General features: G+C 48.3%; 46 protein-coding genes (1 of these 46 running past the window's edge). 25 read left to right on the top strand and 21 right to left on the bottom strand.

Annotated features, from left to right (window positions below):
- Both NC994_RS11145 and NC994_RS11150 read left to right on the top strand, forming a co-directional pair.
- The coding region (locus NC994_RS11145; protein WP_190437864.1) for a DUF4157 domain-containing protein at positions 1 to 948 on the top strand (948 nt) is incomplete at its 5' end.
- A gap of 94 nt (positions 949 to 1,042) precedes the next feature.
- The gene (locus tag NC994_RS11150; protein WP_190414726.1) at positions 1,043 to 1,264 is read left to right on the top strand and encodes a hypothetical protein; all 222 of its coding nucleotides are present in this window, start codon (positions 1,043 to 1,045) and stop codon (positions 1,262 to 1,264) included.
- Between the two features lie 98 nt (positions 1,265 to 1,362).
- Here the strand turns inward: NC994_RS11150 and NC994_RS11155 are convergent, their stop codons facing one another.
- Both NC994_RS11155 and NC994_RS11160 read right to left on the bottom strand, forming a co-directional pair.
- Entirely contained in the window at positions 1,363 to 2,577 is a 1,215-nt protein-coding gene (locus NC994_RS11155; protein ID WP_190437867.1) for a pentapeptide repeat-containing protein, read from the bottom strand.
- A gap of 820 nt (positions 2,578 to 3,397) precedes the next feature.
- Positions 3,398 to 4,612 carry a pentapeptide repeat-containing protein gene (locus tag NC994_RS11160; protein ID WP_190437870.1) on the bottom strand — a complete coding sequence of 405 codons (1,215 nt, stop codon included), beginning with the start codon at positions 4,610 to 4,612 and terminating at the stop codon, positions 3,398 to 3,400.
- Positions 4,613 to 5,368: 756 nt separating this feature from the next.
- On the opposite strand from NC994_RS11160, the gene NC994_RS11165 reads away from it, so the two are divergent.
- Positions 5,369 to 6,832: an MFS transporter gene (locus NC994_RS11165; RefSeq protein WP_190425720.1), complete on the top strand. Its 1,464-nt coding sequence runs from the start codon at positions 5,369 to 5,371 to the stop codon at positions 6,830 to 6,832.
- A 44-nt stretch (positions 6,833 to 6,876) separates the two neighbouring features.
- The gene (gene moaA, locus NC994_RS11170) at positions 6,877 to 7,863 is read left to right on the top strand and encodes a GTP 3',8-cyclase MoaA (protein WP_190437875.1); all 987 of its coding nucleotides are present in this window, start codon (positions 6,877 to 6,879) and stop codon (positions 7,861 to 7,863) included.
- A 61-nt stretch (positions 7,864 to 7,924) separates the two neighbouring features.
- Here the strand turns inward: moaA and rpsD are convergent, their stop codons facing one another.
- The 3 genes from rpsD to NC994_RS11185 all read right to left on the bottom strand — a co-directional run bounded on the left by rpsD (position 7,925) and on the right by NC994_RS11185 (position 12,620).
- A complete protein-coding gene (gene rpsD, locus NC994_RS11175) occupies positions 7,925 to 8,533 on the bottom strand; it encodes a 30S ribosomal protein S4 (RefSeq protein WP_190414721.1) in 609 nt (202 codons plus the stop codon).
- A gap of 107 nt (positions 8,534 to 8,640) precedes the next feature.
- Positions 8,641 to 9,081, bottom strand: coding sequence for a response regulator (locus NC994_RS11180; protein WP_339380773.1), 441 nt, complete (start codon positions 9,079 to 9,081; stop codon positions 8,641 to 8,643).
- Entirely contained in the window at positions 9,078 to 12,620 is a 3,543-nt protein-coding gene (locus tag NC994_RS11185) for a PAS domain S-box protein (RefSeq protein ID WP_190437878.1), read from the bottom strand. The genes NC994_RS11180 and NC994_RS11185 overlap by 4 nt, the downstream gene beginning before the upstream one ends.
- Positions 12,621 to 12,744: 124 nt before the next feature.
- Between NC994_RS11185 and NC994_RS11190 the strand changes: the two genes are divergently transcribed.
- Together NC994_RS11190 and NC994_RS11195 are read left to right on the top strand one after the other, a co-directional pair.
- Complete coding sequence (locus NC994_RS11190; RefSeq protein WP_190437880.1) at positions 12,745 to 13,689, top strand: ABC transporter substrate-binding protein; 945 nt, start codon at positions 12,745 to 12,747, stop codon at positions 13,687 to 13,689.
- Positions 13,690 to 13,943: 254 nt separating this feature from the next.
- The gene (locus tag NC994_RS11195) at positions 13,944 to 15,098 is read left to right on the top strand and encodes an acyltransferase (protein ID WP_190437883.1); all 1,155 of its coding nucleotides are present in this window, start codon (positions 13,944 to 13,946) and stop codon (positions 15,096 to 15,098) included.
- Positions 15,099 to 15,304: 206 nt separating this feature from the next.
- On the opposite strand, the gene NC994_RS11200 is transcribed toward NC994_RS11195, so the two are convergent.
- A complete protein-coding gene (locus NC994_RS11200; RefSeq protein WP_190437887.1) occupies positions 15,305 to 16,033 on the bottom strand; it encodes a class I SAM-dependent methyltransferase in 729 nt (242 codons plus the stop codon).
- A 78-nt stretch (positions 16,034 to 16,111) separates the two neighbouring features.
- Here NC994_RS11200 and NC994_RS11205 point away from each other — a divergent pair, with 78 nt between their 5' ends.
- A complete protein-coding gene (locus NC994_RS11205; protein WP_190438132.1) occupies positions 16,112 to 16,729 on the top strand; it encodes a class I SAM-dependent methyltransferase in 618 nt (205 codons plus the stop codon).
- A gap of 103 nt (positions 16,730 to 16,832) precedes the next feature.
- Entirely contained in the window at positions 16,833 to 17,510 is a 678-nt protein-coding gene (locus tag NC994_RS11210; protein WP_190437891.1) for an SDR family oxidoreductase, read from the top strand.
- On the opposite strand, the gene NC994_RS11215 is transcribed toward NC994_RS11210, so the two are convergent.
- Positions 17,497 to 17,940, bottom strand: a complete 444-nt coding sequence (locus NC994_RS11215) for a hypothetical protein (protein WP_190414713.1) — start codon at positions 17,938 to 17,940, stop codon at positions 17,497 to 17,499. The two genes, NC994_RS11210 and NC994_RS11215, sit on opposite strands and share 14 nt — an antisense overlap.
- 149 nt (positions 17,941 to 18,089) lie before the next feature.
- Here NC994_RS11215 and petN point away from each other — a divergent pair, with 149 nt between their 5' ends.
- Positions 18,090 to 18,179, top strand: coding sequence for a cytochrome b6-f complex subunit PetN (gene petN / locus NC994_RS11220; RefSeq protein ID WP_190430645.1), 90 nt, complete (start codon positions 18,090 to 18,092; stop codon positions 18,177 to 18,179).
- A gap of 7 nt (positions 18,180 to 18,186) precedes the next feature.
- Positions 18,187 to 18,354, top strand: a complete 168-nt coding sequence (locus NC994_RS11225; protein ID WP_190430644.1) for a hypothetical protein — start codon at positions 18,187 to 18,189, stop codon at positions 18,352 to 18,354.
- A 193-nt stretch (positions 18,355 to 18,547) separates the two neighbouring features.
- On the opposite strand, the gene NC994_RS11230 is transcribed toward NC994_RS11225, so the two are convergent.
- The gene (locus NC994_RS11230; RefSeq protein ID WP_190437893.1) at positions 18,548 to 19,090 is read right to left on the bottom strand and encodes a GNAT family N-acetyltransferase; all 543 of its coding nucleotides are present in this window, start codon (positions 19,088 to 19,090) and stop codon (positions 18,548 to 18,550) included.
- A 79-nt stretch (positions 19,091 to 19,169) separates the two neighbouring features.
- The gene (locus tag NC994_RS11235) at positions 19,170 to 20,627 is read right to left on the bottom strand and encodes an ATP-dependent DNA helicase RecQ (protein WP_190438135.1); all 1,458 of its coding nucleotides are present in this window, start codon (positions 20,625 to 20,627) and stop codon (positions 19,170 to 19,172) included.
- Between the two features lie 217 nt (positions 20,628 to 20,844).
- On the opposite strand from NC994_RS11235, the gene NC994_RS11240 reads away from it, so the two are divergent.
- Both NC994_RS11240 and NC994_RS11245 read left to right on the top strand, forming a co-directional pair.
- Positions 20,845 to 21,135 carry a Ycf66 family protein gene (locus NC994_RS11240; protein ID WP_190414708.1) on the top strand — a complete coding sequence of 97 codons (291 nt, stop codon included), beginning with the start codon at positions 20,845 to 20,847 and terminating at the stop codon, positions 21,133 to 21,135.
- A 31-nt stretch (positions 21,136 to 21,166) separates the two neighbouring features.
- Positions 21,167 to 21,478, top strand: coding sequence for a Ycf66 family protein (locus NC994_RS11245; RefSeq protein ID WP_190414707.1), 312 nt, complete (start codon positions 21,167 to 21,169; stop codon positions 21,476 to 21,478).
- Between the two features lie 266 nt (positions 21,479 to 21,744).
- Here the strand turns inward: NC994_RS11245 and NC994_RS11250 are convergent, their stop codons facing one another.
- The gene (locus NC994_RS11250; protein ID WP_347276562.1) at positions 21,745 to 23,556 is read right to left on the bottom strand and encodes a serine hydrolase; all 1,812 of its coding nucleotides are present in this window, start codon (positions 23,554 to 23,556) and stop codon (positions 21,745 to 21,747) included.
- A gap of 199 nt (positions 23,557 to 23,755) precedes the next feature.
- Entirely contained in the window at positions 23,756 to 24,589 is an 834-nt protein-coding gene (locus NC994_RS11255; protein WP_190414706.1) for an RNA methyltransferase, read from the bottom strand.
- Between the two features lie 113 nt (positions 24,590 to 24,702).
- Between NC994_RS11255 and NC994_RS11260 the strand changes: the two genes are divergently transcribed.
- Entirely contained in the window at positions 24,703 to 24,864 is a 162-nt protein-coding gene (locus NC994_RS11260) for a DUF2256 domain-containing protein (protein WP_190414705.1), read from the top strand.
- Positions 24,865 to 24,971: 107 nt separating this feature from the next.
- On the top strand, positions 24,972 to 25,931 hold the full coding sequence (locus NC994_RS11265) for an isoaspartyl peptidase/L-asparaginase (protein ID WP_190414704.1): 960 nt from the start codon (positions 24,972 to 24,974) through the stop codon (positions 25,929 to 25,931).
- Positions 25,932 to 25,983: 52 nt separating this feature from the next.
- Here the strand turns inward: NC994_RS11265 and NC994_RS11270 are convergent, their stop codons facing one another.
- The 4 genes from NC994_RS11270 to NC994_RS11285 form a co-directional block, all read right to left on the bottom strand.
- Positions 25,984 to 26,313: a YnfA family protein gene (locus tag NC994_RS11270; RefSeq protein ID WP_190414703.1), complete on the bottom strand. Its 330-nt coding sequence runs from the start codon at positions 26,311 to 26,313 to the stop codon at positions 25,984 to 25,986.
- A 6-nt stretch (positions 26,314 to 26,319) separates the two neighbouring features.
- Positions 26,320 to 27,699, bottom strand: coding sequence for a bifunctional UDP-N-acetylglucosamine diphosphorylase/glucosamine-1-phosphate N-acetyltransferase GlmU (gene glmU / locus NC994_RS11275; protein ID WP_190426984.1), 1,380 nt, complete (start codon positions 27,697 to 27,699; stop codon positions 26,320 to 26,322).
- 151 nt (positions 27,700 to 27,850) lie between these two features.
- A complete protein-coding gene (locus tag NC994_RS11280; protein ID WP_190437896.1) occupies positions 27,851 to 28,894 on the bottom strand; it encodes a two-component system response regulator in 1,044 nt (347 codons plus the stop codon).
- Positions 28,895 to 29,257: 363 nt separating this feature from the next.
- Positions 29,258 to 30,145, bottom strand: coding sequence for an MnmC family methyltransferase (locus NC994_RS11285; RefSeq protein WP_190437898.1), 888 nt, complete (start codon positions 30,143 to 30,145; stop codon positions 29,258 to 29,260).
- A gap of 596 nt (positions 30,146 to 30,741) precedes the next feature.
- Between NC994_RS11285 and NC994_RS11290 the strand changes: the two genes are divergently transcribed.
- The 4 genes from NC994_RS11290 to NC994_RS11305 all read left to right on the top strand — a co-directional run bounded on the left by NC994_RS11290 (position 30,742) and on the right by NC994_RS11305 (position 35,006).
- On the top strand, positions 30,742 to 31,584 hold the full coding sequence (locus NC994_RS11290) for a sulfurtransferase (protein ID WP_190437901.1): 843 nt from the start codon (positions 30,742 to 30,744) through the stop codon (positions 31,582 to 31,584).
- Between the two features lie 318 nt (positions 31,585 to 31,902).
- A complete protein-coding gene (locus NC994_RS11295; protein ID WP_190414139.1) occupies positions 31,903 to 32,424 on the top strand; it encodes an NYN domain-containing protein in 522 nt (173 codons plus the stop codon).
- A 94-nt stretch (positions 32,425 to 32,518) separates the two neighbouring features.
- Positions 32,519 to 34,129 (top strand): 2-isopropylmalate synthase, encoded by a 1,611-nt coding sequence (locus NC994_RS11300; RefSeq protein ID WP_190437904.1) that lies wholly within the window; start codon positions 32,519 to 32,521, stop codon positions 34,127 to 34,129.
- A gap of 76 nt (positions 34,130 to 34,205) precedes the next feature.
- A complete protein-coding gene (locus tag NC994_RS11305) occupies positions 34,206 to 35,006 on the top strand; it encodes a class I SAM-dependent methyltransferase (protein WP_190437909.1) in 801 nt (266 codons plus the stop codon).
- Between the two features lie 210 nt (positions 35,007 to 35,216).
- Here NC994_RS11305 and obgE read toward each other — a convergent pair whose 3' ends face one another.
- Complete coding sequence (gene obgE / locus NC994_RS11310; RefSeq protein ID WP_190437912.1) at positions 35,217 to 36,236, bottom strand: GTPase ObgE; 1,020 nt, start codon at positions 36,234 to 36,236, stop codon at positions 35,217 to 35,219.
- Between the two features lie 107 nt (positions 36,237 to 36,343).
- On the bottom strand, positions 36,344 to 37,030 hold the full coding sequence (locus NC994_RS11315; protein WP_190426999.1) for a Mo-dependent nitrogenase C-terminal domain-containing protein: 687 nt from the start codon (positions 37,028 to 37,030) through the stop codon (positions 36,344 to 36,346).
- A 116-nt stretch (positions 37,031 to 37,146) separates the two neighbouring features.
- On the opposite strand from NC994_RS11315, the gene NC994_RS11320 reads away from it, so the two are divergent.
- Positions 37,147 to 37,515: an EamA family transporter gene (locus tag NC994_RS11320; RefSeq protein WP_190414128.1), complete on the top strand. Its 369-nt coding sequence runs from the start codon at positions 37,147 to 37,149 to the stop codon at positions 37,513 to 37,515.
- A gap of 107 nt (positions 37,516 to 37,622) precedes the next feature.
- Here the strand turns inward: NC994_RS11320 and NC994_RS11325 are convergent, their stop codons facing one another.
- The gene (locus tag NC994_RS11325; protein ID WP_190414126.1) at positions 37,623 to 38,309 is read right to left on the bottom strand and encodes a ComF family protein; all 687 of its coding nucleotides are present in this window, start codon (positions 38,307 to 38,309) and stop codon (positions 37,623 to 37,625) included.
- Between the two features lie 177 nt (positions 38,310 to 38,486).
- Between NC994_RS11325 and NC994_RS11330 the strand changes: the two genes are divergently transcribed.
- From NC994_RS11330 to NC994_RS11345, 4 genes are all read left to right on the top strand, one after another.
- The gene (locus NC994_RS11330) at positions 38,487 to 42,356 is read left to right on the top strand and encodes a PAS domain-containing protein (protein WP_190437925.1); all 3,870 of its coding nucleotides are present in this window, start codon (positions 38,487 to 38,489) and stop codon (positions 42,354 to 42,356) included.
- 99 nt (positions 42,357 to 42,455) lie between these two features.
- Positions 42,456 to 47,762: a PAS domain S-box protein gene (locus tag NC994_RS11335; RefSeq protein ID WP_242032561.1), complete on the top strand. Its 5,307-nt coding sequence runs from the start codon at positions 42,456 to 42,458 to the stop codon at positions 47,760 to 47,762.
- Positions 47,763 to 47,808: 46 nt separating this feature from the next.
- Positions 47,809 to 50,601: a putative PEP-binding protein gene (locus tag NC994_RS11340; RefSeq protein ID WP_190437928.1), complete on the top strand. Its 2,793-nt coding sequence runs from the start codon at positions 47,809 to 47,811 to the stop codon at positions 50,599 to 50,601.
- Positions 50,602 to 50,871: 270 nt separating this feature from the next.
- Positions 50,872 to 51,129, top strand: a complete 258-nt coding sequence (locus NC994_RS11345; protein WP_190414119.1) for a hypothetical protein — start codon at positions 50,872 to 50,874, stop codon at positions 51,127 to 51,129.
- On the opposite strand, the gene NC994_RS11350 is transcribed toward NC994_RS11345, so the two are convergent.
- Positions 51,126 to 52,298 carry a hypothetical protein gene (locus NC994_RS11350; RefSeq protein WP_190437930.1) on the bottom strand — a complete coding sequence of 391 codons (1,173 nt, stop codon included), beginning with the start codon at positions 52,296 to 52,298 and terminating at the stop codon, positions 51,126 to 51,128. The genes NC994_RS11345 and NC994_RS11350 overlap by 4 nt on opposite strands.
- A gap of 352 nt (positions 52,299 to 52,650) precedes the next feature.
- Here NC994_RS11350 and NC994_RS11355 point away from each other — a divergent pair, with 352 nt between their 5' ends.
- The gene (locus NC994_RS11355) at positions 52,651 to 53,448 is read left to right on the top strand and encodes a sugar phosphate nucleotidyltransferase (protein ID WP_190438139.1); all 798 of its coding nucleotides are present in this window, start codon (positions 52,651 to 52,653) and stop codon (positions 53,446 to 53,448) included.
- Positions 53,449 to 53,487: 39 nt separating this feature from the next.
- On the opposite strand, the gene NC994_RS11360 is transcribed toward NC994_RS11355, so the two are convergent.
- Positions 53,488 to 54,159 (bottom strand): DUF1361 domain-containing protein, encoded by a 672-nt coding sequence (locus tag NC994_RS11360; RefSeq protein WP_190437933.1) that lies wholly within the window; start codon positions 54,157 to 54,159, stop codon positions 53,488 to 53,490.
- Between the two features lie 21 nt (positions 54,160 to 54,180).
- The gene (locus NC994_RS11365; RefSeq protein WP_190437936.1) at positions 54,181 to 56,505 is read right to left on the bottom strand and encodes an MASE1 domain-containing protein; all 2,325 of its coding nucleotides are present in this window, start codon (positions 56,503 to 56,505) and stop codon (positions 54,181 to 54,183) included.
- 256 nt (positions 56,506 to 56,761) lie between these two features.
- Here NC994_RS11365 and NC994_RS11370 point away from each other — a divergent pair, with 256 nt between their 5' ends.
- Positions 56,762 to 57,671: the 5' portion of a TldD/PmbA family protein gene (locus NC994_RS11370; RefSeq protein WP_190438142.1), read on the top strand. 458 nt of this gene lie beyond the right edge of the window; 910 of the gene's 1,368 nt are visible here — the first part of the coding sequence; the start codon lies at positions 56,762 to 56,764; its stop codon lies beyond the right edge, outside the window.

Raw genomic sequence — 57,671 nt, forward strand, 5'->3', positions numbered from 1 at the left:
ATGTCCGCCTCACCGGATCTTGAAGCAAGCATCCAACAGGCACGAGGAAGCGGACAGCCACTGGCGCAGAGTATTCGCGAACCGATGGAGCAGGCGTTTGGGGCTGACTTCAGCGGGGTGAAGATTCATACGGATGCTCAATCTAACCAGTTGAATCGCTCAATCCAGGCGAAGGCATTTACGACAGGGCAGGATATTTTCTTCCGGGAGGGAGCGTATGAGCCGGGAAGCCGGGGTGGGCAGGAGTTGATTGCCCATGAACTGACTCATGTTGTTCAGCAGAATGGCAGTGCAGTGCAGCGATCGCTGCAACCGCAGCAAAAGTCCGTTATTCAGCGCCAAGGCGATCAAAGTCCTGCACAGTCAACAGCAGGATTTAGTGGAGATGTGGCAGGAGATTTAGACAAACTCTACAAACAAGCAGAAGAAGCTCAACCGGAACTGTACGAAAAAGTCACTCAAATTGCCAGTGAGACCTCTGGGGTGGCAAAGCTACCTCAAGCCTTAAAAGGGCGAGAACGAGCAATGGAGAAAACAATGGCTGATTACAAGGGGGATGTTTCTAAATTAGTAGATATTGCACGCGGTTCTATAGTTTACAAGTCATTTCCTGACTTAATGGGTGGGCTAGATGTCTGCAATAGAAATTTAACGCTGGTGCGAGAAAAGAATCGCTTTGCACAACCTACCCCAGCTGGCTATCGCGATATTCTTCTAAACGTTCAGCTATCAAATGGTCATATTGCGGAATTGCAACTCCATCTAACCCAAATTCTAGAGGTTAAGTCAGGTGCAGGGCATAAAATATATGAAGAGGTTCGGAAAATAGAGGCAGCAGCTCAAACAGCCGATCGGGCTTTAAGCTCAGAAGAAAAAGCAAAAATTGATCAGCTTAATGCAGAAGCAAAAGCACTTTACGATCAGGCTTTAGCGAACGCGGGTGGATGATTGACATTGACTGAATAACTCAAAGTAATGTCGCTATGCACTCAATAGAATCGGTACAAGCAGCGAATCAAGTTAACTAGCGGATCATCATATTATGGACTTACCACTCTACTGCATTGTAGGAGATCGACCCGTTAAAGCAATCGAGACGGAAGACGGGGGCATGGATGTTCTTGCCTATGAGTGGGATACTGGCGAGTTTAAGCGTGCAATGCAGTATCTTTCAAAGATTACTTTGGGAGACGGGGAAATAGATTATGTTTCTGAGCAAGAGTTTGAGCAGTATGTCGAAAAACTGCGTCAACAAGCATCATAGGCAGTAAAACCCCTGCAATCATCGTGCAGGGGTAAGGTATCAGGTAGAAGATGACGATCGATCAAATGATTGTTATCGCAAGTTGCCACCGATCTGAATCAACCGCCTAATAAAGCCCTTGCCTTCGCTTCAGCAGGGACAATGACTTTGTTCTTGAAAGAGGCGATCGCTTCCTCAAAAGCGTTATACCAATATGTTTCCAACACCCAAGGATAGCGTTGGAAATCTTCAAACATCGCGTATTCTTTCTGGGCTGAAGTATGTAGCAATGGCTGCACCGGCACCGATTGCAGATTTGGAATAATGGCGTGCAATTCTTGAGGAATACTTCTAGGATCGGTGAGATCGGCAATGATGAACCGCGAAATTTGAGCCAGCGTCGAGATGGTTTCCGTCAGGTCTTTACTTGTCGATGTCTCGCAGTCTATAACCACCGGCAAATAGTTATATTTGCGAAGTGCATCCAAGATTGGCTTGCGCTCCTGCGTGCAGCGACCCAGAACCAGTATGACTTTAGAAGAGATAGTGTTATTGAAATCGGGGATTTTTTGAGTGTTGAGCAGCCGACTGATAAACTCGGCAACTTCCAGATTGTCCACTGCGATCGCGGGTTCGCCAAAAGTAGTGATGACTAGGCTCAACTGCTTGGCTCCCTTCAGTTTTAATCCCAAAGTGGAAATCCCATAAATTGAACACTCTTCAAGGTTGGCTCCCTCTAGATTTGTCCGCACCACCTGAGCCTCACTCAAGTTTGCCCATCTCAGGTCTGTCTTGCGGAAGTCTGCCACGCTGACAACTGCTCGTCTCAGGTTTGCCCATCTCAGGTCTGCCCCACTGAAGTTGGCTTCACTGATTTCTGAATTGCTCAAGTTGCTTCCGCTGAGGACTGCCCCTTTTAAGTTGGTTTTGTTGAATTTTGCCTTGCTGAGATTGGCAGCACTTAAGAGTGCGCCATTGAGGTCTGTCCCATCTAGGAGTGCGCCGCTGAGGTCTGCCCATCTCAAGTCTGCCCCGCTGAGGTTGGCTCTGCTAAGGTTGGCTCCGCTCAGGTTAGCCGAGGTCAGATTAGCCCCGCTGAAGTTGACTAAGGAGAGGTCTGCCCCGCTGAGATTGGCTGTGCTGAGGTTGACTCGTTTAAGGTTAGCCATCTTTAGGTCTGGTCGGATTTGAGGATTCTGTTGTCTTTCCTCATTCCAGGCTTTCACTCCTTGTCTGAGCAGATCCAATTGTTGCTTATTTGTCCGATTTTTCAACCGGGTTTCAATTTCAATTCCTGTCGGGTTTGTTTTAAAATCTATGTTGTTTTTTACCATATAGCTTTCCATAAATCCTCTCTAAATTCAGAAACATTCAGGACTTGAACTCAGATATCCAAACATACTTCAAGTGATTGCGACCAGCGACTTTACGCTTTTGCAGGCAGCTAATTTTGTAATTTTGGATTTAACAAATTAAGTAACTACGTAATTACACGTAAATGGTTTAATTTGATGATCTATATCTTAAGGAATACGCCTTGAGTCTGACTACCATTAAGAGTACATATTTACACAATCTTTAAACAAGTAGTATATTTACTGAGTTTAAAGATAAAACTTGCCATAAATGTTACTAAGAATACAGACAGAAATAACATAATATGCATAACAACAAAAAAGGCTTTTGTTTTGAACTACGTGAGATTACGGGGGCACAGCAGAAGAAGAGGGGAAAAGCGATCGCATTTAGCGATACTGCCAAGGGTTTTATTTAGACTAAAAAGCATACTGTGATTGCTTTATAGCCGTTCTTGGATAAGGTGAAAAACATTTGTCAGTTTAATCGCTTTGTTATCGGCTTCGCGATCGCTCATCCGCTCGGTACGCAATTCTAGAAAAACTACTCGGTAAAATTAAAACTCAGTTTCCACCGAAGTAAGCAGAGCTTTGTCAAGAGCCTTGCCAGTTTTTTTCGACACGCGCCCGCAAATTCCGGAAAAACTTACCAGGTGTGCCATGCCAATAGAGACGGTAGTTTGTAGTTTTAGCTACGAACCCCGTTTCCGTAGTTACGGAAGACATTCTAAGCAAGATGGCGATTTCAGCAAACAATCAAATCAGCGTCAGCCATCGTAGAGGTAAGGGATTGGCATCCCTAACGTCCGCTCAGTAAATCATTCGCCTTTGCCTCAGCAGGGGCAATAATTTTTTCTTCTACAGAAGCGATCGCATCTTCAAGATTCTGATACTGGTAAATGGGTTGAGCGTAAGGATATTCCTGAAACTCCTTCAACACAGCTACCTCTTTGCTATCCACGCTATCCACTTGCACTAACGGTTGCACCGGCACCAAAGGGATACCCTGGAGAATTTTCAGTAATTCTGGGGGGATGCTGCTAGCGTCCGTGAAATCCACAATCATAAACTTCGCCATCCCAACTACGGTGGAGATTGCTTCTGCAAGTTCCGGCGTCGCTGCTTTTTCCAACTCCACCGACAAAGGCAAATAGTCATGTTGGCGAAGGGCATTGCGAAGCCCCTCCAGAAAATCTTTCCGCCCATCTGCTTTGAAACTGCCCAAGATCGGCACGATATTGGAGGCTATTGAGGGAAAAACCTCGCGGATTTTCTGGTGATTCAGCAACAAGTACATAAATGTCGCCACTTCCAGATTATCCAGTGCGATCGCTGGATAACCTGGCGGAGTAATCACCAAATTTGACTGGTTGGCTCCTTCCAACTTTAACCCCCAGGACGAAATCCCATAAACTAAACAACCCTCTAGGTTTGCATTCTCAAAGTTAGTCTTGAGCAACCTTGCCCCCATTAAGTTAGCCTCACCCAAATTCGTCCCGCGCAGATCGGCTCCTTGTAAATCCGCTCCAATTAGATTCGCTTTAAACAAATCCGCCTCGCGAAGGTTCGCCCCGATTAGATTGGCTCCCCGCATATCTACCTCTCTAAGGTTCGCCCCAACCAAATTCGCCCCAGACAAATCAGCTTTACCCAGGTAGACCCAGTGCATATCTGCACCTTCAAGGTTTACTCGGCTCAGGTTCGCCTCAAAGAGGTAGGCTTCGCTGAGATTAGCTTCAGTGATATCTGCCTCTGACAAGTCCGCTTTACTCAGGGATGCTCCCCTCAAATCCGCACCCCGAAGGTCTGTTCGATGCAGAGATGCCTGCATCAGATTGGCTCCACTCAGGTCAGCACTGCACAGAGACGCCCCCGCCAGGTTAACTCCACCCAAATCTTCCTGGCGTAAATCGGCTCCAATTAAATTTGGCGGGATTCCCGGACTCAATTTACGCCACTTATTCCAAGCTTCTACTCCTTGCTTGAGTAAAGCTCGCTGTTGCTTGTTTGCCATGCACTTCAGCTCCCCTCTCTTTTGGCAGATGCGATGATTTTTGGTTAGGCACCCCTAAAGGGTACCAACGATGTCTTGGCGGTTTAAATCGGTTCTCCTGCGCCCTGATATAGAGATGATACTGGTTACAAATTCTCAAAAGACTACTGAAATCGCCGTTTTCTGAAAGAAACGGCTTTGAACAATGGCAGTTCGAGCAATTCATTAGCCGGCTTGTAGATATTCACTGAGGTTTCTTGGGAACCCTAGAAGAGACAGCGACTCTACTCTGACGAAGAGAACCGAGATTTCAAGTGCTGTTACTCGCCAGTCCGTCTTTGGGTAGAAAAAGTGGGAAAGGGATGTTTAAGGGAGAAAAGTTTGGCGCTCAATTTTCCTCCACTCAGACAAATCTAACCCCTGAATCCTTCCTTACAAGGCCAGGGGAAACCACGAAATCAGCCTTTTCTAGGGGAAAGGTTAAGTGAAGATGTATTGGTTTTACGTCCACTGGTCTGATACACAATTGCTAACATTTATTAACTAGCGGCAGAGAGATTTAATTATTTTGAATGTTTGTTTCAAAGGATTGAGAAAGTTATCTGACTGCGGGAAGCTGCCCAACCTAGAATTCTCAGTCTATCCTTCTAAAACGTCCATCTTCGAGCCAAGACAGACAAGGCTGTCGTCCGTGCTGTCGGCAAGAGGGTTCTTTAATAGAGACAAAGTCAGTGGTTCCCTATTCCAGCCTATCTAAACCAGTCGAGGAGTTTACCGTTGCAAGTCCCAGCTGAAACCGTATCTCTTCCAGCTTTGGAGGTTTTAGAAACTCCCGCCGCTTCCCCGCTGGTAGTTTCTTCCAATTCACCTTCCAAACTTTCCAAACAGGTAATTCGGTCTAGCCTAAAAGCGTCTACTTGGGATGCTGTCTTTGCTGTCGTGTTTGGCGGCATTACCGGCGGCGTCCTGCTCAGTAATTTCTTACTCCAATTAGGTGCAAGCCCAATGGAGATTGGGATGTTGTCGTCCGTCCCCATGCTGGTGAATTTGCTGCAACCACTAGGAGCGTATCTGTCAGAACGAACCATCAGTCGCCACTGGTTTAATGTCTGGATCTACGGCCCGTCGCGGCTGCTGTGGCTAATTTTAGTGGCAGGAATTGGTTGGAGTTGCTGGCACCCAACGGATTCGCCCAACCTGGTCAGCTGGACATTAGCAATCGTCTTGGCAACCAATATCATTGGCAGCTTGGGCAGTGCTAACTGGCTCAGCTGGATGGCGGCGTTGGTTCCGGAACAGTTGCGGGGGCGATATTTTGGCTTTCGCAACAGTGCTATCAGCTTGACCACTCTGCTCTCCGTACCGCTGCTCGGTCTAGCCGTGTCGGTTTGGCCTGGCGGGCCGCTTCAGGGATACGGTGTGGTCTTGTTCTTGGGAGTCATCATTGGGTTAATTAGTTTGGGCTGTCAGTTTTTCATGGTGGATGTGAATCCCCAGACGCAGCACGGCACTGCTGATGAGGCAGGGGAAACTGAGCGTTGGGGAACTGCGATCGCTCTGCTCAAAAATGGCAATTTTGTCAGGTTTCTGCTTTACTTTAGCTTTTGGGCATTTGCGGTTAATATCTGCACTCCTTTCTTCGGTCTCTATCTGCTGGACAACCTGAATATCGATGTCAGCTGGGTAACGCTCTATAGCAGCTTAACGGCGGCGGCTACCTTGGTAATGATGGTGGTATGGGGGAAGCTGGCAGACCGAATTGGGAATCGTCCGCTTCTGGTATTTGTGGGGGTGTTGGCAGCACTGACACCTTTACTCTGGCTGGGGCTGGGGGCTGACCCAGTTTCGGTTTGGGTTTGGTTCCCGCTTTTACACCTATTCATGGGTGGCACCTGGGCAGCGATTGACTTGTGTACGAACAATTTGCAAATGGCTGTGGCAGCAGGACGCCATCAATCTGCTTACTTTGCGATCGCTGCGGCGGTTGCGGGTGTCAGTGGCGCACTGGGAACGACTGTCGGGGGATTTCTGGCTGAGTTGGACAATTTCGGTGGCTTGCCAACCGTGTTTGCTCTGTCTGCTGTTTTACGACTTGTGGCTATCCTGCCTTTAGTCTTTGTCAAGGAGCATCGCAGTCATCCGATTCGGAAGGTTTGGCGATCGCTCATTTCGCCGAAACTGCAACTTGTGCCGCTTCGGGCCCCAATTACTGTAGATCCACTGACAAATGGATCAGAATAAAGGTAGGGGTTAGGGGTTGGTGTTCTCATCAACCCCAAAAAAACATGAATCAGGTAGACTACCTTCGGATTAGCTTAATTGACCGCTGCAATTTCCGGTGTCAGTACTGTATGCCGGAGGGTGCTGAGCTTGACTACATTTTGCAGCAACAGCTGTTAACTGATGAAGAATTGCTCACCCTGATCGAAGAGGTATTTATCCCGGTAGGATTTACTCGATTTCGTCTAACTGGGGGCGAACCGCTACTGCGTCCGCGGGTGGTGGAGTTGGTGGAGGCGATCGCGTCCCTGCCGGACACGCAAGACCTCTCAATGACCACCAACGGGTTTTTACTCGCCCCAATCGCCCAACAACTCTACGACGCCGGGTTGCGACGCCTGAATATCAGTCTGGATTCGCTCAATCCCGAAACCTTTGACAAAATTATCGGCAATCGCGGTCGTTCTCAGTGGCAGAAAGTTTGGGACGGAATTCAAGCCGCCCATCGCGTCGGGTTCGATCCTCTGAAGCTGAATGTGGTGGTCATTCCCGGTGTGAACGACCAAGAAGTGCTGGATCTCGCTGCGTTAACAATTGACCGGCATTGGCACGTCCGGTTTATTGAGTTTATGCCAATTGGCAACGATCGGTTATTTGTCGGAAATGGTTGGGTGGCATCCGCCGATTTGCGCCAACGCATCCGCGACATCTTTGGATTGACAGAATCTTTTGTTCGGGGTAACGGTCCCGCCGATGTCTTCCAGATTCCCGGAGCTAAAGGGACGCTAGGATTTATTAGTCAGATGTCCGAGTGTTTTTGCGATCGCTGTAACCGGATGCGTCTATCTGCGGATGGCTGGTTGCGTCCCTGTCTGCTGAATGAGACGGGTCAAATTGACCTAAAAACCGCCCTCCGCGCCGGTGTTAATACAGCCGAACTCCGCAATCAAGTGCAGCAATTGCTGTTAATGAAACCAGAGATTAACTATAAGCAGAGAGATGCTGGCACGACTGGTGCGTATAGCCGCACCATGTCGCAAATTGGGGGCTAAAAAATAATTTTGAGTTTTGAATGAGTCCTGAATTATTCAAAACTCAAAACTCAAAACTATCTTAAGCTTGGCGTGAGTAGTACTCAACCACCAGCAGTTCGTTGATTTGCAGCGCGATCCATTCGCGCTCAATCACGCCGTTGACTCTGCCAGTCATCTTGGTTTTGTCAAACTCTAGATGGCTGGGCATATTTGCCAAACCTGGATATTCCAGGTTCTGTTGCACTAACCGGCGAGATCCTTCCTTATCTCGGACACTGATGACCTCTCCCGGACGGCACTGATAGCTGGGAATATTCACCGCACGACCATTCACCAACACATGACCGTGATTGACTAGCTGACGCGCCCCAGGAATCGTGGGAGCCATCCCCATCCGGAAAACGGTGTTATCCAGACGCATTTCTAACAGTTGCAGCAATGCTTGACCCGTGGAACCCGTGGCGCGACGTGCTTTCCGCACGTAACGCAGCAGCTGCTTTTCACTTAAGCCATAATTGAAGCGGAGTTTCTGCTTTTCCTCTAGTCGGACAGCATACTCTGAGCGCTTCTTCCGGGCTTGACCATGCTGTCCTGGTGGATATGCACGGCGGGCTGATTTGCGAGTTAAACCGGGCAGATCGCCCAGACGACGCACAATTCTGAGGCGTGGGCCTCGATATCGGGACATATAGCTTCCTCTTGTGTACCCTTCAGACTTTAACCAAAACTATCATTGTAAGCCCAATTTAGGAGAAATTTAAAGTGATCCGAAAAATATTTTTTGGTTCGCTTTTTCTATTCTGGGGGGAGTTTGACGATAGTGAGCCAGAAGTCCTCGATTGACTGCACCACCCGCAGGAACCGATCTAGGTCAATCGGCTTACTGATGAAACAGTTGGCATGTAAATCGTAGCTGCTGAGAATATCTGGTTCGGCTTGGGAGGAGGTCAGAACGATGACGGGAATCCTTTTAAGCTGGTCATCCTGCTTAATTTCTGCCAACACTTCAATACCGTTGCGCTTCGGTAAATTGAGGTCAAGGAGGATAATGTCAGGACGAACGGCATTGGCATACTTTTCTTCTCTTTTGAGGAAGGCGATCGCTTCAACACCATCCCGGACAACATTCAGGTGATTCCCAACCTGACTGTCTCTAAATGCTTCTTGGGTGAGCCGAATATCACCCTCATTGTCTTCAACTAGCAGGATTTCTACGGGTCTATTACCCAGATTCACTTTGGGTTCTCTCCTGTTCTGGGAATTGTAAAGTAGAATACACTTCCCTGTCCCCATTCAGAATCCACCCAGATCCGCCCACCGTGTCGATCGACGATTTTTTTGCAGATAGCTAAACCAATTCCGTTACCAGGATAGGTTTCGCGTGCGTGCAAACGTTGAAAAATGACAAAAATTCGTGCTTGATGAGCTGGGGCAATCCCAATACCGTTATCGCGGACTGAGAAGACCCATTCATTTTCGCTTGTTTGAGCGGAAACGTGAACCTGGGGGGGGGCATCTTTACGAAACTTGATTCCATTCCCAATTAAGTTCTGTAACAGCTGCCCGATTTGAGTCGCATCCCCCCTCACCGAGGGTAGGGGATCGCGGGTAATGGTGGCATTATTTTCGGCGATCGAAATTTGCAGATTCGCGATCGCTTCCTCAAAAGAGCGATCGCAATCCACCATCTCAAATTCCCGACTTCGCGTTCCCAGGCGCGAATACTCCAACAAATCTTGAATCAGCCGTTGCATCCGGTTCGCACCATCGACGGCAAAATCAATAAAATCGTCGGCGTCCTCATCCAGTCTCCCTTTGTAGCGCCGAGACAGAAGCTGGGTGTAGCTGGCAACCATTCGCAGCGGTTCCTGCAAGTCATGGGAAGCTACATAAGCGAATTGTTCCAGTTCCGCATTAGAACGAGCGAGTTCCTGTGCTTGTTTGAAGAGAGCCTCCTCCATCCGCTTACGCTCAGTGATGTCAATGACAAAGCACACACCTTTATCTTGATGTCCTTCCAGGGTCGCACCGCCGATCAAAATAGGGATACGGCTGCCATCTTTACGAATATATTCCTTCTCAAAGGGGCTACAAATCCCAGTCACGGCTAGCTCCTGGATGCCCTTTTCATCGAGATAGTTATATTCCACAGGAGTCATCTTTTTCCAATCCACTTTCCCTAAAAGCAGATCCTCCCGCGTGTACCCGACCATCTCTAAGAAGGCGTTGTTGGCTTCTGTAACGTTACCTGACACATCCCAGAAGAGAATCCCAATCATGTTGGATTCAACGACGCGCCTAAACCGAGCTTCGCTTTCTTGTAATGCCTCCTCGGCTCGTTTGCGTTTGGTGATGTCGGTGGAGATGCCGCAAACTCCATAAGGAACTCCAGCCGCGTCGCACAGGGGAAACTTAGTCGAAATGTACGTGTGTAGTCCGTCATCTTGAGGCACAACTTCTTCCCACTCCACAGCAGTTCTGGCTTCGAGTACCTTTCGATCGTTCGCCCGAAATACATCCGCCATTTCTTTGGGGAAGAGATCGTAATCAGTCTTGCTTTTAACCTTTTCTCCATCAATATGAAAAAGAATTTCAAACTGGTGATTAATAAAAATAAACTTGCCCTCAGTGTCCTTGAGATAGATAACTGCCGGAATGTTATCTAGAATCGCCTGCAACCGCGCCTCGCTTTCTCGCAGCGCCTCCGCCGTATGTTTCTGGTCGTCGATGTCTGTGCAGGTGCCGAACCACTTAACGATTCGTCCGGTAGGATCTTTCATCGGCACTGCGCGAGTTAGGTGCCAGCGATATTGTCCGTCCGCAGCCCGTTTGAAGCGATTTTCGATTTCGTAACTCTCGCCCGCCTCCGCAGATTGATGGCACCGCTGTATCGACACCAGCCGATCGTCCGGATGTAGGACAGAGAACCATCCGTCACCCTGGCTTTGTGAGAGGGTTAATCCGCTGTAATCAACCCAGCGCTGATTGACGTAATCGAAATCACTATCTGAGTCTACAGTCCAGACTATCTGCGGGATGGATTCAGCGAGAAAGCGATAGCGCTGTTCGCTTGCTTCGGCTAATTCACGAGCTTCCTGTTCGCGGAGCAAGAGTTGGGCGCGTTCTTCTTCTGCCCGCTGACGCTCGCTGATTTCACTTTGCAATGCTTGGTTGATCAGCCTTAGCTCTGCTGTCCGCTCGTTCACTCGCTCCTCAAGATCGGCGTTCAGGGTGCGAATGTGTTCCTCTATCTGCTTGCGTTCGGTGATGTCGGTGGAAATTCCACAAACGGCATAAACAACGCCACTAGCGTCATAAAGGGGAAACTTAATCGAAATGTAGGTGTGTAACCCGTCGTCGTGAGGGGCAACTTCTTCAATTTCTATCGGAATTTTGGCAGTGAGTACCTTTTGGTTATTCTTGACAAAGGCATCAGCGATCGCAAACGGCCAGATATCGTACAGGCTTTTACCGAGGAGCTGCTCTCTATTGATGTGAAACAAATCTTCAAACCTGTTGTTGATCAGCAGGATTCTGTGCTGAATATCCGTTAGATAAATCAGCGCTGTGGAATTATCCACGATTGCCTGTAGCCGTTCCTCGCTTTCTCGCAGTGCCTCCTCGGCTCGTTTGCGCTCGGTGATATCGTGCATGGCAACAACAGCACCCAGCTTGGTTCCCTGCAAATCAAAAAATGCCTGCCCGCTAGCTAATAAGGTGCGAACTTTGCCTGAATTTGGGGCGATGACCATTTCTACATCGCGGATATGCTCCTCTTGTAACGCTCGAAACAGCGGGATATCTTCCCGCTTCATAGGCGTTTTGCCGTCGGACATATATAAATCGTAGTATTCTGCCCACTGCTCAGCCGGAAGCGGTTGTTCTGGCAAGCCATGAAAGGCTCGTGAAGCCTGATTAAACAGAGTCAGGACACCGTTGGCATCACAAGCAACGATTCCGGCTTCTACGTTATCTAGCAATACTTTTAAGAATTCTCGTTCTTTTTGGAGAGCTGCCTCGGCGCGTTTGAGATCGCTGATGTCGCGGCTCACAACCAAGGCAGTTTCGATTTCACCTTGCTGGTTAAACTCCGGAACCACACGCGATTGAAAGTTGCGGAATCCGTTTACCGTGACAGTCTGGAATTCAATCGCTTGTTCTTGACCTGTTTCAAAAACCATCCGCAGGGTATCTTCCCAAAGCTGGCACAACTCTTTGGGTGAGCCAGCTTCTTCAGGAGTCTTGCCGATGAATGCCTGCGCGGGCATTGCCGTGCTCCGCTCGACAAATGAATTGACATATACATAACGCATTTGTCTGTCAAGACGCATCATCGCATCGGGCGCATTTTCAAGCACGGCTTTGAATTCCTGCTGGCGGTGAGAGAGTGTCACCTCTGCTTGCTTGCGTTCGGCGATTTCGCTTGCCAATTGTTCGTTGGCTTGCCTCAATTGTGCCGTACTCTGCTCGACTCGCTCCTCTAGTTCTGCATTGAGTTGGCGCAGTTCTTCTTCTGCTTGTTGCCGTTGGGAGTCTATGGTTTTTAATGCTTTATCATTCCACCAAACCAGGATGCCAAAAACCACCGCGTTCATCACTCCAAGAATTGCCAGTCCGATGTCGCTGTGGCAGTGCTGTGGAAATACATTCTTGAGGAAAGGAAGCTCGAACAGCCAATCGAGCATCACCAAACAGCCAAGTGGAAACGCGATCGCGATCGCAGCTGGAGACGCGATTTGCAGGAAAGAAAGTAGACGAGAATGAGATTGAGGCATATTCGTGGTTTAGCCCTAACCAAAGGAGCTGTTTTCTTTAACGGCGTCAGCGCCATCCTGGAACTGTTTGATAGCAAGAATTGATGATGAGTTCTCGATCGAGGCTGCTAAAGGAGTTGGAAAAGTGACTCATTCAAACCTAAAAATTGTCTCTCTGATTCCCAGCGCTACGGAAATTTTAGCGATCTTGGGGCTAACTCAGGCGATTGTCGGGCGATCGCATGAATGCGACTATCCGCCAGAAATCCAAAATTTGCCCGTCTGCACCCAGCCCAAATTTAACCCCGAAGGCACCAGTCCGGAAATTCACGATCGCGTTACAGATTTGTTGCAATCTGCTCTGAGTGTTTACCAAGTCAAAACCGACGTTCTGGAACAGTTGCAACCCACCCACATTTTGACTCAAGCTCAGTGTGAAGTCTGTGCTGTCAGCCTCTCAGAAGTCGAGCAAGCGGTTGCTACGCTCACGCACTCTCAGCCGCAGATTATTTCCTTACAGCCTAATTTTTTAAGCGATGTCTGGGCAGATATTCAACGAGTCGCTGATGCCTTGGGTATCGCTGCGCCACCCGTGCTAGCTGGGTTACAGTCTCGCATCGACGCTTGCGTGCAAAAGACGCAAGCACTTCCTGACAGCGCCCGTCCTACAGTTGCCTGTATCGAGTGGATCGATCCCCTGATGGCAGCGGGAAATTGGATTCCTGAATTAGTCAAAATGGCTGGAGGTCAATCTCTGTTCGGTGTTGAGGGTGAACATTCGCCGTGGTTGAAGTGGGAAGCGATCGCAACCTCTAACCCGGCTGCCATTATCTTCATGCCCTGTGGCTTCGATTTAAACCGCACTCGTGCTGAGGCAATGCCGCTACTCCAACATCCCGAATGGCAAAGCTTACAAGCGGTACAAACCGGCAGGGTTTACATCACCGATGGTAACGCCTACTTCAACCGTCCCGGTCCCCGTTTGGTAGATTCTCTGGAAATCTTAGCCGAAATTCTGCATCCCGAAAGCTTCCATTTTGGATACGAGGGTACTGGCTGGGAGTGCTTATTAAATCATTCTCCGGTATAGACTCCATACTTTCTTCACAAAAAAATCTATCTTAGGGCTGACCTCTCTCTACTATCCTGATGAAGATAGTAGTTTAGAAGTGCTGTTACCTGAAGGTGTGTCTGCCCGAATCTAGCTGAGGGTTGATTTTTTCGTCTGACTCGCTGCGGAACTTGCAAAGAAGTTGCACGTAGCATGACAACGGAAATATCGGATTTCTGTAGTCTTTACGGAAGCTATATCCTTGACTTTATAAAACAGGCATTGCTGGTTCCATGAATTATGCAGCACTGCAATTAAGGGGAACTACCAAGATTATGAAGCCTGTCGAAGAATTACAAATTTTACCAAGCAAGCCGGAACCGTTATCATGCACTAGACTTGACTGGATTGATTATGCCAAAGGCATCGGCATCATTTTAGTTGTCTATGTCCATGTTTTGACCAATTTAAAAAATGCTGGAATGGGAATGCATGATTTATTTCATGATTACTCTTTTAATTTTATTTCTAGCTTTCATATGCCACTTTTCTTTTTTCTCTCCGGTTTATTTGTAGAAAAAAGCTTATTGAAGGGTAAGAAGAAATTCTGGGGGGATAAATTCAATACAATTGTGTATCCCTACTTACTTTGGTCTGTTATCCAAGGTAGTATTTTGGTTTTGATGTCAACCCATACGAATAATCCCATTAAATTGCAGTTTAAAGATTTACCATTTTACATGGCTTTTAACCCCATTCCTTTAATTACTCTTTGGTTCTTATATGTTTTATTTGCGTCTTATTTAGTCTTTGCGATCGCTCGAAAATTTATCAATCTATATATATTGTTTTCTTTCTCTATTTTAATTTACTTGCTGAATCCCTATGCGCCTAGCGAAATTCTGACTAAATTCATGAGTATGTTTGTGTTTTTCGTCGTTGGGGTAATTGTGGCACGCTGGTTGCACAACGACTTGAGAAATATTCCGAGTACCTTGTATAAATTGAACAAGCAGCAAATTGGCGCGATCGCGCTGATATTTGTCATTTTTCAAATGACCCTTTTACAATTTGGTTTAAGCGAACAACCAGGAACTAGATTTTTTATGGCATCTGGAGGAATCATATTTACTCTAGCCATATCTTTCTACTTGGCAGAAACAAAAAAATTAGATGTTATTCGCTACCTAGGTTTTTTATCGATGCCCATTTATTTAGCTCATATGTTAGCAATGGGAGCGACTCGAATATTCCTCCAAAAAGGTCTTCACATCAATCATGTGGTTTTACATATCATTCTGGTAACTATTTTTAGTCTGATATTACCAATCCTGTTATATGAGCTAACAAAAAAGATAAGATTTCCTTACCTATTTTCCTTAAGTAAGCGTTCAGCCCTATCCTCAGCAATTTTGGCAGAGAAAGGCACTCAAGCATTACAGCAGTAGGATTGGGATTGTTACCGCACTCAATGTGCCAGTTGACAGACGAGGGGTTTCTTCGCGTGCTTTGTGTCTTCGTAGTTCTAAAATTGTTTTTTAAACCACGAAGACGCGAAGGTAAAATACTGCCAAATTGGCATGATTTACCAGATTTTTCTCTCACCTCGACAGGGTTAGATAAGGATTCCTAACCATACATTGGGGTTAAAATTTTATCTTACAAAGCCGCCAAATACGGCTAAACCGTAATATTTCCAAGGAATAGCCACTGTAGTAAACCCAGAATTTGTCAGCATTTCTAAGTGGGAGGTTAGAGTCGCTAATTGATCTTGACTAGAGTAACCTTGAGGATTGCTCTTACCAATTTTGTTGCGAATTTCCGCCAGCGTTGTTCCTTGCTGCAATGTCCATTCTTCCCGCGCCGTTTGGTAAATTTCCTGCATCACTGGTGATTCCGGCAGGATGGGATCTGCGTTCCAAAAGACGCCGCCTGGGTTGAGGCTTTCACGAGTCCGCTGAAATAATTTCAACTTCATTTCGTCGGTGAGATGGTGAATTGCCAAGGATGAGACACAGGCATCAAAGCTTTCTCCCACCTCCAGCGCATGATTCGCCCAATCTCCGAAGTCGGCTTCAATTCCCGTCCACCTGTCTGCATAGCCTGCTGCGTGGATTTTCTTTTGTGCAAACTGAATCATCCGAGGAGAGTAATCTACAGCAACCAGGTGGGCATCAGGACAGCGGTTGAGGATTTTTAAACTGAGTTCGCCGGTGCCGCAGCCGAGTTCCAGAATGGTTTTGGTTGTAGGAGATAGACAGAGAGCGAACTGACGAGTCAGCGCTATCGCTATCGCATCCAGCATATCGTCATAGCGTGGCAACAGATGGCGAATCCCAGTGTCAAAATCGGCGGTGTTAGCGAATACTTCTCCAGGAAACATAATTTAAACCACAGAGGTACAGAGAATACGAGGAAATAGAGAATAGTAAGATTCTAGTAGGTTTGAGAAAGGCGAATGATGCAGGAACACGAGCAACTGACAATTGCGGAGTACCAAGCGACGGCGGAATCTTTTCGGGAAGGTACTTGGGATCACGATGTTTCCCAAAATCGTGATGCCTTAGTAGCAGCGATGCCTAAAAATCCGGGTAAAATCCTCGATATAGGCTGTGGTCCCGGACGAGATTTGCTGGCATTCAAACGCCAAGGGCATACTGTGATTGGCTTGGATGCAACGCCTGCGTTTGTGGAAATGGCACGACAGGCTGCGGATTGTGAGGTTTGGCAGCAGTCGTTTTTCAATCTCGATCTGCCGCCAGAAACCTTTGATGGGATTTTTGCGAATGCATCGCTACTTCACGTTCCTCATTCCCAAATGGTGAAAGTGCTGAAGGATTTGCATCAAGCGCTGGTTCCTGGCGGTGCAATTATTATTTCTATTTGTCGTGGAGATAGCGAAGGCTATAGCGTTCGTCCAACCGGCTATCGCTTTGTTTCTGGGTGGGAATATGAAACTTTGGCACCCTGTCTAGAACAAGCTGATTTTGAGATTCTCCACCACTACTATCGTCCCCCAGGATTGCCCTGTGAGGCTCAATCTTGGCTGGTGATAGTGGCGATAAGAAGATTAAATTAAAAATTAAAAATGCCAAATTGAAGAAGATGTGGAATTTACATTTTTATTTGCCACAATAACGGCAAAATATGAAATATCAAGTTAGGACAGTAAGAAATTTAAGATGACAAGTGAATCCTATATTTTTCTAGCGGGTGCCAGTCGGGGCGTTGGTCGAGAAATTGCTAACTATTTAACCAAGCAAAATCAGAAGATAAAGGCACTACTGCGATCGCCAGCATCTGCTGCCGAATTGGAAGCGATGGGAATTAAAGGGGTGATGGGAGATGCTTTAAACGTTGCCGAAGTTGAGCAGGCAATCTTAGGAGATGAACCGATTCATGCTGCGATTAGCACCATCGGCGGTTTACCCAAAGACGGCGAAAGAGCTGATTTTTTGGGGAACAAAAATCTCATTGACGCCGCTGTGAAAGCAGGGGTAAAAAAGTTTATCCTCATTTCTTCGATTGGAAGTGGAGATAGTGTCGGGGCTATCCCTCCACAAGCTTTAGAAACGCTGAAGCCAGTGTTAATTGAAAAGGAGAAAGCCGAGAAGTATCTGATTGACAGCGGACTTACTTACACCATTATCCGCCCCGGCGGATTGAAGTCTGAACCAGCAACTGGCAATGGCGTTTTGACGGAAGATCCGCGAGTTGCGGGGACGATTCATCGCGCGGATGTCGCGCAGTTGACTTGCCAGTGTCTTAATTCTGATGCTGCGAACCAGAAAATCCTCTCAGCGGTTGACCGAAATATGATGTATGGGCAACCAGAGTTTGCGGAATTTAGCTTGACTTAAACGGTTTTACCCAGCCTAGCTGAATTGTCCAGTCGAGGAGGAGACGAGCGATCGCAAATAGCAAAATACTCTCTCCTCCTAGAATCCCAAACGACCAGAAGGCATCGGGGAAATTTAACCCAGCCTCCACTTGCCCTAATCCCCGCACCAACCCAAAGGCAAACACTGCGCCAGTCCTGAGGTGTGGATTGGGGTCTTCTCGAATAATATAGCGGTAGGTGACGCCAAACAGAAAACCGCTCAAAAGAGCGATCGCCATACTCACTAGAAAGTGAACGCCATTCGTGACTTTCAGATTGGCGAGTGTCTCAAACTGCTCCGACAGCACGAGAATATTGCTCAGGGTAGCAATGCCATAACCCAGGAAAAAAGACAAAGCAGCAACAGTTCCTGCCTTGATAGATTCTATTCGCTCAAGCCGATCAACCATCTCGTGCAATATCCTGTGAAAATCGCTCCTAGTTCAGTTAAAGGTTTTTTTGGCGACCTCGTCATTCGCCGAGGTCTGCCATAGATGCCTCAAATTGAATTATGATAGGCGCTGGAGTGATTATTGGGCACTTATCTTTACATACAACTATGGATATTTTGAGTCTCGGTTGGGTTTCAGTTTTGGTTTTGTTTACTTGGTCGATTTCAATGGTCATTTGGGGTCGTAACGGCTTCTAAAAGCATTGTGGAAACTTCTGTTCTGACTGTTCTGGCTTTTTCTACCTTCGCCCTGTTAACGGTGGTTTCTGGGGGCATTATCTATCTGACGCTGATAGAATGGCGCGATCGCCGTCGCCAAGATCGGGAGAGGCGAGAGAATAAGCCCTCTCGTCGTCGCTCAACTAAAGTCTAGGGTCTATAAAAGGCAAAAGTAAATTTTTACTTTTGCCTTTTGAGCAAAAAGTCTTTAGGACTGAGGACTGAGGACTCAGTAAAAAAGAAGTTGGCATCCTCAGCAGACAGGGTTTCAAGCCCTTGGCTCTAGCCATGAAGAAGAAAGAAAAGACTTTTGCCTCAAGAAGTTTAACTTAGTCCGTGTTCCGGTGTTATTCAACCATCGCCTCCCATTCCTGCTTTAAGATCCCGTATACGAGCGTGTCATGCCACCGTCCCCGGATGCTGACATTCTCTCGCAACCGACCTTCTTGGGTCATCCCAAGCTTCTGCACCAATGACACCGCCCCTCTATTTTCAGCAATACAGTGTGCATAAATGCGATGCAGTCCAAGCTCTGTAAAGCCAAATTGCAGTAGCGGACGACTCATTTCAACAGGATAATTTCGCCCCCAGTGTTCGGGAGCCAATTCACACCCAATTTCTGCTTCTGAGGCATCGCGATCGCTTTTGCGAATACCGCAATTACCAATCAGTCCGTCCTGTCTCCGGACGACTGCCCATTGATACCTCCATCGGGGCGTTTCCTGCTGCCACAGGAGGAAGCGATTAACGAAGGCGCGAGCGTCTGCCTCAGTGCGCCCGACCTCTGGATAAAAGCGTTGATATGCTGGCGTGGATTGATAAGCTAAAACGGCAGACCAGTCGGCTTCCGTAAATTCCCGCAGCAGCAGACGATGAGTTTGAATAAACATGACTCAATTCCGAAGTGAAAACCTACTTCATCTTCAACGTTGCTCGCAGCGGGTTAACAACTGATACAGACTCCGAAGATTAGCTTCGAGCGCAATTATCGCAGTGTCCGCATCGCCAGCCAGATGCCTCTTGGGTAAAGCCAAAAGCCTGTAACAAAAACTGCCAACGGCACTGTCGTGTGTTCAGGTATTGAGCCATCTGGGACTGAACTTGCTGCTGCTGGCTACTGAGTTCCCCAAACGAGCGAGATTTTCCAACCGAACCCCGAACATAATTGAAGGGATCTTGCCACTCCAATTGTCCAGCACTGTGGAGGAGAGCAAGCGCTATAGCACCGTCTCGAAACTGTTTAGTTACGGCGGTTACTTCCCCTTTTGGTGGGAGTTTGGATGCGAGTTGCTGAGCTTCTTGATATTGCGATCGCATCTTTCCCGCAAAAAATTCCCGTCTTTGCTTATCCTCCGGGTTCAGCCACCCCGTCCGTTCGCTCACCAAGGTTAAAGCTTCAGATAATTTACCATCTCGTCCAGCTCTCCCTACTTCCTGCACGTACTCGGAAAGTAGTAAAGGCGAGTGAAAATGAACAACCCACCTAACATTGCTTTTGTTAATCCCCATCCCGAAGGCGCAGGTACACACCACAAAAGGCATTTCATCACTCAGCCAGCTTGCTTCAATTGAGCGGCGTTCCTCTGGACTCAGCCCCGCGTGATAAGCTGCTGTTGCATAACCGCGATCGCTAAGTAACTGAGTTAATTCTTCGCTATCTCGCCTGGTGCGGACGTAGACTAACCCTGCCTGTTTGGGTCTTTCCTGAATAAACTTGAATAACCCTTGGCGGCGTCCTCTGGGTGTCCAAATGGTTTGCACTTTCAGGTGTAGATTTTGCCGATACGGGCTATTTTTGAAAACCGCTGGCTGTTGGAGTTGTAAGACTTGTTGGATGGTTTGCTGCGCTGCGGGATCGGCAGTGGCGGTGAAAGCAGCGATCGCGATTTTTGTCCCAGATGGCTTTAATTTTAGCAGCGCCGGTCGCACCGCTCCCAGTCGTCGATAAGTTGGTCGAAATGTCTCGCCCCACTGCACTAAGCAATGCGCTTCATCAAGAATTAAGCCGTTAATTTTTAGTTTTGGTTGACACAACTTTTCCCAAACTTGGGCACTCAGCAGCGTTTCTGGGGATAAGTACAATAATCTCAGATGTTCGAGAGTTTGCAGCGTTTGCCGTCGCTGGGGAGTTGGCACTTCGCTATGCAACAAGGCAGCGGGTAAATTGCGATCGCGCAATTCCTGCACTTGATTTTCCATTAGCGCCACCAAGGGCGAAATCACTAACGTTAGTCCCGTTTGCAGTAGCGCCGGGAGTTGAAAACAAATCGACTTTCCCCCGCCCGTTGGCATCACAATTAGAGCATCTTGCTTTTGCAACAAGCTGCGAATAATTTCTCCTTGCGGAGGTCGAAAATCATCATATCCCCAGATTTTTTTGAAGGCGACGCGGACTTCTTCCCAGGATTTTGTTTCGGAATTATTCATCATTCGTATGTAGATGCGATCGCTTCTATAGCAATCCTAAATGATTCGTGAATAAGAAATCCCCGACTTCTTTCTCGAAATTGGGAATCTGAAAGGCTAGCATCTACAGCTCAAATAGGATTGATTCTAGTGGCTGATCTTAGCAATAAGATATATTAAGCTTTAGCGCAATATAACGTAGTTTGTTTTAGTTTTTTCTTAAAAAGGAGTGCCCTCAATGGTTAACTACGGTTTAAATTTAGCCTCGATACTCGGTTTAGTGTATTGGGTTATTGCTTTTATTTATCCAATAATGACTATAATTTTAATAATTGAACGTTCAAGACAGATGAGGCCTTTATCGGTAATTTTTTATGGTATTCAAGTTTTACTTTTACCAATAATAATGTTCTGGTGTGGCTTAATGTTATTGTCTCAAGGTTGGCGTATAGATCCAATCCTTCAATTTGAACAATTTCTTTTAACAGGGGTCATTATTTGCATAATTATTAAAGATAATTTATATTGATTTTATTTAAAATAATAAAGGAGTTAATGAAATGATAAATTTTGGTTTAAATTCAGCATCGATTTTAGGACTACTATATATTATTCTGGCTATCACCTACCTAAGTTTAATTAGAAGTGCAGCATCGAGACGAACAAATAACTTGAGTGACTCAGTTTTAAAATTAGATAAATTTGTATCTGTAATTATAAGAAGTTTGCTGCTAATTTCTGGGATAATTTTATTTTTGCAAGGTTGGCGTTTAGATCCAGTTTTACAATTTGGGCAATTTCTTTTATTTTCATTAATCCTTTATATGATAGGGAAAGATATTGTGATTGAGCGGTTAGAGCGACACAGATAAATTAAGAAGAGTGTCCAGTGAAAAAGCGGTAATTCTTCAGAGCGATCGCTCTTTTATCTCTCCCTACGAAACCTAGTTAAACATGACTACATTTTTCATGTAAAAAAGGCAATTAAGACTTTGAGAGAAGCACAGTTTGTTGTGCTTCCCTCAAAGTCGGTGGTCAGTTGCAATTAATCGCTAACTATTGACAATTTCTGATTATCAATTACCCATTACCAGCCCCAACAAATTCAGTTTATTTTCACCACTCTGCTTAACTTCAGCTAATTAATAAAACTGGTAGGATTTCCCGCCGTAATCGGCTTGGGAATTGGGCTAGAGATGCCTGAAGGCGCTTCCGTCGAACTGGGTGGTGTCGCCGGTTGGTTGAAGTGTTGATAAGCGGTACGAGATATCTGGCGAATCAACTCTGAGGCCTTAGCGTCATTGTGGGGGCGTTGCACCATCACAGCGGCAATGTAGCGCTTGCCAGTGGGCATATCAATCAAGCCAACGTCCGCGATCAAGGAGCCGATATCGCCGGTTTTGTGGGCGATGTTAGCGCCTTTCCCCAGTCCCCGTGGCAGCAACGAATCTGTCACCGTTTGTTGCATGATATGCAAGATGCGATCGCGCGATGGCACCGAGACCACATTGCCTTGATTGACCATTGCCATCACTGTCGCCAACTCCTTAGGACTCGTAGTGTTCGTTCCTTCCAAGTCCGGTAGGGCGTTGTGGATAACAGTTGACGTCAATCCCCAAGATTGGAACCGCTGATTCAGCGCCTCAGCACCGCCCAAACGCTGAATCAGCATATTGGTAGCGGTGTTGTCACTAATCGCAATCATCTTAGTTGCCACCTCTAGGGCGGTGTACTTTGTCCCTGGCTTTTTGTACTGCAAATCGCCGGAACCAGAACCCATCAGATTTTTCTCTAACGTTAACGGTTCATCCAGACGAATTTTTCCAGCATCCACATCTTGGAAAAAGGCGACGAGAATTGGCACTTTAATGGTGCTAGCAGCTGGGAAGATTTCGCTACCCGAAAAGTCGAGATAGGCACCCGTCTCCAACTCTACTAAAAAGACGCCTGGATTTAATTTGGAATTTTGTGTCACCAGCGCCTGTACGTGTGCTTTCAGCGCTGGGATTTCTTGATTCAGCGTCAGAACAGAAGTACCCGCCGCCGTACCCATCGCCGCGTCAGCTTGAGCTGGTGATTTTTGTCCCGGCGCTTGACCAATCGCCCCGACTGCTGACTGCTGATGGAGGGCGGAATCCTTGTTAGCAGCGCCTGCTAGCTGGCGGGTTGCCGGGTCCCAAGCAGATAAAACAGTTCCCGCGATCGCACCAATTCCCACTCCCAAGATGAGCAGACGGGCACCGTACAGCCAGGGAGAAACCGGGCGTCCGGGCGATCGCGTCCGGCGCTGAGGTAAAGTTCCCCCGCTCTTATGCGTGCCTGTGGGCTGAGCTGGCTGGGCAGGAGGACGTTTCTGGAAGCGCCTCACATTCCCCAGCGACGGGACAGGGGAAGGGCGCACTACCTCGCGCAGACTTTGATTGGGGATTGAACCGCCTTGACGCGAGCGATCGCGGCGGCTTGTTTGGGGTGCAGGTGCTTCTATCCCTTGCCTTCCCTGATTCACATCGGAAGCGAATCGCGAGAGTGATTTCCTCATTGGCGTGGTGGATCTTAAGGAACGATTGGGAGCAGAATTTGACTGCACCTGTCGCAGTGACAGACTGGCGCGGGAGGAGTTTCGAGTACGTAGGGACGGGGAAGATTTTTTTTGTTCTGTGTCTAGGGGCGCATTTTTCAAACCGAAACCCATCCTTGCTGAACTTTGATTCTTTCCTCGCGGCGTCGCAGCCACTTCACGGCTCACGCTCAAGGGTGTCGTTTTGAGTGCGTCGCGTCGATTCCGCGACGCGGGTTGTCTTTTTTGTTGCTCCCGCCGACGTTCGCGGATGTCAGAACGATTGTGTTGGTTCGGTGAGGATGAACTATTTGGGCTTTGCCCATTATCTTTAAACGTACTTCCTCCTGATACCGCTGACACAACTGACTGAGTTTCAGACTGCTGAGTCACTCCTAACTCCTCCACCACTATGGTTATTGTTAATTGTTAGCTGTTAAAAAGAGTGACTAACCACTGTACCGGCTAAGCCTTGGCTTTACTTTTCCAGGGTCTATCACTTGCATCAGGGAACGAATGCTTTTGCGTATCGCAACACCGCTAACGGACAAAAGAGCGTTAACGTTAACGTTCCTAGCAACTTTTGCTTATTTTATGGTGCGTCTTGCTGTTCTGGTTCATTAGCAACAGAATGTGGCAAAAATTGTAGCGCCCAGTCCATCTGGCTGAAAATGCCTCGGAGCATTGCCACTTCTGCTTTGCTGGGATTGGCTCGATTGAACAGACGCCGGAATTTTTCCATACGGCTGCCCGCGGTGTGGGGATAGAGATAACCCATTTTTAATAACACGGCTTCCATCTGTTGATAATACCCCTCCAAAACTTCTAATGAGGCAGGGTCAATGGTCAGTTGTGGGTTTTCAGTTGGGAGAGGCACGGTACTGCCATGCCCGTACTGTTGATTGTCAGTAGTTTGCGACTGACTGCTGAGTGCTGACCAATTTTGGTAAAGCTCGTAACAACAAATCCCAACTGCTTGAGCCAGATTTAATGAAGGATACTCCGGATTCGTGGTAATGCGTACAAATCGCTGAGCATAGTTTAATTCCACATTACTTAACCCGCGATCTTCTGGGCCAAAGAGCAACGCTGATGGCAGCGGTTCTTCCAGCAACCAAGGTAAAGCGATTCTGGGATTTTCTAGCGGCGTGTCTAACGTTCGGGAGCGGGTAGTGGTGGCGATCGCTTTCACGCACCCTTGTAATGCCTCTGGGATCGTCGCGACTACCTGAGCCGATTCCAGGACGTCTATGGCATGAACTGCCATATCCGTTGCTTCTTTCGAGAGGCGATCGCATTGGGGATTCACCAGTACCAACTGCCGCAACCCCATATTTTTCATCGCGCGAGCTACAGAACCTACGTTCAGCGGGCCTGCTGGCTCTACCAATACAATCCGCACCTTAGCTAATCTAGTCTCATCCATAAGTAAAAAGAATAAAATAGTCTAAAAGCGCATCTCTCTATGGGCGGACATAATTACCTGACTTCCGAGCTATTTCGTAAAATTGAATATTGGTAATGTACCGTCAAATTAACATGAAGCGCGTTCGATCCAAGTCCGACTTACCCAGCAAAATTTGCCCGGTATGTCAGCGTCCCTTTACCTGGCGCAAAAAATGGGCTGATTGTTGGGATGATGTGAAATACTGTTCGGAGCGCTGTCGCCGCCGCCGCAACCAAGCCAATGAGTCCGCGTAAAAGCCCAATTTTTAGATTTTCGATACTGGATTGAAAACATCACAAATCTAAAATCTGAAATCAAGGCTGAGTCTTGGTATTTATTAAAAATTACAAAGGATTGAAATATGTCACTCAATCAGGTGCAACCCAAGGTGATTATTCACGGTGGTGCCGGTAGCGCCCTCAAAAGTCAAGAGGGGGCTGACGCAGTCCGCAAATCACTCTACAAAGTCGTGGAAGAAGTTTATACCCTACTATTGGCAGGAGCAACTGCCCAAGCAGCAGTGGTACATGGTTGCCACTTGATGGAGGACGATCCCCGCTTTAATGCGGGAACAGGTTCGGTACTGCAATCAGATGGTCAAATTCGCATGAGTGCCTCCCTGATGGATGGGGCATTTCAGCGCTTGAGTGGCGTGATTAATGTATCCCGCATTCAACATCCCATCGATCTGGCCCAAGCTTTACAAGCTTCACCCGATCGCGTGCTATCAGATTACGGGTCGGCAGAACTCGTGCGGGAATTGCAGGTTCCGATTTACAATCCGATGATCGAGATTCGCTTGCAAGAGTGGCTGCAAGAGCGGAGCGAGAATTTTATTAAAGAAGCCGCTGGGGTGGTAGCGGAAAAAGAGCTGGTGGATGACCCAGAGGCTGGACGCGGCACGATTGGAGTTGTGGTTTTGGACGGTCAGGGAAATTTAGCCGCAGGCACTTCGACGGGAGGCAAGGGTTTCGAGCGGATTGGTCGAGTCAGCGATTCCGCAATGCCTGCGGGGAACTACGCCACCGCTCAAGCGGCAATTAGCTGTACGGGAATTGGAGAAGACATTATTGATGAATGTCTGGCAGCGCGGATTGTGGTGCGGGTGACGGATGGTTTGTCTCTTGCAGATGCCTTCGAGCGCTCCTTTACGGAAGCGCGTGGGCGTCAGCGGGATTTTGGGGCGATTGGGATTGATGCAACCGGAGCGATCGCATTTGGGAAAACGAGCGAAGTCCTCCTCGCTGCTTTTCACACTGGCGAACAGATGGGCGATACCTTGGAATGGACGGGTGACACCCTATCCGGCTTCATTTCTTAAGTGCAAGTAGGGTGGCAGGTTGCAGCCTACTTGCAGTTAGGGTGTAAAAATATTAACCCCTAGGTGCATACATAACGACCAGCGTGCCAAGCAGAGCAATCCAACCTCCTAACAAGTCAAATTTGTCTGGAGCTATCTTATCTACTTGCCATCCCCAAAGAATAGAAAGAACGATGAAGACACCTCCATAAGCTGCATAAACTCTCGCAAAATTCGCAGGTTGCAGCGTCGCAATGATTCCGTAGAGAATCATTGCGATCGCTCCTAAGAAAGCAAACCAAATACTCTTATTTTCCCGCAGCCAAAGCCATATCAGATATCCTCCACCTATTTCGCATAACCCGGCTAAGACGAAATAGAATACAGACTTGATAATTGGCATCTTGATTTACTCCTGCTGGGGTTTTAAGCGCCAGCCTTTTCTGACGACTTGACGGGCACGGGCAATTACCAAAGAATCATCTAGAACGTCTTTCGTGACCACAGACCCGGCGGCAACGGTTACGTCTTCTCCCAGTGTCACTGGCGCAACCAGAACGCTGTTGGAGCCGGTTTTCGTGCGATCGCCGATTTTGGTACGATGCTTCTTCACGCCGTCATAATTAGCAGTAATTGTCCCCGCCCCGATGTTCACTTTATTTCCTAAAGTGGCATCGCCTAAATAGGACAGGTGGGCCGCATTAGTGCGATCGCCCAAGGTGCTATTTTTCAGTTCCACAAAATTTCCGATGCGGCAAGATTCCCCGACTTCTACATGACCGCGCAAATGGGCGTAGGGGCCAATCCGGGTGCCCTTTTTAACCACACTGTCCGTCACCACGGAATAAACCACCGTCACATTTTCCCCAATCTGGCTATTTTCAATCAAGCTACCAGGGCCAATGCGACTCCCAGATGCGATCGTGGTATTTCCCCGCAGATGAGTTTGCGGTTCGATCGCTACATCCGGTTGCAACTCTACCGTGTCATCAATGGTGATCGTGTCTGGACTCACGAGAGTCACACCCGCCGCCATCCAGGCATCCTTGACTCGCTCTTGTAAAATTTCGTAAGCATTACTCAGTTGTTTGCGGTCGTTAATTCCCAGAATTTCCTGGTAATCCTCCACATCCACAGCCATCACCGGCTCCATGAATTTAACCGCATCGGTTAGATAGTATTCCTGCTGGTCATTGTTGGGTACCAGTTGCGGCAATACTTTTTCCAGTTGAGGCCAATTGAAGCAGTAAACCCCTGCGTTAATCCGGCGATTTTGCTTTTGAGCCGGCGAGCAGTCCCGGTCTTCTACAATCTCTTTGACCAGATTTTGACCATTACAAAAAACCCGCCCATAGCCTTTGGGGTTGGGCATTTGGGCGGTAAGGAGGGTGGCGGCGTTCTGATGCTCTTGGTGAGTTTGCAGCAGATTTTTGAGCGTTTGCGATCGCAACAAAGGGACATCCCCATTTAAAACCAGCAAATCGCCGGTGAAGCCTTCCAGATGGGGGAGTAATTGCTGGACGGCATGACCCGTGCCCAACTGCTGGGTTTGTTCAACAAACTCCAGATTGGGAAGTGGGGGCAATCGATCGATGACTTCTACCAAGGCATCTTTGATACGATCGCCTTGATACCCAACGATGACGAGGCACCGCGATGGTTCGACTTCAGACAAACTATGGAGAACCCGTTCGACGAGCGATCGCCCTCCCAAGGAATGTAGGACCTTGGGCAGATCCGATTTCATCCGCGTCCCACGTCCCGCTGCAAGAATTGCTACTGCTACCATATTCAGCTTTTCGCGTTATCAGACCAGCTAAAAGAATAAAGGATGAAGCATGAACCATGAAAGAGCGTTCGTGGTTCTTTCCGGGTGAAACATTGGCTCAGTCAGCCGACGCCAGCATCCGACTAAATTTTTGAGTCAATGCGATCTGCCCCTACACGGCTTCTGGCATCGCCTCAGTAACGCGAGCTGATTGAATAAACTCAGTAAACTTCTCTACTAATTGAGGATTTCTCCAACCTTTTGCCGTTTCTTCTGCAAAAATTTCTAAGGCTTGTGCTGATGTAAACGCGCGTTTGTAGGGACGTTCGCTTGTCAGGGCATCGTAAATATCAATAATTTGAAAAACCTGCGCCAAAAAGGGAATCTCCTCATTAGCTAAACCATCGGGATAACCCGTTCCATCCCAGCGTTCGTGGTGATTGCGAATAATTGGAATGACGCCCCGCATGGTTCGCAGCGGCTGACAAATTTTCTCACCAATCAGGACGTGCTGCTTCATAATTACCCATTCTTCGTCGTTGAGTTTCCCTGTTTTGAGCAGCACGGCGTCGGGAATGCCCACTTTACCGATGTCATGGAGATAACCGCCCCACATCAAATCCCGAACTTCGTTGCGAGAAAGATTCAGAAATTCACCAAAAGCTTTACCCATTTCCACCAGCCGTTCGCAGTGATCGCCTGTCGCCGGATCGCGGCTTTCAACACTACGGGCGATCGAGAACAGGACTTGTTCGGCGTGATCCAGGTCTTCATTCAAACGCTTTTGCTGGACGAGAGACCGGACTCTGGCAGAGAGTTCTAAGCGATCGAAGGGTTTGGTCAGAAAATCATCTCCACCTGCTTCAATGCCCAGAATGCGCGATCGCCTATCATTTAGCGCCGTGATAAAAACGACCGGGATCAGGCGGGTTTGTTCGTCTTGTTTTAACTTCCGACATACCTCAAACCCATCCATCCCCGGCATCATTACATCCAGCAGAATTAAATCTGGGTTGCACTCGACTACACGCTTCAATGCATCTGGCCCACTTTCTGCCTCCAAAACTTCGTAGCCTTCCACCGATAGCAGTGCTACCGCCGTCATCCGACTGGAGGGATGATCGTCAACCACCAGAATTTTGGGCAACTCCGAACCTAGAAAGCTCACTGAAGACAACCTTGTTTGAGAAGAAGCAGCCGTTGATAAATTGAGCATGATTTATAACATAAATTTGTTTTTAGTATGAGCGAATAGCTTAACCGTGGAATCGGGTTTTTCACGGATATTAACAGCACTTAGCAGACATCTTGATTGCAGCTTCCGTCTTCTGGCATCAGGCATCGATTTAATCTTCTGATAACCTACAAAATTCGGAGATTCTTTAGCTGTCCGGGTTCGGTCAGGCAGTTCTTAAAAGTTAATAATCTTTCACTTGAGCGATTGCAAAGAATGCTACGATTATACACCGCCGTTTGAGACCTAGACCATTGCGGCGATCCCATTCAATCCCGATCGCGGACTGTAATAACCCGCACTGTTTGCAAGCAGAGGTTTGTTCTAAAGCACTTGCTTGTAGAGCTATTGAATTCTGAGCTGAGATTGAAATAACCAACGCTTTTTCCAATGAGAGGTTGGCTCTAAAGCACTGGCTTGTTGATCGATTTGACGACGCTGCAAAATCGCATCAGCAGGTTCGCACAGATGAGGGTCGCGGTAGGGAATGGCAGCTTTGGTGTGCAAATGCTCTTGTTCTTGTACTGAAAGCGCCGCTATATCTAGGTTTGTAAAACTAGCGACCGTTCCAGGCGATCGCCTTCCCACCGGGAATGTCGCACCAATTTGTAACCCAGCGGCGATTAAAGCAGCCCGCACCGCCGCCGCACAAGAATAAGTAGCAAGTCTCCCATCGGGTTTTAAGCACTTGGCAACCCAGCTTAAGAATTCCACCGTCCACAATTGCGGACATCGGGGGGGTGAAAAAGGATCGAGAAAAATCGCATCTGCCCGGAAGTTTGAGTGGTATATCTGCTGAATTGTGGCTCTGGCATCTCCCACGATTAGCTGAGCATTGAGGCGTTCGGTCTGAACTTTGCCAGAAGTGGCTAGCTGGTGGAAAATTTGAGCGTTTTCTGGGTTCCAGTGGTTCAAAAGATGATGCGCGATCGCTGCTTTTGGTACCGATGCATCTAATTCCAGCCCCACCCACTCCACTCGGCAATTTGGATTCACTTCCCAAATCGTTTCCAAAGCCGCCGCGGTGTTGTAGCCCAGACCATAACAAATATCCAACAAATGTAATGTTGGTTGCTGTGCTTTCTGCCTAAGTTGAGTCGGTTCGACAAACTTAAGTTCGGCTTCCTTCTTTGCACCCTGCTGGCTATGAAAAGTTTCGCCAAACTCTTCTGAAAAGAAGGTGAATGAGCCATCAGCGGTGAGTTGAGGTGTGAAGATGCCTATGTCTTGCATTTTTTAGAGAGGAAGGCAGGTTAATAAAGCACTGCAAAAACTGCTTAAGCTCAGTTGAAACTAAATTTAATTTTTCCAGATGACGAGTGACTCTTAGGCAAACTGCACGACTTCGGCTACGCTTGCCCACTCCTGAACCCACTTTTTACATAATGCATCAATCACTTCAGCCTCTTTAATACGAGATAATATGAAGCCCTGATTACCAAGATGCTGCTTTATGGAAGCTCTAAAGTGAGAAATTTTCGGTCATTTATTCTTGAAAACCGCTCGTGAAAGCTTTCTAATAAGCGAATTAAAAGTTTATCATACCGCTGATTAAATGCATTACCAACAGGTTGCAGTTTATTTGGTGAAACTGGTTTAGTTTTGGTCAAAATGTAACCTTTACAGCTTAGCGATAATTTCGTGTCTTGCTATCTATTTTATTGGTTCTAACACTCAGCTAACTCTATAAATTGTAAGTGAGTCGCATGGATACTTGGAGTTGAATTCTAAACAGAAACGCGATCGCTTCTCCACTATTGCCGTGGCAACACAGATGCGATCGCTCCCTGAAGACTTGTACACTGTTTTGATTGCAAACAGTCAAGTCAATGACCGATACCCCTTTTGTCGTTTCCGCCCAGTGGCTTTCCGAACACCTGAACCTTAGCGCAGCGGCTCCGGAGCTTTCGCAAGTTATCGTTGTGGATTGTCGCTTTTCCCTTGCCAATCCGGAATTGGGACACCAGCAGTATCTCACCAGTCACATTCCCGGTGCCTACTATCGGGATCTCAACAAAGACCTTTCTGCACCCGTCGGACAGCACGGGGGAAGGCATCCATTGCCCAATCCCGATGAATTAGCCAAGAAGTTAGCAGCCATTGGGGTAAATTTTCAGGAAACCTTGGTTGTTGCCTATGATGATTCCCGATTTGCCTTTGCTGCACGTCTCTGGTGGCTGTTGCGCTACCTAGGGCACGATCGCGTGGCTTTGTTAGATGGCGGCTTTTCGGGATGGCAGGCAGAGGAATATCCGGTTACAGACGTTCTTCCAACGCCACACAAAGGCAAGTTTGTGCCTCAGGTGCGACAAGACTGGGTAGTAGATATTGAAACCGTCAAAGCTAGAAAAGACTTGCCAGGAGTGGTATTGGTAGATTCGCGGGAAGGCGATCGCTTTTCTGGCGAACAAGAACCCATTGACCCAATTGCCGGTCATATCCCCGGAGCCGTAAACTATCCTTGGCAGGAAGTATCGAGTAGTCAATCTTACCTACGACCGATGACGGAACAACGCGCACGATGGGTAGGCTTAGAGCAAGCTGAGGAGGTTTTAGTCTACTGTGGTTCTGGCGTTACCGCCTGCGTAAATCTGTTGTCTTTAGAAATAGCGGGAGTTCATACGGGCAAGCTATATGCTGGTAGTTGGAGTGATTGGTGTTCTTACCTGTAAATACTATAAAGGCAGTGCTTAAGTACTTGCCCTAACTATACGATAGTGTCCACTAGGACAGTAATAGAGTCCTCAACTAAGGTAGAGTTTAAAGAAGAAGTTATGTTTGACTTTATCGGTGCTGTTCCCCTTTTTCGACTTTAATCGCCGATTTTGCCCTAAAAACCTCCTGAATGCCAGCAGGTTTTGGGGAGATCCGGAAAGATAAAAAAGAATAGGGATTGCACTAAAGTACTTATGAATAATTATTCGTAACAAATTGCTAGAATAAATCATTCCACTAAAATTCTTTTCTACAAATTTTAGGTTTTAGTTTCTATGGCTTTCTTAATGAACCGTCTTTCTATTTTTGTAGACGGGAACAATATGTTCTACGCTCAACAAAAAAATGGTTGGTTTTTCGATCCTAGGCGAGTATTGGAATACTTTAGAAAGGAACAGCCCGATACAAATCTCATCAACGCCTTCTGGTACACCGGGCTAAAAGATCCGCAGGATCAGCGAGGATTTCGAGACGCACTAATTAGTTTGGGATACACCGTCCGTACAAAAATTCTTAAAGAATATTACGATGACACTTCCGGTCGCTATTCGCAAAAAGCGAACTTAGATATTGAAATTGTTGTTGATATGTTTAATACAGTAGAACAGTACGATCGAGTAGTTTTATTCAGTGGAGATGGCGATTTTGAAAGAGCCATCGAACTGTTACGTTCTAAAAATACGCATATTACAGTAGTTTCCACAGAAGGAATGATAGCGAGAGAGCTAAGAAACGCTACAGACCGCTACATAGACCTGAATGAAATTCGGGAATTTATTGAAAAAACTGAATATTAGTCTTCAAACCTTAGTTTTTTGGCTATAACTAATTAGCAAGAACTAATGACTAACGGCGAATGAATCAAAGTTGAAGGATGTGTTTTTTTGACCTATGAACGTTGAACCTAGCCAAGACCGGATTATTATTTTCGATACAACCCTTCGAGATGGGGAACAGTGCCCCGGCGCAACTCTGAATGTAGACGAAAAGCTGAGTATCGCGCGACAATTGGCTCGTTTGGGCGTGGATGTGATTGAAGCGGGGTTCGCTTATGCTAGCCCAGGAGATTTCGAGGCAGTTCAGAAAATTGCCAAGACAGTCGGGACAGAAGATGGCCCGGTTATCTGTAGTTTGGCAAGAGCGATCAAAGCAGATATTGAAGCCGCGGCAGAAGCGCTAAAACCAGCTGCAAAAGGTAGGATTCACACATTTATTTCAACATCTGATATTCACTTAGAATATCAGCTAAGAAAGACAAGGGCTGAAGTGTTAGCGATCGCAGAAGAAATGGTCGCCTACGCTAAATCCTTCATGGACGATGTAGAATTCTCGCCAATGGATGCCGCTCGCTCCGATCCAGAGTTCCTTTACCAAGTGCTAGAGCGGACAATTGCGGCGGGTGCCAAAACTGTCAATATTCCCGATACCGTTGGTTACATGACTCCCAGCGAGTTTGGTGACTTAATTAAGGGAATTAAAGAGAATGTGCCGAATATTGACCAAGCAATTATTTCCGTACACGGTCATAATGACTTAGGTTTGGCGGTGGCGAACTTCTTGGAAGCCGTGAAAAATGGCGCACGACAGCTAGAATGCACCATTAACGGCATTGGCGAAAGAGCGGGGAATGCATCGCTGGAAGAATTGGTGATGGCACTCCATGTTCGGCGTCAGTATTACAATCCATTTTTAGGACGCCCAGAGGAGTCAGAAGAACCCCTCACGAATATTGACACAAAGCAGATTTACAAAACATCTCGGTTAGTTTCCAACTTAACAGGGATGTTGGTGCAGCCGAATAAAGCAATTGTGGGCGCAAATGCTTTTGCACACGAGTCTGGCATTCACCAAGATGGGGTGCTGAAAAACAAGCTCACCTACGAAATTATGGATGCCCAATCTATCGGTTTAACCGATAATCAGATTGTACTGGGCAAACATTCCGGTCGCCATGCCTTCAGCGCTCGACTGAAAGAATTGGGATTTGAACTATCAGAAAGTGAGTTAAATAAAGCCTTTCTGAAGTTCAAAGACTTGGCGGATAAAAAGAAAGAAATCACCGATTGGGATTTGGAAGCGATCGCTAACGATGAAATCCAACAAGCCCCAGAACTTTTCCGCTTAGAATTGGTGCAAGTCTCTTGCGGCAGCAACTCTCAGCCCACCGCAACCGTTACCCTTCGCACTCCCGCAGGCGAAGAACTCACCGACGCCGCCATCGGGACGGGACCCGTAGATGCCGTTTACAAGGCAATCAACCGCGTCGTCAACGTCCCCAACCAACTGATTGAATTTTCCGTTCAATCGGTAACGGCTGGAATTGACGCCATCGGAGAAGTTACGATTCGCCTACGGCACCAAGATCGAGTATTCTCCGGTCATGCTGCCAACACCGATATCATCGTCGCCTCCGCCCAAGCCTATGTCAACGCCCTGAATCGGTTGTATGTTGTCTTGGAAAAAGATGAGACGCGATCAGCCGTAATTTCTCAAAAAGTATAAACCGCAAACAGCAATAGAGGTACGCAAAGTGAGAAAATCCTTTGCGTACCTTTTTATTTAATTCTGAATACCCAGCATGAAAGAAGATATTTTTGACAAAGAGAAAAAATTCCACGATCAATGGGCATCTACCATTGATGTAGATGGAATCAAAGTTAAAGATTATTTTGAAGCTTGTACTTCCCCTGAAAATCGTTTCATCCTCAGACAACTAGGGGATATCAGAGGCAAAAAGCTTCTCGATTTAGGGTGTGGTGCTGGGGAAAATAGCGTTTACTTTGCCAAAAAAGGGGCGCTGTGCGTGGCATCTGACTACTCTCCCGGTATGGTGGAAGTAGCGCTGCAACTGGCAGAGAGGAACGGCGTCGAGATTGAAGGGCGAACCATGAATGCGATCGCGCTCGATTGCCCCGATAATAGTTTTGATATTGTCTACGCCTCGAATTTGTTGCACCATTTACCCAATCCGAAACTCGCCATTCGGGAAATGCACCGGGTGCTTAAACCGGGTGGAAAAGCTTGTTTTTGGGACCCTCTGAAACACAATCCAGTCATTAATGTGTACCGCCGGATTGCGACGAAAGTGCGGACTGAAGATGAAACGCCGCTGGATATTAATATTGTTAATTTTGTCAAATCCCAGTTTTCAGAAACGTCTTACGATACGTTTTGGTTGGCAACGCTGTGGATTTTTCTACGCTTCTATTTAATTGAAAAAATCGATCCGAATAAGGAACGTTACTGGAAGAAAATTATTATTGAACATGAAAGATTGGCACCCAATTATCAACGGTTAGAGAAGATGGATGGCGTTTTGAAAAAGATTCCTTTAATGAAGCGTTTTGCCTGGAATCTTGCTGTAGTCGCAACGAAATAATTTGTATTTCTCAAGTAAGCGGAGGATGAGATTAATTACTGAAAATTGTTAGCTTGTTTTGAGAAAAAACTCACACTGGTTAGGTTTCTAACCTCAAACGAAGCTAAGAATTCAGTAATTTGTAAGCGTTATTAGGACTAATCCCCAGCAAAAGTCACAAGTAAAAATTAAAAATGAAAGATAAATTCTTGCATTTTTAATTTTTAGTTATTAATGATTAATGGTGGCTAGTTCATCCAGTTGAGCGAGGGTCTGCCAAACTTCGTGCAACATTTGATCTAGCCTAATGCCAGCAACCCCTGAAATCAGGAATACGGGTGCATGACTTAACTGACGAAGCTGTTGCGCGATCGCTTCCACATCACGATCGGGATCGATAGCATCCACCTTGTTCAGCGCCACAATCTGCGGACGATTTGCTAGTCCGCGACCGTAAGAGTGCAGCTCCTGCTGTATCGTTTGATACGCAACAATGGGATCTTCGCTAGTCCCATCAATCAAGTGCAGCAGTAATCGGGTACGCTCGATATGACGCAAAAAGTCGTGTCCCAACCCGGCACCCATATGGGCACCCTCAATTAAACCTGGAATATCAGCAAATACGGTGCCGTCACCGCTGGGTTTGCGTACCACCCCCAAATTCGGCACCAAGGTTGTAAAAGGATAATCTGCTACCTTCGGTCGTGCCGCTGAAATCGCCGAAATTAGCGTAGACTTACCAGCATTGGGTAAACCAATAATCCCCACCTCAGCTAAGAGCTTCAGTTCTAAACGCAGCTGCCGTTTTTCACCTGGCAATCCGTCTAAAGCATAATCCGGCGCTCGATTGCGGTTGCTCAAAAAGTGCTGATTTCCCAAACCCCCCTTGCCACCCTTCGCCACACAGAAAGTTTGCCCTGTCTCGACCAAATCGCTCAGCAACTCATCCGTTTCGGCATCATAAACCATCGTGCCACGGGGAACATGAATCACGCGATCGCGTCCCGCGGCACCCGTGCGATTATTGGGACCTCCGCGCGAACCGTCTTCAGCCTTGAAACGATGGGTATACTTGAAGTCCAGCAAGGTTTGCAAATTCTCAACCACCTCTAGAATCAGCGAACCACCGCGACCGCCATTCCCCCCAGATGGCCCCCCAGCTGGCACATATTTTTCCCGTCGGAAAGCGACAATTCCATCGCCCCCTTTCCCCGCCTCCACTTCAACTTCTACCTGATCGATAAATTGCATAAATTTCCTTTGCTAATTGCTAATTGTTACTGATTGATCGTTTGCTCCGGGATGCCATGAACCATGAACCATGAATCATGAACCATTAGCCATTAGCCAGTCTTCCACTAACAATACGGTGACACATCTTCACCACAATCATCCGCCAAATAGGATAAAGCGCGGAAGCGCAAACCTACTAACTGTTCGTAGATGGGATTGAGCTTACACAGCGGTGGAATGTGGACAATTTTGTGACCAAATAGCTTGACATCGCGCTCAAACGGGCATTGGGCAGGAATCATTTTGCACAAGAATCTCGCCAATCGCGGATCGTGAATTTCTAGCCCATCAAGCCATACCCGTACTGGGCGCAGCACATCCCGCTGCCGAATGCGAGCCGCTGCTCCTTTGTCTGAGTCAGCGGAAATCTCGCTTTCTGAGGTAGGAATCAGCGTTTGCCGCAGCAATGAAAGCGCTTTCGGCTGCTGTCCTAATGCCTCACAAAACTGGAATAGCAATTCATCCTCGCTGGAGGAATAAACGCCATCTGCGACTGCCACCATCACAGCGGTACGCAGGAAATCTTCTGCGCTTCTGGCATCTTGCTTAAAAGCCGCTGCTAATTCATCGGCAGTAATCGGTTCGAGCGATCCCAAATCCATTGTGGGCGCTACTTGGTTCTGAGTCAGCGATGAAATTAATTTCTGTTCTTCGGCGTCAAAATTGCCGTCTGCCCAAGCAACCATTAGCAAGCCGCGTATCCAAACCGCCATTTGCTCGCTGGTATAGGGAGACTGAAGTACGCTCGTCATAACACTCTGATTTGCTTGAATTTACGTTGCGATCCCTTTGAGTCGATTCTAGCTCTGGCTCAGCCTCGGATGGCTGTAAACTTAGAGACGGATCTCCTCACTTTATTGATATTTCTGTGAATTCACCAGAATTTGGGTTATTCCTGATTTCGATCCTAGCGAGCGTTGCAGGGCAATTTTTGCTCAAAGCTGGAGCTTTGAAGTTAGGCAGAGTCAATGCAGCTAATTGGATCGGTCATCTTTTCAGCATTCTCGGTACACCAGAACTTCTAGCGGGTCTGGCTTGCTATGGTTTAGGGGCTTTTGTTTATATTTTGCTACTGACGCGGGTGAATCTCAGCATCGCTGGCCCTGCGGTAAGTCTGACTTATGTATTCTCTGTGCTGCTGGGTTATTTTATTTTCCGAGAAGCGATTCCTTTGAGCCGCGTGGTGGGTTTGGGTCTGATTATCAGCGGCGTGGTGTTAGTGATTTGGAAAAATTAAATTTCGTGCATTACGCCCTGCGCCACTTTTTCTTAACCCCTATTGATTGGGCGAAAATACAGAAAGTTGCACACCGGGTGTCATTAGTAATTGCTAATTGGTTCGTATCAACCATCATCCTTCACCCTTTTAGGAGTAGCGACTGCAACCAAACCATATACTCGGATGCCATGTTGTGCGAGCGTTTGAGCCGCAGATTGAGCCGTCGCTCCTGTCGTATAAATGTCATCTAATAACAACACTGGCGTAGATGGACGGCTACGAAGAAATTCTTTTCCAAGGGAGAAAGCGCCAGCTAAGTTTTTTTCTCGCTCGGTGCCAGATAAGCTAAACTGAGCCTCTGTCGCCCGTACCCGTTCCAAACCCAGCGATCGCATGGGGTAGCCGGTATAATCGCAAAAGCTTTGAGCCAGTAAATCTGCCTGATTGTAGCCTCGCTGACTCACTTTGGAGGGGTGCATGGGGATGGGCACTACGGTTAATTTGAGCTGAGCGGATACCGGAGAATTCAGCCATGCTTGAGCAAGCCAATGACCCAACGGACGAGCCAGTTGGGGATGGTTTTCATATTTTAGGGCAGCGATCGCTCTCTTCATTGCCCCTCCATATCCGCCCCAAGCAAACACGGGTAGTTGCCCTTGCCAAAATTGGTTAGGATTGGACATCTGACAGCGTTGCAGTTGCCGCTGACAGTCTTCGCAAAATTCTTGAGAAGTCGGGCGCTGGCAGAGTGGGCAGTTGGACTTCAGAAATAGATTTAGCAAACCTTTTACAGTCTGGCTCCAATGCCCCATTTTGAGTACCTCCTCCTTTGGGGAGATTTCTTTAAAATACAAGTAGGTTTGTAAGCGATCGCGCAAGTAACGTCTAGCTTAATTTTTTACAAAATTAATGAATTTAACTTTAAGAATCAGAGTTTTTTTAAACTTTCACACCGAATTACACCAAAAAATAGCTGAAGTTCCAGAATAATGGCTGACTCTAATCATGTCAGAAAAAAGTCGTCGAACACGAGCTTCGGGTCGCAGGTCATTGGCCCCATCCTAACAGTGGTGACGCTTGTCGCCATTGAGGTGCTGTCTCAGACAAAATTTGCCATCCCCAACCCAGGCCCGATTTCCCTCACCACGGTTGTTTATGCTACCTTCAGCGGCAGTTTTTGGGCTGGGTTGATTAGCGCAGCGATTTCGCTGGTGTATGCCCTTGGCTTCTTTTCCAACCCCGGACATTTGTTTGAGTACACAGACGAAAATGCCCGTCACTTGCTCGTACTAGCCTTCACCACACCAGCTCTGGTGTTGATGGTCGGGTTTCTAAAGCGCCGCGCAGAACAAGCTTTGAGGCTAGAGGCGACTAACGACATTCTGAATCAGCAACTGGGCGAACGCAAACAGGTCGAGGAAAAGCTGAGGAGGGCAAACGAGCGCTTTGAGCTAGCGGCTGCGGCAATTAATGGGATTATCTACGAATTGGATCTGACTCAGAACACGATAGAAAGGACACAAGGGCTGAGTGAGGTTCTAGGCTATCAAATTGAAGAAGCCCAAACAACTGTTCAGTGGTGGATGGAGCGGATTCATCCGGATGACCGACAGCGGGTACACGAGGAAATAAACAGCAAGATCGCCGCCAGTAGTAGTTTTACCGTTGAATATCGGATTCGCCACAAAAACGATCGGTATCTATATGTTTGGGATAGAGGGCTTATCGTGCGAGATGCTGATGGGCGTGCAGTGCGCGTGGTTGGCTGTACTTTAGACATCAGCGAAAGCCGAATTGCTCAAGACGAATGCGATCGCGCTCATTCGCAATTGGAAACCGAACGCGCCCTCCTAGAAGCGGTGCTGCGGCAGCTACCAGTCGGCGCGATTGTTGCGGAAGCTCCCTCCGGGAAGCTGATCCTCGGCAACGAGCAGGTGGATCGGATTTGGCGTCATCCTTTTCGGCAATCTAGGGATATTGAGGAGTACCGCGAGTACCAAGGCTTCCACGCCGACGGGCGACCTTATCAGCCGCAGGAATGGCCTTTGGCACGTTCCATCAGCACCGGCGAAGTCGTCATTGATGAAGAAATTCAATTTTTGCGGGGGGATGATACGCGGGGCACAATGCACGTCAGCTCCTCTCCGGTATGCGATCGCGCGGGCAAACTCGTCGCTGCTGTTGTCACCTTTTTCGACATCACCCAGCGCTCTTCAAACCAAGCTTTGTTAGCGACGCAAAACACGGTCTTGGAAATGATTGCCAAAGGTGCCGCCCTCCCCTCCGTACTGGATGTTCTCGCCCGGTTGATCGAACAACAGTCGGATGGCGCTCTGTGTTCCATTCTGCTGATGAACAAAGAAAAGCAAAAACTCTATCGCGGTGCAGCACCCAGCATTCCAAACAGCTACTTTCAAGCAGTCCCTGACGGGATTCCCATCGGTGCTGTAGCTTGCAGTTGCGGTACGGCGGTTTATCGGCGCGAACCAGTAGTTGTGTCGGATATTGCCAACGATTTCCTGTGGGCAGAATACAAAGATTTGCCCTTGTCTCATGGATTCCAAGCGTGTTGGTCAGTCCCGATTTTTGCCACGAATGGAGATATCTTAGGCACTTTTGCGATGTATTACCGCAAGCCGCAACAGCCTAGTTTGCACGACCAGAAACTGGTTGAGATATCGACCAATCTGGCAGGCATCGCCATTGAGCGTCACTGCACCGAAGAGGCAAAGCGGCAAAGCGAAGCCCGATTTCGGCGTCTGGTGGAATCCAATATCATCGGGGTCGTCTTCGCCGACTTTAACGGCAATGTCACCGATACCAACGACGCCTTTTTGAATCTGCTTGGCTACACCCGCCAAGAGCTGCAAACGGGCAAAGTGCGTTGGGATATCATGACCCCGGAGGAATTCGACGATTTGGATCGGCACAAAAACCAAGAAATGCTGAACTCCGGCACGTGTACGCCTTGGGAAAAAGAATACGTTCGTAAAGATGGCAGCCGCGTTCCAGTTCTCGTCGGGTTGGCTCGGTTGGAAGAATCTCCCGATAGTTGCGTTGCTTTTGTCCTCGACCGCACCCAACGCAAGCGTGCAGAGGAAGCACTCAAAGAAAGTGAAAAGCGGTTCCGTCAGCTGGCAGAAAACATCGATGAAGTGTTCTGGATTCGTTCGGACGCTCCGAAACAGTTACTCTATGTTAGTCCCGCCTATGAAAAAATCTGGGGTCGCACGACCGTAAGCCTTTACGAAGACCCTTCATCCTGGGTGAATTCCATCCATCCAGAAGATCGAGAGCGGGTAATCGCTGCGGCGAAAAAGCAGAGCTACGAAAAGTACGATCAAGAGTATCGGATTGCCCGACCCGACGGCGAGGAGCGCTGGATACGCGATCGCGCTTTTCCGATCCAAAACGATCGGGGAGAGGTTTACCGCATTGTTGGCATTGCCGAGGACATCACTCGCGCCAAGCAGTTAGAAGCGACTCTGCGGCAACAGGCAGAAGAATTAGAGAGAGCAAGCCGGATCAAAGACGAATTTTTGGCAATCGTCTCCCACGAACTGCGGACGCCCTTAAACGCGATGCTGGGTTGGGCGACGATGCTCCGGACGCGGAAACTCAATGAAACCACCACCGCGCGGGCGCTAGAGACGATTGAGCGCAACGCCAAATCACAGGTAAAACTGATTGAGGATTTATTAGATGTCTCGCGCCTAATTCGCGGGCAAATCCGCCTGAATATTCGTCCAGTTGACCTGATATCGGTAATTGAGTCATCCATCAATACCGTCTTACCTTCCTGCGAAGCCAAAGCGATCGCTCTAGAATCAATGCTCGTTCCTGATATTGGCGTTGTGATGGGTGATGCAGAACGCTTGCAGCAAATCGTCTGGAATCTCCTTTCCAATGCCATTAAGTTCACACCGGAAGGCGGACGAGTCACGGTAAAGTTGTCAACGGTTAAGGGGAATGAGTCATCGGGAATCGGGAATAGCAACCCATCGAACCCATTCCCCATTCCCAACCACGCCCAAATTGAAATCAGCGACACCGGATTGGGCATCAGTCCTGACTTTCTGCCCTACGTCTTCGAGCGCTTTCGGCAAGCGGATAGTACAACGACGCGATCGCAAGCGGGTTTGGGGCTAGGGTTAGCCATCGTCCGCCAACTGGTGGAACTGCATGGCGGCACCGTTGAGGTGACGAGTCCAGGAGAAGGACTCGGAGCGACCTTTACAGTGCGGTTGCCCCTCTTAGAAAGGACACAGGTAGGACTAAAAACTTCAGGAGTGTTAGCGCAGCGGCAGGAAGTGCAGATTGACCTAGAACAAGCAAATGAGAAAACTCAAAATTCCTCTTACTCCTCAACCCTCAACCCTCAGCCCTCAGCCCTCAGCCCTCTTCCCTCCTCTTCTCTCAGTCCTCAGTCCTCAGCCCTCAGTCCTCTTCCCTCCTCTTCCCTCACTCCTCCTGTCCTGAACATTCTGAGTGGAGTGCGGATACTGGTTGTAGATGATGAAGCAGACGCACGAGAATTTCTTTCCACAGCCTTGGAACAGTATGGAGGAAAGATACTTGCTGTGGCATCCGTTCTCGATGCCTTAGAAGCACTCGAACAGTTTCAGCCGGATGTCCTTGTCAGCGACATCGGAATGCCCTTGGAGGATGGCTATTCGCTAATTGCCAAAGTCAGGAACCATTCGGCAGAACGAGTGAGGCGGCTGCCAGCACTCACACTCACCGCCTATGCCAGTAAGGCAGATACCGAGCGAGCGAGCGCTGCGGGTTTCGATGGACACATCGCTAAGCCAGTTGAGCCATCCCTGTTAGCAGAAGCGATCGCTAAGCTTATTCGCTAGACGCACTGCTTGCTCAATTGGCTGAAAGAACGAGAGCGGCGCGATCCCCAAAGTCGGGATTTAACCCTCAAAATAGTATCAGGAGGGGAAAAGCAATCTATGCATATCATACCTTGGGCCGCTCTCGGCTACGGGCTAGTAGTATCTATTTGTACTTTGCTGGGTCTGTGGCTAGGGCCGGAATTATTAAACAATCTTTTTGCAGCGAATGGTTTTATCCCACATGGACATTGCTATTTGTGGAAACCAGGGTTGGTGTCACTTCATGTTGCCACCGATACGTTAATCGGACTGGCGTATGTTTCGATTTCAGTGACGCTAGTTTATTTAGTCCACAAAGCTCGTCGAGATATTCCTTTTCATTCAGTATTTATCGCCTTTGGATTTTTCATTATTGCCTGCGGTGCCACGCATTTTATAGAAGTGTGGACACTATGGATGCCCGTTTATTGGCTATCCGGAACGATTAAATTAATTACAGCGATCGCTTCAGTGACGACAGCCTTGGTAATCCCGCCATTAGTTCCTCAAGTCCTGACCCTGATTGCCTCTGCAAAAACCTCTGAAGATCGTAAACTCCAACTAGAAACGGCAAACGTTGAGTTAGAGACGCTTTACCAAAAACTTAAGGAACTTGACCAATTAAAAACCCAATTTTTTGCCAACGTTAGCCACGACTTGCGGACACCACTTGCCTTGATCTTGGGGCCAACGGAGAAACTGCTCTCCGAGCCGAATCTGACCAACCCAGAACAACGTCAAAACCTAGAATTGGTGGATCGTAACGCCCGTACCCTGCTCAAACGGGTCAACGATTTGCTGGATGTCTCCAAGCTGGAGGCAGGCAAAATGGAAGTGAACTACGCGCTCAGCGACGTGGCTGAGCTGGTGCGGCTGATTGCTGCCAACTTTGAAACCATTGCAGAAGACCGTCAGATATCTTTCGTTGTCGAAACTCCTCCATCTCTTAGGGCGAGTGTCGATCCAGATAAGTGGCAGCGCATCTGCTTCAATCTACTTTCCAACGCCTTCAAATTCACCCCGATCGGGGGTAGTATCTGCTGCATCCTTGCGGAAGTCAGTCCTCAGGAGCAAGGGCACAGAGGCACAGAGGCGCAAATCTTCCCCCTGGACTCCCTGTCGTCTTCATCCTTCACCCTCACCATTGAAGATACTGGCCCAGGCGTGCCACCAGAACTCCGGGAAGTCATTTTTGAGCCGTATCGCCAAGAGGAATTCGTTACTCAGCAAGGATTTGGCGGTACTGGTCTGGGGCTAGCCATTGTTAAGGAGTTCGTTGAATTGCACGGCGGCTCCATAGAAGTTAACCAGGCTCCAAAAGGCGGGGCAGTTTTCACGACCTGGATGCCGCAAGGAGCACCCTCAGACGTTCTAAGTACCAATACAGAAGGGTTGCTAGTACCCGATGGGAATCGCGATTTTCATCTGGATGGGGAGACGATTGCGATCGCGCAACCAGCTGCTACAGACTCCGACAAGCTGACTTCGACAAATCTTCAAATCGATTCGACGCGATCGCCCCAGGCGAAAACATCCACAAATTACAAGGAAATTGCCCTTTCTGTAATGGCAGAACTGGGGCATCAACCCAACGATTTGGAATCGGCATTAAATTACCAGTCATCAGAAATTTTCCCATCAGAACAGTCCGCGCAAAATCCTCAAGGTGAAATTTCTAATTCTCAATCCCCACTCGTGCTGGTAGTTGAAGACAATCCGGAAATGAATCGCTTCATCGTCGAGAGTTTAGCGCCAGAGAATCGGGTCGTAAGTGCCCGGAATGGGCAGGAAGGATTGGACAAAGCGATCGCCCTGCATCCTGACTTAATCCTCACCGATATGATGATGCCTCAAATGAACGGCGACCAGCTAGTGCGGGAAGTCAGAGCCATCAAGGAACTCGATACGATCCCGATTGTTCTGCTGACGGCGAAAGCAGACGACGAGCTACGGGTGCAGATGTTACGAGAAGGGGTACAAGATTACCTGATGAAGCCCTTTCATATCGAGGAACTCCGAGCGCGGGTGGGCAATGCGATCGCTATGAAACGCACCCGTGAGATTCTTCAGCAGGAGTTACAAACTCTGGATATAGACCTCGCCACCTTAGCCAAAGAACTCACCTCCCGCCAGCGCGAATTGCAGGCTTCCCATCAAAATTTAGAAATTCGGGTTCGGGAAAGAACTGCCGAACTCGCAACAGCGAATGAATTACTTCAAGAACAAATCGCCCTGGCTCAACAAGCCGAACAAGAGCTGCGGAAGAGCGAACAACGCTTCCGCAGCTACTTTGAACTTCCTTTAGTCGGGATCGCCATTAGTTCGCCAGACAAAGGTTGGCTAGACGCCAACGATAAATTGTGCGACATCTTTGGCTATTCCCGGCAAGAACTCACGCAAATGACTTGGGATCAATTAACTCATCCCGATGATTTGCCAGCCGATGTAGAGCAATTCCAGCGGATTTTAGCAGGCGAAATTGAAGCCTACTCAATGGACAAGCGGTTTATCCGCAAAGATGGTCAAACGATCCACGCCAGCATCTCGACTCGCTGCGTGCGCCGTACTGACGGCTCAATTGATTACTTCGTGGCTCTCGTTCAGGACATCACCGAACGGTACCAAGCACTTCAAGCACTCAAATGGGAAAGATCCATCCTTCGCAGCTTCTTCGATAGCGCTTCTTTGATGATGGGAATTGTCGAATTGGTGGAAGATGACATCCGGCATATTTCTGATAACTCCACCTCAGCAAAGTTCTTTGGGCTAACTCCCGAAGCGATGCAAAATCGACTGAGTAGCAGTTTGGGAGTCCCGCCGCAATACCTGCGATTGTGGATTCATCAATATCGGTTGGCTCAACGCACCCAGACAACCATCCGCTTTGAATACCCTCACGAGACTGACTTGGGTAAGAAGTGGCTGTCTGCTAGCGTCTGTCCCATCGAGGGAGCTTCCAGTTTGCATCCGAAATTTGCGTATGTGATTGAGGACATCACCAACCGCAAAAAATCTGAGAAAGAACGGCTCCAGCTCGTCCGCGAACAGGAAGCGCGTGCCCAAGCTGAAGAGGCGCAGCAGCGTTATCTCTCCCTAGCAGAGGCGATTCCACAGATGGTGTGGACGGCACAGCCAGATGGGTCTGTGGATTACTACAACCAACGCTGGTTTGACTACACGGGAACGACGCTGGAGCAAGCCCAAGGCTGGGGATGGCAGCCTATACTCCATCCAGACGATTTGCAGGCATCGGTAGACGGCTGGAACAATGCTATTGATACGGGTGAGACTTACGAAGCGGAATGCCGCTTTAAGAGAGCCTCAGATGGCGTTTACCGCTGGCATCTGGTTCGGGCATTGCCGCTACGCGATCGCCATCAATGGGTCGTCAAGTGGTTCGGGACTTGCACCGACATTGACGATCGCAAGCGCGCGGAACAGTCACGGCAATTCCTCTCGGAAGCTGGCGTCGTGCTGGCTGACTCGCTGGATTATCAAGCTACGTTAGAACGCCTCGTACATCTGGCGGTGCCGCACCTTGCCGACTGGTGCGCCGTCCATACAGTTGAGCCGGATGGCACGATTCGCCAACGAGCGGTTGCCCATGCAGACGCCTCAAAGGTTGAGCTGGCATGGGAGGTAGAGCGTCGTTATCCCTTCGATCCCAAGGTGCCCCGTGGTTTGGCGAAAGTGTTGCATACAGGTGAGGCAAAACTCGCTCCGGAGGTTTCCGATGAATTGCTCGTCGCGATCGCCCGCGATCCGGAACACTTGGAAATCCTCCGCAAGGCAGATTTCAAATCCTATATGTGCCTACCATTAATTGCCCGTGGACGAATCTTGGGAGCGATCGCCTTTATTACTGCCGAATCGGGTCGCCACTACAATCAGGCGGATCTCTCCTTGGCTTCTGAACTAGCTCACCGCGCTGCCCTGGCGGTAGACAATGCGCGACTTTACCACGAAGCTCAAGAAGCCAATCGCATGAAAGACCAGTTCCTGGCGATTGTCTCCCACGAACTGCGAACTCCGATCAACGCCGTCCTGGGTTGGGCACAGCTGCTCCGCAGCCGCAAGTTTGATGAAAAGCGCACAGCGCAAGCGTTGGAAACTATCGAGCGCAATGCCAAGGCACAGACGCAGCTGATTGAGTCGCTTTTGGATGTCTCGCGCATGATCCGGGGGAACTTGCCCCTCAGTCTCCTCCCAGTTGACCTAGTGCCGGTGATTCAAACTTCCATTAATTCTGTACTGGCAACAGCTCAGACACGGGAAATTCAAGTAGAGACAGTGCTAGACCCCTCTGGCAGACGTGTCCAAGGCGATCCCGTCCGATTGCAGCAGGTAATGTCAAATCTACTCTCGAATGCTCTCAAGTTCACACCGAACGGCGGACAAGTGACGGTGCGAATGTCAATCGTTATGGGGAATAGGTCATCGGTAATGGCTAATCCGGAAGAATCTCACCCATTACCAATTACCAATTACCAATTACCAATGACTCACTATGCCCAAATCCAAATCAGCGACACCGGAGTGGGTATTACTCCTGACTTTTTGCCCCATGTCTTTGACTTGTTCCGTCAGGCTGATAGCACAACCACGCGATCGCATGGCGGTCTAGGGCTAGGACTCGCGATTGTCCGCTATCTTGTAGAAATGCATGGCGGCACCGTCAGCGCCCAAAGTCCAGGCGAAGGACTCGGAGCCACTTTTACAGTGCGCCTACCTCTTTTAGAGAGTACGCAAGTAGGGCTGAAAACTTCAGGACTGTTAGCGCACCAGCACGAAGTGCCGACTGAGGTAGAAGACACAAATCAAGAAAGAAAAAATTCCTCATCCCCTTCCCCTTCCCCTTCCCTCAATCCTCAGTCCTCAGTCCTCAGCCCTCAGTCCTCTTCCTCTTCCTCATCCCCTTCCCTGAATCCTCAGTCCTCAGTCCTCAGCCCTCAGTCCTCTTCCTCTTCCCTCAATCCTCATGCTCTCAGCGGATTGCGCCTTCTGTTAGTGGAAGATGATGCCGATATCCGCGAAGTCGTTGTCACCACTCTAGAGGAGGCAGGAGCAAGTGTGAGAGCCGTGGCATCAGTGCCAGAAGCCATGAAAGCGCTGGATCGAGAGTTGCCAGACCTGGTGATTAGCGATATCGGAATGCCATTAGAGGACGGCTATGGGCTGATTCGCCAACTGCGGAATCGAGAAGCCGAACGCGGAGGCAAGATTCCCGCGATCGCGCTGACCGCCTACACCACTGAGGAAGATCGGCTGCAAACTCTTGCCGCTGGCTATCAGCGCCATCTTTCTAAGCCGGTGGAAACCGCCCAGTTGGTAGCAGTCGTGGCGAATCTTTGGAAATCTGCGGGTCAAATTCAGAATGATGAATAAATAATTAAGTTATGATGCATTGTTCCCTATTTACCCTTTCACCTGAGTGGAAAAACTCCACTGGCTCGACCAAATTCAACCCTTCGACCGCACCCTGGTAGGTGACAAAGCTTTTTCCTTGAGCCGAGTCATACAGCGTGGCTATCCGGTCGTGCCCGGTTTTGTCGTTCCGGCAACCGCAGCCCGTCAATTTCTCGAAAGCATTCAATGGTCGGCACCGCTTGGCTTAGACCTGCCCTATTCTTCGCTACATCTGGATGTAGATAATCCCCGCCAACTACAGAGCGTTGCTCAAACGATTCGGCAGGAAATTACAGCCGCTACGCTACCGTCGTCTTGGATGTCGGAGATAGAATCGGCACAAGCGCATTGGCAAACGAAGGTGCTGATTTTGCGCCCCTCTTTGGCTTTAGATCCGGCGTCCAAAGTCCAGGCAACCGGGGTGCTTTTACCAGAGTCTGGGCTTTTAGAATCCCACGTTTGTCTGGCGACGCCAGAGAGCTTGGCGATGGGCTTGAAGCTGGCTTGGGCAGAGCTGTTTCGTGCCAGAAGTTTGTTTTATTGGCACTGTTGGGGTATTCAGACTGCTCAGCTGAACTTGGCGATTTTAGTGCAACCCGTCTTAGATGCGATCGCTTCCGGGACTCTTCAAGCAACTCCAGAGTGCTGGGAAATTCAGTCAACTTGGGGACTGGGCAAGGCGCTAGTCTTGGGAGAAGTGGTTCCAGATTTCTATCAGGTGCAACCAGAAACGGGGGAAGTGCAAACTCGATATCTGGGCAGTAAAACCCGTGCTTATCGTCTTGAGAACTTTAGGGACGCCCAAACCAACACAAACAGCACGGAGAATTTCACAAACACCCACCCTTCTCGATTAAGGGTAGATAATTGTCTAGAAGCTTATCTGCTCAACGAAGAGCAACAAAATTATTACGCCCTGGAAGAAAAACACTTAGATGTTCTTATTCAACTGGCGAAGCAACTGAGGACTGAACTCGGCCCAACTTTTACTTTGGAGTGGACGCTCTCTCCAGGAAAAGAAAATGAAGGCAACCAGTTGTATCTCACACAAGTCATCGTTGGGCACTCAGCAATGAGCTTGAAGGAGTCCAAAATTAAAGTAGGAGCGGTTAAGGAATCCTTACAGCACTCAGTAGAGATCGGTCATTCCTCCTTGATGCTCGCTCCTTTATCCTTCTTTTCGCCCCAGACTCAGCACCGCCTACAGGAAGGGAAAGTGCCTACAGTGCCAGAACCAGACCTAAAGCCTTTGATCGAAGGGCTGGGAGCGTCAGCAGGACGAACCATTGCGATCGCTCATGTATTAACCGATTCCAATCATCTCCACTTCCCTGATGCCGATAGAGATGAAAACTCGCCTGTTAATGGGAAAATTTTAGTCGTCAAAAGCATTACTCCCGATCGGCTGGTACTGCTAAAACAGGCTGTCGCTGTAGTTGCCGAACAGGGTGCGATGACTTGTCACGCTGCCATTATTGCCAGGGAATTAGGCATCCCAGCGGTTGTGGGTGCTGTTGGTGCCACCCGGCTCATTCAAACCGGCGACGCCGTGCTAGTGGATGGCGACAAGGGAGCAGTTTATCGCGTTGAGGCTCAAGCAGGCGATCGGGAGAAAATTCTTCCGCACTCCTCTCTCTCCACCCCACACGCTGCACTTTCCACCCCGCACTCTGGACTCCCCACTCCACACGCTGCACTTTCCACCCCGCACTCTGGACTCCCCACTCCACACGCTGCACTTTCCACTCCTCGTCCCTCAGCCCTCAGCCCTCAGCCCTCAGTCCTCAGTCCTCAGCCCTCAGTCCTCAGTCCTCAGCCCTCAGCCCTCAGTCCTCAGCCCTCAGTCCTCAGTCCTCAGCCCTCAGTCCTCAGTCCTCAGCCCTCAGTCCTCAGTCCTCAGTCCTCAGTCCTCGCAACTCAACTGCTGGTCAACCTCAGTCAACCCAGCAGTATCAAACGCGCGGCTCAGATGCCGGTGGATGGAGTAGGATTATTGCGCTCTGAGCTGATGCTGCTGGAAGTTTTGCAGGGACAACATCCTCAACGATGGCTCCAGCAGCAGCGTGAAGACGAGTTGAGGGAAATTCTTGCCCAACAACTGTGCCAGTTTGCCGAGGCATTTGCGCCTCGCCCGGTATTTTATCGCTCTCTAGATTTGCGATCGCATGAATTTCAATACTTAGTTGGTGGTTCTTTGGGGCACCCGGAAGCCAATCCGATGCTAGGGATGAGGGGAACATTCAGCTATGTTTCCAATCCCGCCTTGTTCGATGTAGAACTGGCAGCTTTAGTACGGGTGCAGCAATTGGGATATACCAATGTCCGCTTGCTGTTGCCTTTTGTCCGCACGGTGGAAGAGTTTTCCTTCTGTCGCCGCCGCGTTGAACAAGCCGGACTCAGCCAATCGCCTCAATTCCAACTCTGGATCGTCGCTGAAGTGCCGTCGGTTCTATTTTTGCTACCTGATTACGTGAAAGCGGGCGTCCAGGGAATCTCGATTGGCACTAACGATCTCACCCAGCTGCTGCTGGGAGTTGACCGAGACCAAGCGCAGATGGCGGCGGCGTTTGATGAGCGTCATCCAGCAGTCACGCAAGCGATCGCGCAACTCATCCAAATGGCAAAACAGGCAGGAATTCCCTGCTGCATCTGCGGTCAAGCACCGGCTCAATATCCAGAGTTGATCGATCGGCTTGTGCAGTGGGGCATTCCCTCAATTTCTGTGGAACTAGATGCCGTTGAGCGAACCTATAACGCGATCGCTCGTGCCGAACAACGCCTTCTCTTAGCAGCCGCCCGTCGTCAGTTGAATCAATAAGTAGCGATCGGCAAAAATCTGGTAGAGACGGTTTCAAATCCACACCCACTTTTTGCCCTTTGTCTTAAGTCATCCTATTTTCAAGGGTTGTCTTTCAAGGGGTGTCTGCCAACCGATTTTTCTAATAATTCCCTTCCGAGAAAGGTTAATAGATACTACTTAAGGCTGTTGCGCTTTTGCTTCTAATCGTGAACAACTAAAGAGTATACCTATCATAGAATTCGTGTGGTTTCACCTTGGCGAAATCCACTCCTGCTGGAAGAGTACACAATGAGCCGCGTCGTTGTCTGTTTTTACAGTGGCAGATGGATTCCAATTATGTTTTGTCCCTTGGTAGAAGCGATCGCGTTTCACCAGAATGCACTAAAAGAGGGAAAGGAAATTTTTATTTTTCCTCCTAATTGCGATCCAAACGATTTCTTGAGTGACCTAACTTATATTCAACCCCCCGTCCTTGGGGAAGCGGGGGGGTTGACAAACTTAGCAATTTTGAAACCCTACGATCGATCGCAGTCAATCGCTGATTAATAGCGGAAAATTGCTGCTACCGGAGCCTCATCCGGTACTTTTTCCGGCTCCACTGCATAGACTTTACCACCGTTCAAAATTGTATGAGTAGCGGCAAAATCCAACATATCTTCGTCGTCCGCCTGTGGTTCAGGGTGTAAATCTACGGTCATGGTTTCAGGGTCAAAGTGACCCCAGCGCTGCTCGCCGACCGCGACAAACAAAGAATCAACCCGGTGATAATAAGCAGATTGGATGATTTCTTTGATATCGTGGGATACTTTACTCGTATCGTTTCCAGCCAGTTCTTTGTATACCTCTACAACCCCCTCAATATTCTCTTGTAACAGAGGCTCCACAATCGGTAAAGCGAGTTCGTGCAATTCTTCTGGCTTGAATATTTCAGGATTTCCAGTAATTCCTTCCTCCACCAAATGTTGATAAGTATTTGCCTCTTTGTAAATCGGGAAAAGATACTCAACTCCCGCTAACACCAAAGGGCCTTTCTTATTCCGGAAGAAGTCGTGCAATGCACCATCAATCTGATGGAAAAATTGCAGGAGATCCTTCTTGATATCATCCTGATCCGGGCTTCCCTGCCCGTGGAAACTACCGGGTTGCTGAAAAGTATTGTTGGTTCCCCCCTTTGATGTGGCAATCCGAATCTGACCGTCCTTGGAAGTCGCGTCATATTGGAGAGCTTCATCCTTGCTTTTCGGCAAGTTTTCAATATGCACCTCTTTGACAGTAGTGCGGGTTGCCTGAAGCAGGCGGACATCCTTTTGGCTAAGCGCTAGGATGTAGAACCGTCCATCGTTGTTGACGATAGGCAACAGCGGCTTAATGTGGAAGCGATCGCTAACCACTACCAATTCTTCAACATCAACCGGAAGCTGGTAGTAACGAAAGACTTCGGGAGAGATAAAAATTGCTACCCCCTCGCCTTGGTTTTCTTCCCAAAACTCAGGGCTATCAATCGCATTCGCTTGCTCAAGCCATGTCATCGCCTGATTGTGGTCAATCCCCATTTCCTCCAAGCGTTGCTCAGCCTCACGCATGAGATTCTTGAAGCGAATCGGGTTTTGTCGAATCTCTGGCCCTGCCTTTTCCATCGGCATATAAATCGAGATACAGGGACTAGCGGAATTTTCTATCAAACTTTTTAATTCATCAGTAGACAATAGCGGCATCTGATTGGACTCCTTTCAAAAATATTCAGAAAGGACGACAAAAATTGGCAATCTCTAAAGAAAGATATGGCGGAAAAGGCCATACAGGAAATCCGCCCTTCTAGGGAAATAATTATGGTTGCGGCTGCGGGAAATTCTTAAATGCAAAACCCAACCTAAATTCATTTCAGACTAAGACAGGTGCGATGCCATCTTTCTTTTGATAGGAACTTTGGCTCACACCTGATCAAAATCCCAGCAAAAATCCCAGCAAGTCTTTATCTGTCAAAAAGATTCAGGGAGAATAATAAGATTGAGGGTTTCCCTGTTCCATTCCACCGCAATCGGCATTTTTATGATTGATAGCGATCGCATTCACCAGCGGGAAGTCATTGGACTGCTACCAGCAGGAGGGCAAGCAACGCGCATCAGCCCCTTACCGATGAGCAAAGAGTTGTACCCGATTGGATTTCGCCCGGTGGATAGCGGCAGCGGCACCTTACGCCCCAAAGTCGTGAGCCATTACTTACTAGAGAAAATGCGGTTGGCAGGGATTAAGAAGGCATACACCGTACTGCGTCCGGGAAAATGGGATATTCCGGCTTATTTTGGGGACGGCACCCTGCTAGACATGAACCTCGGCTATCTGATGCTGGGGTTGCCTTATGGCGTTCCTTATACCTTGGATCAAGCCTATCCCTTCGTGCAAGACGCAGTGGTAGCACTGGGCTTTCCCGACATCCTTTTTCAGCCTGAAGACGCCTTTGTGCGGTTGCTGGCACGGCTTGCGGCTGGTAATGCCGATGCGGTTTTGGGATTATTTCCGAACGATCAACCTCATAAAGCCGGGATGGTTGATTTTGATGCCCAAGGACGAGTCCACTTCGTGGTCGAAAAACCGCCGATTAGCGATTTAAAGTATATGTGGGCGATCGCGGTTTGGACGCCAGTATTTACCCAATTTATGCACGAGTATCTCGCTGCAATCCAAGCTGGGCAACTGCCACAGGCGAAAGAGTTACCGATTAGCGATGTGGTTCAGGCAGCGATTGACAGCGGCTTGCGGGTGGAAGCCGAAACATTTGCGGATGGAACCTACCTGGATATCGGCACCCCTGCGGATCTGGTGAAAGCAGTTCGTCAATTTGCGGCTGATGAGATTGATATCTAAATTAATTGATTCTCGGCTCAGCTTGAAAGAAACAAACGCTTAAGCTGTCGGGGAGTCCGTATGATTGTGATTGGATGGCGACTGGATAGCTTTTAACCGCCTTCGCAAAATTATCCCCAAAGTCACCTGCTTCATCAGCCAGTACAAGCCAGAAATTATGACAAAGGTGACAACCATGACCACCACAGGCCATTTGCCGACCAAGTCATCCAGCACGCTAGTAAATACGGCATCCGGTTGAGTAACAAAATCCCAACTGTTGAAGCGTAGGAATCGCCCTAAATAAATGCCAACAGCGCTAAGACCGTGCAAAGTTAGCTCCATCCAAAGAATGTATTTACTACGTTCGTGGCGATGTAAATAGTAACCTAGATTAATTAAAGATATAACGTAAGCTTCAAAGCCAGCCAGGATAACTAGCAAATACTGGGGGATGAGAACTAGCGTAATCATCCACACCGAGTAGTTAGCGCGAATATCATGAATCAAGTGAATGATATCTGTCAACAAATAGGGCGCATTCGGCAAAAACGCGATAAAAACTAAGACTCCCGCCCACCAGATGAGCGATCGCTTTTGCCTGCTGCGAAATAGCCAAATACTCAACAGCAGAGGGATAAACGCCAGAAACAGATTCCACGTCATCCAGTCCAGATTGCGGGACAAAACCCGCAATATATGTGAAGTCCAGCGAATCAGCTCAAATTTCATACGCGCTGTCTCATTGTTGAATCAGCAGTTTGAGTTCACATTGAAGCTACCAGTATAACTACTGATTCCGGGATGACCACTCTGCCGCAGGGGGATGACGATCTGGAATGTTGCCCCTAATCCTGGCTGCGATAGACAGATGAGTTGTCCTTGATGATTTTCTACCACAATTTGATAGCAAGTCGATAAACCTAAGCCGGTGCCTTTGCCGACTTGTTTGGTGGTAAAAAATGGTTCAAAAATATGGTTTTTGACTTCCGGAGTCATGCCGATGCCATTGTCGGAAATTTCAATCTGCACCTGAGTAGGTGACAAAATTTGGGTGGTGAGGGCGATCGCAAACGGCTGAGATGAAAATCCTGAAAGGGTAATTTCATCCTTGACCTTTTCTTCCTCTTTCATTCTTTCTTCTAAGGCATCAATGGCATTACTAAGCAGGTTGAGAAACACCTGATTGAGTTGTTTCGGATAGCACTCCACGAGGGGTAAGTCACCGTAATTTTTAACCACTTCGATGCCTGGATGTCCCGGACGCGCTTTCAGGCGACGCTGTAAAATTAGCAACGTACTATCGATGCCTTCATGAATATCCACCGGCTTCATATCGGCTTCATCCAGACGGGAGAAGCTGCGTAAGGATATCACAATCTGACGGATACGTTCTGCACCCGTTTTCATGGACTCTAGAAGATTCGGTAAATCCTCAATCACAAAGTCCAGTTCAACCGTTTCGCTATACGCTTGAATCGCCGGGGGTGGGGTGGGATAATTTTGCTGGTAAAGGTTCAGGATGTCGAGGAGGTCTTGAATATAAGCAGTAATATGGCTAATATTGCCAGTGATAAAGTTAATGGGGTTATTAATTTCATGAGCAATTCCTGCTACTAATTGCCCCAAACTTGACATTTTTTCAGCTTGAATTAATTGCTGTTGGGCTTGTTTGAGCGAGGTGAGCGATCGCGCGAGTTCATTATTCTTTTCTTCTAACTCCAGAGTTCTTTCGGTTACTTTCCGATCGAGATTGTGGGCAAGTTCGAGTAATTGAGCTTCCGATTGCAGCAGTGCTTGCTCGATTCTTTTTTGTTCTGTAACGTCTTGAATCGTGCCGATGAGTCGAGCGGCTTTCCCTCCTTGCTCCTGAATAATTTTGCCAGTGCCGTGGACAATGCGCTCAGAACGATCGGATAAAACAACTCTAAAGTCAGTGCTGAAGGCTTGCTTGAAATACGATGCGGCGTCTATCAATTCTCTGACCCGTTCTCGGTCATCTGGGTGAACGGATGTCAGCAATCGTTCCATACTTGGCTCAAATTCTGCTGGGGAAAAACCCAAGATGCGATAAAGTTCATCCGACCATCGCAGTTGTTGTTTAACCAAGTCTAAATCCCAGTTACCGAGATGGGCGATCCGTTGGGCGTTGGCGAGACTGGCTTCGCTAGAGCGCAGTGACGCTTCAGCTGAGGCGCGTTCCGCAACCGCCGCCCCCAAAACCAAAGCAGTGACTGCGATAACGCCCATGAAGGCTTGTAAAAATTGCAAAGCTTGGTCGGTATTAATGGCAACTGCCGCAAACGGCCCATCCCCCAAGGCGGTGCCCCAGATAGCAATGCAGGAGACAAGTAGAGTTGCCAATACAGCGCCTTGCTGATTAAATCGGAGGGCTGCCCAAGCGACCAAAGGGAAGGGCATGTAGGCAAGGGGATAGTGAGCGATCGCTGTAGCAGTTTTGGCGAAGAAAACTGACTGGGTGACGGTTGCAAGCAAAGTCAGCAAAAGCATCGCCTCGATGATTCGCTCTCGTCTTGTGTCTAAGCGAGGAAGGACACTCCAAGTCAAGATCGCCGGGACTAACACTAAAACTGCCATGCCATCCCCTAACCACCACGTCCACCACGTCGTCGCATAGTCGCTCCAAGGGATAAGATTTGCCCAGCAAAGAGTCGTCAAACCCAGAGTGGAAGCGACTAGAGTAGACAGCATCACAGACAAGCCGAGAAAACCGAAAACATCTCGCAGGCGATCCAGAGAGGGGCGCAAACGAATCGAAAGAAGCAACGTGACCCCGACTAGAGCCTGCAAGGTGGTAGCCAAGCTGCCAGCAATGGCAACAGATAGGGGTACGTGCAGAACTACTTTGGCAAATAAAAATTCACCTAGCACGACTCCAGGCCAAAGCTTTCGCCCCCCGATAAACAGCACGCCTTGGGTAATCCCCGCCGGAGGCCAAACCGGCGTTACGTACTTATTCAACACCGGAAGCGCCAGTGATAGTTTTGCTGCACCAATGTAGATGGCAGTCAGTATGGCGACGCTGGCTAAGTATCGCCAAAGCCGAGTTTGGGACATAATACGGCGGTTTAGGGGTTCAAAATGCGAGATGTTTTCTCCTTGCAACCATAATCCGCTGAGCTAGATGTTGCAAAGGTAAATATAGACAAATTTTTAACTGAAGGGAGAAATCCGATAATTAATCTGATTTCACCTTCGGTTTAGTACAAATTAAGCAATAATCCAGTGCCAATCGATTTAAGCAGCCTGCCCTAACAATCGCCTAGAATCCCTATCAGGGGCTAAATAAAAGGATTAAAAAGTGGAAACTTCTATGCAAGATCGGTTGCAGGCAGCGATCGCTCCTTATCGCACAGCGGTAGATTATCTAGAAATTCGCTTAGAACAAAGTGAGTCTACCTCTATCTCCTTTCGCGGTCATCAGCTGGATGCCGTAGATCGTAACTTTACCCTGGCTGGGGGCATTCGCGCTTGCCACATGGGCGGCTGGAGTTTTGTCACTTTCAATGGTTTAGCTGAGTTGAAAGACCGGATTGAAGAAGCGATTTCTCAAGCGCATCTGGTCGGAAAAGAAACGACGATGCTAGCGCCAGTGGAACCCATTCAAGATTATGTGGCGGTGGAAATCGGGCGCGATCCACGTGGGGTTTCTCTGGCAGAAAAGCGGCGGTTATTGGAGGGATATAACCAACTGCTGCTAGATTTTGACCCCCGAATTCAAACGACAATGGTGAATTTGCGCGATCGCTTCGGCATCACCTATTTTGCCAATTCTCTCGGCACCTGTATTGCCCAAGAACGCTTGGATGTGTCGGGTCGATTTGGGGCGATCGCTAGGGAAGAAGGTTCTGCCCCCCGCCAAGGCTTTGAATCTGTCCATTCCCGCACAGACTATAACATTCTCGAAGGAATTGAAGACCAGGTACTGGGAGCCGCCAAACGCGCTGTCGGTCAATTGGAAGCCAAATCAGTCAAAGGCGGACAATATACCGTCGTTCTCGACCCATATCTCGCGGGTGTCTTCATTCACGAAGCTTTTGGACATCTTTCGGAAGCTGATTTTGTCTACGAAAACCCCCGGATGCAGGAATTGCTTACTCTAGGCAAACCCTTAGCCATCAAACAACTGAATGTGGTTGATGATGCCACGATGCCCGATTTACCTGGTTCTCTCAAGTATGACGATGAAGGCGTCCCCGCTCAACGCAAATATTTAATTAAAG

Origin of the sequence: Trichocoleus sp. AS-A1 (genome assembly GCF_039962015.1) — a bacterium.
In the GTDB taxonomy this organism is placed as follows: Bacteria; Cyanobacteriota; Cyanobacteriia; order Cyanobacteriales; family FACHB-T130; genus FACHB-T130.

Excerpts from the sequence above, each read along its gene's own strand:
- NC994_RS11150 (WP_190414726.1), top strand. The coding sequence starts at position 1,043 with ATGGACTTACCACTCTACTGCATTGTAGGAGATCGACCCGTTAAAGCA.
- NC994_RS11155 (WP_190437867.1), bottom strand. The coding sequence starts at position 2,577 with ATGGTAAAAAACAACATAGATTTTAAAACAAACCCGACAGGAATTGAA.
- NC994_RS11160 (WP_190437870.1), bottom strand. The coding sequence starts at position 4,612 with ATGGCAAACAAGCAACAGCGAGCTTTACTCAAGCAAGGAGTAGAAGCT.
- moaA (WP_190437875.1), top strand. The coding sequence starts at position 6,877 with ATGAATCAGGTAGACTACCTTCGGATTAGCTTAATTGACCGCTGCAAT.
- rpsD (WP_190414721.1), bottom strand. The coding sequence starts at position 8,533 with ATGTCCCGATATCGAGGCCCACGCCTCAGAATTGTGCGTCGTCTGGGC.
- NC994_RS11185 (WP_190437878.1), bottom strand. The coding sequence starts at position 12,620 with ATGCCTCAATCTCATTCTCGTCTACTTTCTTTCCTGCAAATCGCGTCT.
- NC994_RS11195 (WP_190437883.1), top strand. The coding sequence starts at position 13,944 with ATGAATTATGCAGCACTGCAATTAAGGGGAACTACCAAGATTATGAAG.
- NC994_RS11200 (WP_190437887.1), bottom strand. The coding sequence starts at position 16,033 with ATGTTTCCTGGAGAAGTATTCGCTAACACCGCCGATTTTGACACTGGG.
- NC994_RS11205 (WP_190438132.1), top strand. The coding sequence starts at position 16,112 with ATGCAGGAACACGAGCAACTGACAATTGCGGAGTACCAAGCGACGGCG.
- NC994_RS11210 (WP_190437891.1), top strand. The coding sequence starts at position 16,833 with ATGACAAGTGAATCCTATATTTTTCTAGCGGGTGCCAGTCGGGGCGTT.
- NC994_RS11215 (WP_190414713.1), bottom strand. The coding sequence starts at position 17,940 with ATGGTTGATCGGCTTGAGCGAATAGAATCTATCAAGGCAGGAACTGTT.
- petN (WP_190430645.1), top strand. The coding sequence starts at position 18,090 with ATGGATATTTTGAGTCTCGGTTGGGTTTCAGTTTTGGTTTTGTTTACT.
- NC994_RS11230 (WP_190437893.1), bottom strand. The coding sequence starts at position 19,090 with ATGTTTATTCAAACTCATCGTCTGCTGCTGCGGGAATTTACGGAAGCC.
- NC994_RS11235 (WP_190438135.1), bottom strand. The coding sequence starts at position 20,627 with ATGAATAATTCCGAAACAAAATCCTGGGAAGAAGTCCGCGTCGCCTTC.
- NC994_RS11240 (WP_190414708.1), top strand. The coding sequence starts at position 20,845 with ATGGTTAACTACGGTTTAAATTTAGCCTCGATACTCGGTTTAGTGTAT.
- NC994_RS11245 (WP_190414707.1), top strand. The coding sequence starts at position 21,167 with ATGATAAATTTTGGTTTAAATTCAGCATCGATTTTAGGACTACTATAT.
- NC994_RS11255 (WP_190414706.1), bottom strand. The coding sequence starts at position 24,589 with ATGGATGAGACTAGATTAGCTAAGGTGCGGATTGTATTGGTAGAGCCA.
- NC994_RS11260 (WP_190414705.1), top strand. The coding sequence starts at position 24,703 with ATGAAGCGCGTTCGATCCAAGTCCGACTTACCCAGCAAAATTTGCCCG.
- NC994_RS11265 (WP_190414704.1), top strand. The coding sequence starts at position 24,972 with ATGTCACTCAATCAGGTGCAACCCAAGGTGATTATTCACGGTGGTGCC.
- NC994_RS11270 (WP_190414703.1), bottom strand. The coding sequence starts at position 26,313 with ATGCCAATTATCAAGTCTGTATTCTATTTCGTCTTAGCCGGGTTATGC.
- glmU (WP_190426984.1), bottom strand. The coding sequence starts at position 27,699 with ATGGTAGCAGTAGCAATTCTTGCAGCGGGACGTGGGACGCGGATGAAA.
- NC994_RS11280 (WP_190437896.1), bottom strand. The coding sequence starts at position 28,894 with ATGCTCAATTTATCAACGGCTGCTTCTTCTCAAACAAGGTTGTCTTCA.
- NC994_RS11285 (WP_190437898.1), bottom strand. The coding sequence starts at position 30,145 with ATGCAAGACATAGGCATCTTCACACCTCAACTCACCGCTGATGGCTCA.
- NC994_RS11290 (WP_190437901.1), top strand. The coding sequence starts at position 30,742 with ATGACCGATACCCCTTTTGTCGTTTCCGCCCAGTGGCTTTCCGAACAC.
- NC994_RS11295 (WP_190414139.1), top strand. The coding sequence starts at position 31,903 with ATGGCTTTCTTAATGAACCGTCTTTCTATTTTTGTAGACGGGAACAAT.
- NC994_RS11300 (WP_190437904.1), top strand. The coding sequence starts at position 32,519 with ATGAACGTTGAACCTAGCCAAGACCGGATTATTATTTTCGATACAACC.
- NC994_RS11305 (WP_190437909.1), top strand. The coding sequence starts at position 34,206 with ATGAAAGAAGATATTTTTGACAAAGAGAAAAAATTCCACGATCAATGG.
- obgE (WP_190437912.1), bottom strand. The coding sequence starts at position 36,236 with ATGCAATTTATCGATCAGGTAGAAGTTGAAGTGGAGGCGGGGAAAGGG.
- NC994_RS11315 (WP_190426999.1), bottom strand. The coding sequence starts at position 37,030 with ATGACGAGCGTACTTCAGTCTCCCTATACCAGCGAGCAAATGGCGGTT.
- NC994_RS11325 (WP_190414126.1), bottom strand. The coding sequence starts at position 38,309 with ATGGGGCATTGGAGCCAGACTGTAAAAGGTTTGCTAAATCTATTTCTG.
- NC994_RS11330 (WP_190437925.1), top strand. The coding sequence starts at position 38,487 with ATGGCTGACTCTAATCATGTCAGAAAAAAGTCGTCGAACACGAGCTTC.
- NC994_RS11335 (WP_242032561.1), top strand. The coding sequence starts at position 42,456 with ATGCATATCATACCTTGGGCCGCTCTCGGCTACGGGCTAGTAGTATCT.
- NC994_RS11345 (WP_190414119.1), top strand. The coding sequence starts at position 50,872 with ATGAGCCGCGTCGTTGTCTGTTTTTACAGTGGCAGATGGATTCCAATT.
- NC994_RS11350 (WP_190437930.1), bottom strand. The coding sequence starts at position 52,298 with ATGCCGCTATTGTCTACTGATGAATTAAAAAGTTTGATAGAAAATTCC.
- NC994_RS11360 (WP_190437933.1), bottom strand. The coding sequence starts at position 54,159 with ATGAAATTTGAGCTGATTCGCTGGACTTCACATATATTGCGGGTTTTG.
- NC994_RS11365 (WP_190437936.1), bottom strand. The coding sequence starts at position 56,505 with ATGTCCCAAACTCGGCTTTGGCGATACTTAGCCAGCGTCGCCATACTG.